39 protein-coding genes and 1 riboswitch (2 of these 40 running past the window's edge) are annotated in these 57,671 nt (G+C 71.6%); of the genes, 10 read left to right on the plus strand and 29 right to left on the minus strand.

Annotation, left to right across the window (positions count from 1 at the left end):
- The 3 genes in view from AC3IX6_RS08670 to AC3IX6_RS08680 are tightly spaced (at most 27 nt apart) and all read left to right on the plus strand, a layout consistent with a single transcriptional unit that may run on beyond the window.
- Positions 1-130 carry the final stretch of a hypothetical protein gene (locus tag AC3IX6_RS08670; protein ID WP_489369650.1) on the plus strand. It extends 509 nt beyond the left edge of the window, so only the last 130 of its 639 coding nucleotides appear in the window; the start codon falls outside the window, past its left edge; its stop codon occupies positions 128-130.
- Positions 130-1,764 carry a putative T7SS-secreted protein gene (locus AC3IX6_RS08675; RefSeq protein WP_489369651.1) on the plus strand — a complete coding sequence of 545 codons (1,635 nt, stop codon included), beginning with the start codon at positions 130-132 and terminating at the stop codon, positions 1,762-1,764. Before AC3IX6_RS08670 ends, AC3IX6_RS08675 begins: the two co-directional genes overlap by 1 nt.
- Before the next feature lie 27 nt (positions 1,765-1,791).
- A complete protein-coding gene (locus AC3IX6_RS08680; protein ID WP_489369652.1) occupies positions 1,792-3,354 on the plus strand; it encodes a YrhB domain-containing protein in 1,563 nt (520 codons plus the stop codon).
- Between the two features lie 57 nt (positions 3,355-3,411).
- On the opposite strand, the gene AC3IX6_RS08685 is transcribed toward AC3IX6_RS08680, so the two are convergent.
- Genes AC3IX6_RS08685 through AC3IX6_RS08700 form a run of 4 tightly spaced genes read right to left on the minus strand, consistent with a single transcriptional unit; the run spans position 3,412 to position 8,911 of the window.
- The gene (locus AC3IX6_RS08685; protein ID WP_489369653.1) at positions 3,412-4,062 is read right to left on the minus strand and encodes a thymidine kinase; all 651 of its coding nucleotides are present in this window, start codon (positions 4,060-4,062) and stop codon (positions 3,412-3,414) included.
- A 47-nt stretch (positions 4,063-4,109) separates the two neighbouring features.
- A complete protein-coding gene (locus tag AC3IX6_RS08690) occupies positions 4,110-5,318 on the minus strand; it encodes an alkaline phosphatase family protein (RefSeq protein ID WP_489369654.1) in 1,209 nt (402 codons plus the stop codon).
- Positions 5,318-5,926 (minus strand): DUF5998 family protein, encoded by a 609-nt coding sequence (locus tag AC3IX6_RS08695; protein ID WP_385369427.1) that lies wholly within the window; start codon positions 5,924-5,926, stop codon positions 5,318-5,320. The genes AC3IX6_RS08690 and AC3IX6_RS08695 overlap by 1 nt, the downstream gene beginning before the upstream one ends.
- Before the next feature lie 48 nt (positions 5,927-5,974).
- Positions 5,975-8,911, minus strand: a complete 2,937-nt coding sequence (locus AC3IX6_RS08700; protein ID WP_489369655.1) for a bifunctional acetate--CoA ligase family protein/GNAT family N-acetyltransferase — start codon at positions 8,909-8,911, stop codon at positions 5,975-5,977.
- A gap of 184 nt (positions 8,912-9,095) precedes the next feature.
- Here AC3IX6_RS08700 and AC3IX6_RS08705 point away from each other — a divergent pair, with 184 nt between their 5' ends.
- Positions 9,096-9,377, plus strand: coding sequence for an HPr family phosphocarrier protein (locus tag AC3IX6_RS08705; protein ID WP_250746483.1), 282 nt, complete (start codon positions 9,096-9,098; stop codon positions 9,375-9,377).
- A 243-nt stretch (positions 9,378-9,620) separates the two neighbouring features.
- Here the strand turns inward: AC3IX6_RS08705 and AC3IX6_RS08710 are convergent, their stop codons facing one another.
- From AC3IX6_RS08710 to AC3IX6_RS08725, 4 genes are all read right to left on the minus strand, one after another.
- A complete protein-coding gene (locus AC3IX6_RS08710) occupies positions 9,621-10,286 on the minus strand; it encodes a GntR family transcriptional regulator (RefSeq protein WP_250746485.1) in 666 nt (221 codons plus the stop codon).
- 185 nt (positions 10,287-10,471) lie between these two features.
- Positions 10,472-11,266: a M23 family metallopeptidase gene (locus tag AC3IX6_RS08715; protein ID WP_489369656.1), complete on the minus strand. Its 795-nt coding sequence runs from the start codon at positions 11,264-11,266 to the stop codon at positions 10,472-10,474.
- Positions 11,267-11,278: 12 nt separating this feature from the next.
- Positions 11,279-11,438: riboswitch (cyclic di-AMP (ydaO/yuaA leader) on the minus strand.
- 250 nt (positions 11,439-11,688) lie between these two features.
- Positions 11,689-13,056, minus strand: a complete 1,368-nt coding sequence (locus tag AC3IX6_RS08720; protein WP_489371376.1) for a M16 family metallopeptidase — start codon at positions 13,054-13,056, stop codon at positions 11,689-11,691.
- Between the two features lie 20 nt (positions 13,057-13,076).
- The gene (locus AC3IX6_RS08725) at positions 13,077-14,438 is read right to left on the minus strand and encodes a M16 family metallopeptidase (RefSeq protein ID WP_489369657.1); all 1,362 of its coding nucleotides are present in this window, start codon (positions 14,436-14,438) and stop codon (positions 13,077-13,079) included.
- Positions 14,439-14,685: 247 nt separating this feature from the next.
- On the opposite strand from AC3IX6_RS08725, the gene AC3IX6_RS08730 reads away from it, so the two are divergent.
- Both AC3IX6_RS08730 and AC3IX6_RS08735 read left to right on the plus strand, forming a co-directional pair.
- A complete protein-coding gene (locus AC3IX6_RS08730) occupies positions 14,686-17,142 on the plus strand; it encodes a DNA gyrase/topoisomerase IV subunit A (protein WP_489369658.1) in 2,457 nt (818 codons plus the stop codon).
- A gap of 107 nt (positions 17,143-17,249) precedes the next feature.
- Positions 17,250-19,343, plus strand: coding sequence for a restriction endonuclease (locus AC3IX6_RS08735; RefSeq protein ID WP_489369659.1), 2,094 nt, complete (start codon positions 17,250-17,252; stop codon positions 19,341-19,343).
- Positions 19,344-19,358: 15 nt separating this feature from the next.
- Here AC3IX6_RS08735 and AC3IX6_RS08740 read toward each other — a convergent pair whose 3' ends face one another.
- On the minus strand, positions 19,359-20,468 hold the full coding sequence (locus tag AC3IX6_RS08740; protein WP_489369660.1) for a CobW family GTP-binding protein: 1,110 nt from the start codon (positions 20,466-20,468) through the stop codon (positions 19,359-19,361).
- A gap of 20 nt (positions 20,469-20,488) precedes the next feature.
- On the minus strand, positions 20,489-21,664 hold the full coding sequence (locus AC3IX6_RS08745) for a citrate synthase (protein ID WP_489369661.1): 1,176 nt from the start codon (positions 21,662-21,664) through the stop codon (positions 20,489-20,491).
- A 64-nt stretch (positions 21,665-21,728) separates the two neighbouring features.
- Between AC3IX6_RS08745 and AC3IX6_RS08750 the strand changes: the two genes are divergently transcribed.
- The gene (locus AC3IX6_RS08750; protein ID WP_489371377.1) at positions 21,729-23,018 is read left to right on the plus strand and encodes a citrate synthase; all 1,290 of its coding nucleotides are present in this window, start codon (positions 21,729-21,731) and stop codon (positions 23,016-23,018) included.
- Positions 23,019-23,082: 64 nt separating this feature from the next.
- Here the strand turns inward: AC3IX6_RS08750 and AC3IX6_RS08755 are convergent, their stop codons facing one another.
- From AC3IX6_RS08755 to AC3IX6_RS08785, 7 genes are all read right to left on the minus strand, one after another.
- A complete protein-coding gene (locus AC3IX6_RS08755; protein ID WP_489369662.1) occupies positions 23,083-25,569 on the minus strand; it encodes a discoidin domain-containing protein in 2,487 nt (828 codons plus the stop codon).
- A gap of 97 nt (positions 25,570-25,666) precedes the next feature.
- Positions 25,667-27,283 carry a glycoside hydrolase family 13 protein gene (locus AC3IX6_RS08760; protein WP_489369663.1) on the minus strand — a complete coding sequence of 539 codons (1,617 nt, stop codon included), beginning with the start codon at positions 27,281-27,283 and terminating at the stop codon, positions 25,667-25,669.
- An 80-nt stretch (positions 27,284-27,363) separates the two neighbouring features.
- Positions 27,364-28,239 carry a carbohydrate ABC transporter permease gene (locus AC3IX6_RS08765; protein ID WP_250746509.1) on the minus strand — a complete coding sequence of 292 codons (876 nt, stop codon included), beginning with the start codon at positions 28,237-28,239 and terminating at the stop codon, positions 27,364-27,366.
- A 13-nt stretch (positions 28,240-28,252) separates the two neighbouring features.
- A complete protein-coding gene (locus AC3IX6_RS08770) occupies positions 28,253-29,161 on the minus strand; it encodes a carbohydrate ABC transporter permease (protein WP_489369664.1) in 909 nt (302 codons plus the stop codon).
- Between the two features lie 107 nt (positions 29,162-29,268).
- Positions 29,269-30,669 (minus strand): ABC transporter substrate-binding protein, encoded by a 1,401-nt coding sequence (locus tag AC3IX6_RS08775; protein WP_489369665.1) that lies wholly within the window; start codon positions 30,667-30,669, stop codon positions 29,269-29,271.
- Between the two features lie 234 nt (positions 30,670-30,903).
- Positions 30,904-31,923, minus strand: coding sequence for a LacI family DNA-binding transcriptional regulator (locus AC3IX6_RS08780; RefSeq protein ID WP_489369666.1), 1,020 nt, complete (start codon positions 31,921-31,923; stop codon positions 30,904-30,906).
- A gap of 182 nt (positions 31,924-32,105) precedes the next feature.
- Complete coding sequence (locus tag AC3IX6_RS08785) at positions 32,106-36,398, minus strand: galactose-binding domain-containing protein (RefSeq protein ID WP_489369667.1); 4,293 nt, start codon at positions 36,396-36,398, stop codon at positions 32,106-32,108.
- Between the two features lie 239 nt (positions 36,399-36,637).
- Between AC3IX6_RS08785 and AC3IX6_RS08790 the strand changes: the two genes are divergently transcribed.
- Together AC3IX6_RS08790 and AC3IX6_RS08795 are read left to right on the plus strand one after the other, a co-directional pair.
- A complete protein-coding gene (locus tag AC3IX6_RS08790; RefSeq protein ID WP_489369668.1) occupies positions 36,638-38,245 on the plus strand; it encodes a sensor histidine kinase in 1,608 nt (535 codons plus the stop codon).
- Entirely contained in the window at positions 38,242-39,048 is an 807-nt protein-coding gene (locus AC3IX6_RS08795) for a response regulator (RefSeq protein WP_489369669.1), read from the plus strand. The genes AC3IX6_RS08790 and AC3IX6_RS08795 overlap by 4 nt, the downstream gene beginning before the upstream one ends.
- Before the next feature lie 44 nt (positions 39,049-39,092).
- On the opposite strand, the gene AC3IX6_RS08800 is transcribed toward AC3IX6_RS08795, so the two are convergent.
- From AC3IX6_RS08800 to AC3IX6_RS08810, 3 genes are all read right to left on the minus strand, one after another.
- The gene (locus AC3IX6_RS08800) at positions 39,093-40,685 is read right to left on the minus strand and encodes a solute symporter family protein (RefSeq protein ID WP_389690755.1); all 1,593 of its coding nucleotides are present in this window, start codon (positions 40,683-40,685) and stop codon (positions 39,093-39,095) included.
- The gene (locus tag AC3IX6_RS08805; protein ID WP_489369670.1) at positions 40,682-41,230 is read right to left on the minus strand and encodes a DUF485 domain-containing protein; all 549 of its coding nucleotides are present in this window, start codon (positions 41,228-41,230) and stop codon (positions 40,682-40,684) included. Before AC3IX6_RS08805 ends, AC3IX6_RS08800 begins: the two co-directional genes overlap by 4 nt.
- A gap of 186 nt (positions 41,231-41,416) precedes the next feature.
- Positions 41,417-43,537, minus strand: a complete 2,121-nt coding sequence (locus AC3IX6_RS08810; RefSeq protein ID WP_250746547.1) for a DNA gyrase/topoisomerase IV subunit B — start codon at positions 43,535-43,537, stop codon at positions 41,417-41,419.
- A 446-nt stretch (positions 43,538-43,983) separates the two neighbouring features.
- Here AC3IX6_RS08810 and AC3IX6_RS08815 point away from each other — a divergent pair, with 446 nt between their 5' ends.
- Complete coding sequence (locus AC3IX6_RS08815) at positions 43,984-44,220, plus strand: DUF7455 domain-containing protein (protein ID WP_112449103.1); 237 nt, start codon at positions 43,984-43,986, stop codon at positions 44,218-44,220.
- A gap of 107 nt (positions 44,221-44,327) precedes the next feature.
- On the opposite strand, the gene AC3IX6_RS08820 is transcribed toward AC3IX6_RS08815, so the two are convergent.
- The 9 genes from AC3IX6_RS08820 to AC3IX6_RS08860 all read right to left on the minus strand — a co-directional run.
- Positions 44,328-45,299, minus strand: a complete 972-nt coding sequence (locus AC3IX6_RS08820) for a serine protease (RefSeq protein ID WP_489369671.1) — start codon at positions 45,297-45,299, stop codon at positions 44,328-44,330.
- A 141-nt stretch (positions 45,300-45,440) separates the two neighbouring features.
- Complete coding sequence (locus AC3IX6_RS08825) at positions 45,441-47,027, minus strand: RNA polymerase sigma factor (protein WP_489369672.1); 1,587 nt, start codon at positions 47,025-47,027, stop codon at positions 45,441-45,443.
- 495 nt (positions 47,028-47,522) lie between these two features.
- Positions 47,523-48,464, minus strand: coding sequence for a FadR/GntR family transcriptional regulator (locus tag AC3IX6_RS08830; RefSeq protein ID WP_489369673.1), 942 nt, complete (start codon positions 48,462-48,464; stop codon positions 47,523-47,525).
- A 150-nt stretch (positions 48,465-48,614) separates the two neighbouring features.
- Positions 48,615-50,456 carry an ATP-binding cassette domain-containing protein gene (locus AC3IX6_RS08835; RefSeq protein WP_489369674.1) on the minus strand — a complete coding sequence of 614 codons (1,842 nt, stop codon included), beginning with the start codon at positions 50,454-50,456 and terminating at the stop codon, positions 48,615-48,617.
- A 206-nt stretch (positions 50,457-50,662) separates the two neighbouring features.
- Positions 50,663-51,409 carry an NUDIX hydrolase gene (locus AC3IX6_RS08840; protein WP_250748883.1) on the minus strand — a complete coding sequence of 249 codons (747 nt, stop codon included), beginning with the start codon at positions 51,407-51,409 and terminating at the stop codon, positions 50,663-50,665.
- A 114-nt stretch (positions 51,410-51,523) separates the two neighbouring features.
- Positions 51,524-53,509, minus strand: coding sequence for a glycogen debranching N-terminal domain-containing protein (locus AC3IX6_RS08845; RefSeq protein WP_489369675.1), 1,986 nt, complete (start codon positions 53,507-53,509; stop codon positions 51,524-51,526).
- Positions 53,510-53,940: 431 nt separating this feature from the next.
- Positions 53,941-55,200 (minus strand): DUF4192 domain-containing protein, encoded by a 1,260-nt coding sequence (locus AC3IX6_RS08850; protein ID WP_489371378.1) that lies wholly within the window; start codon positions 55,198-55,200, stop codon positions 53,941-53,943.
- Positions 55,201-55,439: 239 nt separating this feature from the next.
- Positions 55,440-56,615, minus strand: a complete 1,176-nt coding sequence (locus AC3IX6_RS08855; protein ID WP_489369676.1) for a hydroxymethylglutaryl-CoA synthase — start codon at positions 56,613-56,615, stop codon at positions 55,440-55,442.
- Positions 56,616-56,617: 2 nt separating this feature from the next.
- On the minus strand, positions 56,618-57,671 hold the 3' portion of the coding sequence (locus tag AC3IX6_RS08860; RefSeq protein WP_489369677.1) for a hydroxymethylglutaryl-CoA reductase. The gene runs 8 nt beyond the window's last position; 1,054 of the gene's 1,062 nt are visible here — the last part of the coding sequence; the start codon falls outside the window, past its right edge — the gene reads right to left on this strand; it ends in the stop codon at positions 56,618-56,620.

Raw genomic sequence — 57,671 nt, forward strand, 5'->3', positions numbered from 1 at the left:
CAGCTCCGACATGCTGCTCAGCAACCAGATCATCACCGCGACTGGGCTGCGGGACGAGGTGGACGGGGCGGTCGACGCCTGGGTCGGTCCGGCTCCGCGGGAGCAACCGCAGTCCGGGGGTGAGCGCTGATGCCGGACTGGGGCGGTCTTCTGGACAAGGGTCTGGAGAAGCTGGACGACGGCTGGGAGTCGACGAAGAAGGTCGTCGGCCAAAGTGTCGACAGGGCCACGGACGGGATCGGCGCGAGTCTGGAGTACGTCGGTGCGGACGACTGGGCGGACAAGGTCGAGGACTGGGGCGACGGTTTCGCCTCGGGTCTTGGGGCTTCGGTCAGTGAACAGCAACTGGGTCAGAGCAGGCAGGCCAACGAGCTGGTGCACGGCAAGCCGGCGTCGATTCGGGAGTCGGCCAAGCACCTGAAGGACTTCCAGGGCGCGTTCGACCGGGTCGGCGAAGGCATGCGGGCACTGGACTCGGGCCACTGGAAGGGACAGGCCGCCGAGGCGTTCCGCGCGAAGTTCGCAATGCACCCGACGGACTGGCTGCACGCCGCCGATGCCTGCGAGGCGGCGGCAGGCGCGCTGACCCGGTACGCGGAGACGGTGGAGTGGGCGCAGCAGCAGGCGCAGCAGGCCATCGACCTCTACGAGGTGGCGGTCAAGGCCGCCAGGGACGCCCACGAGGCGTACGCCGCGAAGGTCGACACCTACAGGACAACGGAGAAGGCGGGCAAGGATCCCGGTCCCGTGCCGCAGGAACCGGTCGATGTGGGCAAGGCCGACGGCAAGCGGGCGCACGAGATCCTCAACGAGGCCCGCAGACAGCGCAACGAGGCCGCGCAAACCGCGGCCAAGGTGCTGGCGGTGGCAGTGGCGCACGCCCCGAAGGAGCCGTCGGCGACGGACCGGGCGCTGGCCGGGATCACCGACTCCTACGGCAGCACGGCGGTGGAGCTCAACCACTTCGTCGGCGGCGTGGTCAAGGGGACGGCCGGCCTGCTCGACTTCGCCCGTGGTCTGAACCCGATGGACCCGTACAACCTGACCCACCCTGCCGAGTACCAGCAGAACCTCAACATGACCCTGGCAGGCCTCGTCTCCACCGCAGCGCATCCGGAGCGGATTCCGGGCGCCCTGATCGACAGCTTCAAGGACGACCCGTCCGAGGGCCTGGGCCGCCTCGTGCCCGAACTCGTCGGCACCAAGGGCATCGGCAGCGCCCGGGCAGGGGTGCGACTGGCCGAGGCGGCGGCCGTGAAGCCCTCAGCCTGGTCGCACCTGGCGCAGCCGGCCAAGGGCGTCACGGAGCGCGGTTCGATCCACGCCGACTCGGTCAGCCCGAAGCAGGCTCAGAAGTTCATCGACGATCAGTACCCGTGGCTCAAGGACATGAACAACACCGGCGCACCCGGCTATCAGTACAACTGCACGAACAACGTGCCGACTCTCGACAAAAGGCTGGACGGAGTCGAGGTATCAGCCGCACCAAAGACCGGCCCGGGTGACATCCCGTACAAGGAGCTCGGGGTGACTCCGGATGCGAAGAAGGTCGTACAGAGCTACGACGACATCATCAAGGACCTGGAACAACGCGGGCCGGATTCGCGCAGCGTCGTCGCCATCTCCCGCCATGGCGGGATCGGCCACGTCTTCAACGCTGTGAACACTCCTCACGGAGTGGTCTTCCTGGATGGCCAAACCGGAACGCTGGCCAGGTTGGAGACATTCAACGTCAGCGAAATCGCTCATGTCCCCTATCGCTAGCACTGTCAGGAACCAGAGATGCTCACGTTGAACGAGGCCGTGGAAGCGGCACGCCCCTACCTTGCACAGGCATTCGCCCACGAGCCATGGGCAGTCGTCGTACAGCCGCAAATGAGCGAGGAACACGACCTGGCCTGGATCATCAGGTACGACACGCAGCAAAGCATCGACACCATCGGCGGGGCGGCCGGCCCTCTCACGAGGATGGTCCTGGTCCCCAAGGACGGCTCTCCGGTGCGCTTTCCCCCCTCCCACCTCCCCCTGGACGAGTATTTCGCCTACGTTCGGCACGGCGGCTGGGACACCGCCGGCCTGGCGAGGACCGTGCGTGCCGAGCCGTGGCAGATGGCCCTGCAATGGCTGCTCACCACCTACCGCGGCCTGGTCGAACTGGCGAGCACCGCACCGGTCGCCGAGGATGCCGGCACGTGGCTGTTCGCGTGTCAGGTGATCGAGCAGCCCGGATATCCACGGACCCCGATGCTGGCCGCTTCCGTGGTGGTGCCCAAGGACCTTGGGGTGCCGTTCCATCCGGCGGCCGATGATCCTTGGGGCGATGCTGCGGAATACACGCAGAACCAGGTGGAGCGTGATCCGGAGAGGCAGGCGCTGCGACTGAACTCACGTGGCTGCGTGGTCACGGTGGCCGCTGCGATCGCGGGCCGGCCGTCGTCCCCACTGCCATGGCAGCCGGCTCACGAGGCGCCGGGGTGGTGGCAGCTGCTGCTACGGCGCTACTTTCCAACGGCGGAGCAGCTGCGGTGCGCCGACTGGGACGACGTGATCGCACAGGCCGAGAAGTCCGGGCCCGGCACGCAAGGCGTGGTGTGGGTCCGGCGGGCGATCCGCGGGACCGAGGTCAGCGGCCACCTCGTGTACGCGCACAACAACAACGGAACCGTGGTGTTCCTGGATGGGATGACCGGTGGTCTGGCTCGACTGGACACGGTCGGACTGCGTGAGCTGGTCTTCGCCCGGGTGAAGACCGGAGTTCCCCGGACGGCTGGTGACCTCGCGGCAGCCCGGATCAAGGGCGAGGAGTGGCTCAGGTCCACGTACACCGATCCCGTCGAGCTGGTATTGCCCGACGCCGGAGACGAGACGGCCCGCGGGTGGCTGTTCGCCTGCCAGACCACGGCCGCCCTGCGCAGCGGGGACTGGCGCCACGAGATGCTCGATGCCACCGTGGTAGTGCCCAAGGGGCCCGAAGAGCCGTTCCTGCTGCCCAACTCCGACCCCTGGGGGTTCCTCGACGCCTGGAACCGGGGCGAGGCGATGGGTCCGACACCCGCCTCCGGGGACGCCGACTGGTTCGCCCCGACGATGGCGAAGCTGGGACCGGTCCTGGAGGTCAGTGAATTCTCGACCATCACTGAGTCCGTACGGGCCCTCGCCGCACTGCCGGTCGGTGGACGGGCGCTCGTGTGGGTACGGCGCCAGGACGACCGCGGGCGCGAATCCACCGGTCTGCTCCTCACCGGGCTGCACACTCACGCCGGGCATGTGGGCCTCGTCGACGGATCGGCGGAGGAGCTGCGAAGCCTGGACACGTTCGGAGAGTCCGGAGTGCGTGTGATCCGCTACCGCTGACGGAGGCGAGAACGCTCCGCGCTTACCACGCCGGGACCCGGGGACGAGCCGCGAGGCTCAGCCCTGGTTGACGGGGAGGACGTCCGGGGAGAGGGCGCCGGCGTGGGCCGCGGCCGAGGTCATGCGCTTGCGGTGGTGGCGGCGGCACAGGACCTCGTAGCCGATCTCCTCCGCCGGGCGGTTCACGTCGCCGACCACGACCTGGGCGCCTTCGACGACCATGGCGCCGCCCACCGTGCGGGCGTTGTGCGTGGCGCGGGCGCCGCACCAGCACAGGGCCTCGACCTGGAGCTGCTCGATCCGGTCCGCCAGCTCGATCAGGCGCTGCGAGCCCGGGAACAGCTTCGTACGGAAGTCCGTGGTGATGCCGAAGGCGAAGACGTCCAGGCCCAGGTCGTCCACGATGCGCGCAAGCTGGTCGATCTGCTCCGGGGCCAGGAACTGGGCCTCGTCCACGATCACGTAGTCCGCCTTGCCGCCCTTCGAGAGCTGGGCGACCAGGTACGCGTACAGGTCCATCCCCTCGGTGGCCTCCACCGCCTCCGTCACCAGGCCCAGGCGCGAGGACAGCTTGCCCTCCCCCGCACGGTCGTCGCGCGTGAAGATCACGCCCTGGAGCCCCCGGGCCGACCGGTTGTGACCAATCTGGAGCGCCAGCGTGCTCTTTCCGCAGTCCATCGTTCCGGAGAAGAACACCAGCTCGGGCATCGGGAGTACAGCGCCTTTCGAAGGGAGGGTGAGGGGAGGCGGGAGCGTCAGGAGCGGATTTCGAGCAGCGGGACGAGCTGCTCGGCCGGGGTCATCGAGCCGTGCATGCCCGCGAGGGCCGACTCGTTGGGCTCGGCCCGCGAGGCGGTGATCGCCACGTCGGCCTGGGCGGCCGCGATGACGTCGCCGATGCGGCCGAGGACCCGCTCGTCGCATTCGCCCGGTGCCCCGAACCAGCCCAGTTCCAGGGCTTCGGCGCGGCTGGCGACCCAGAAGCGGTCGCCGAGCACCTCGCGCCAGACGGTCAGGACGTCGGCCTCGGCGCCCGGTACGGCGTACACGTGCCGGGCCCGGCCCTCGCCGCCCAGCAGGGCGACGCCCGCGCCGAGTTCCCAGTCGTCGTCGTAGTCGATGCGGGAGTCCTCGTCGAAGGGGACGTCCACCATGCCGTGGTCGGCGGTCACGTACAGCGCGGTGCGCGGCGGGAGTTGCTCGGCCAGGCGCTGGACGAGGCGGTCCACGTACATGAGCTGGCCGCGCCAGGCGTCGGAGTCGACGCCGTGCCGGTGGCCGGCCCCGTCGAGCTCGCTGTAGTACGTGTACACGAGCGAGCGGTCGCCGGCCGCGAGCCGCTCGGCCGCGAGGTCCATGCGCTCCTCGCCGGTCATCCGGCCGAGGAAGGTGCCGCCGCTCAGCGCGACCTTCGTGAGCGGGGTCGTCTGGAAGGCGGGCGAGGACACCTGCGCCGTGGCCACTCCGGCCGCGTCCGCCTGCTGGAAGACCGTCGGGTACGGCTGCCAGGGCTTGGGCGAGGTCCACGGGTGCCAGCGGAGCTGGTTCATCAGTTCGCCGGTGGCCGGATTGCGCACGGTGTAGCCGGGCAGGCCGTGCCGCGCGGGCGGCAGGCCAGTGCCGACGGAGGCCAGCGAGGTGGCGGTGGTCGCCGGGAAGCCCGCGGTGATCGGGCGGCCGGTGCCGCCGCGCGAGCTGGAGAGGAGGGAGGTGAGGTACGGGGCCTCGTCCGGGTGGGCCTTGATCTGCTCCCAGCCCATGCCGTCGACCAGGAACACGCAGTTGCGGTCGGCCGGGGTCAGCTCGGCGATCGAGGCCTCGAAGCCGGGCACGCCCTGGCCGGCCACGAGGGTGGGCAGCAGGTCGGCGAGCGAGCCGGTGCCGTAGTGCGGCACCGGGGCGCCGGCCAGGTCCAGCAGCTCGGGCTCGTCCTGCCAGCTCTGCGCGGCGGAGTACGACGCCATCAGCGGGCGGGGGTGGAGGAAGTGGCCGCGGTCGCTTCGCTGAGTGCCTGCGCGAACACCAGGGTCTGGCGGACCGCCTCGGGGCCGTCGCCGGCCTCGCTGACGCGCAGGCTGAGGTCGTCGGCGGTGGAGTTGCCGGTGTAGCCGTGGTCGGCGTCGCAGTTGGCGTCGCCGCAGGCGGCGGGCTCCAGGTCGATGCGCGAGACCGCGCCCCAGCCGATGGTCAGGACGACCTCGCGGGGCAGGGTGCCCGGGGTGTAGGACTCCGGGTTGGCGACGACGCGGCTGAGCACCACGGAGGAGATGCTGGCCAGCTTGACCGACTCGGTGGAGGTGGTCGCGTACGGCGACGGGGAACCGGCGTCGGCGGCCTGCTCATCGGTGTGGCTGACGATGAAGCGGTTGCCGGTCAGGACCAGCACGGTGACGTGCCGGCGCACCTCGTTGGAGTCGAAGGTCGTCTCCTGGTGGACCAGGTACGACGAAATCGGCTCGCCGCCCACCGCGGCCTCCACGGCCTCGGCCACGAGGGCCGGGTAGTAGCCGCTGCGCTCGATCGCCGTGCGCAGCCCCTGGGTCGTCGTACCGGATTTCGCCATGAGGTCCATCCTAAGGCCCGTACGGGCCGCCCCGGCCGCCCTGGGGCCCGTCGGACCTCAGTAGCTGGGCAGGGTCCGGGGGCCGAGGTCGCCGCGGGCGGGCGGGTGGGCGACGCGGACCGTCGCGCTGAGCACGGACAGTCCCTCGGTGGCGACGACGACGGGCTCCAGGGCGACCCCGACCACCTCGGGGTGGTCGTCGACGAGGCGGGAGAGGCGCAGGAGCAGTTCCTCCAGGGCGGGGGTGTCCACGGGGTCGCTGCCGCGCCAGCCGAAGAGCAGCGGGGCGGTGCGGATCGAGCGGATCAGGCTCGCCGCGTCCTTGTCCGTGGCGGGAACCAGCCGGTGGGCGGTGTCGCCGAGGAGTTCGGAGGCGACCCCGGAGAGCCCGAAGGACAGCACGGCGCCGGCGGCGGGGTCGATGACGGAGCGGATGACGGTGTCGACGCCCCGCGGGACCATCGACTGGACCACGGGGAGCAGCTCCTGCGGTTTGCCCAGCGCGTGGGTGAGCTCCTCGTACGAGCGGCGCAGCTCGGCCTCGGTGGTGAGGTCGAGGCGGACCCCGCCGAGGTCGGCGCGGTGGCGCAGGTGCGGGGCGGTGGTCTTGAGCGCGACGGGGTAGCCGAGGACCGCGGCGGCGCGGACCGCGGCGTCGGCGCTGGGGGCCGGGAGCGTGGAGAGCACCCGGATCCCGTACCGGGCGAGCAGCTCGCGGGCATCGGGGTCGTCCAGGGTGGCCACCGCCTCCTCCCCTACGCCGGCCAGCAGGCGGGAGAGCTGGCCGGCGGCCCCGCTCTCGTCGATGTCCTCGAACTCGGGCACCTGCCCGACCTCGGCGATGCCCCGGCGCCACTGCCCGTACCGGACGGCTTCGGCGACGGCCTTGACGGCCCGCTCGGCGGCGGGGTAGCTCGGAATCCGGGCGGTTCCGGGAGCGGGCACGGCCGCGCTCCGCGCACCGTCGGATCCCGGCTCCGGCCGGAAGGGCGCCGCCGCGGCGGCGGGCCCGGAGGCGGGCACGGCGCCGGAGGCGGGCACGGCGTCGGGCCCGCCGTCGGGCCCCGCTTCGGCGGCGGGCCCGGAGGCCAGGGCCGCCAGGGCCGTCGCGGGCGTGGGCAGCGTCGCGGGCAGCGCGTCCGCGGGGTCCGTCGGGGCGGTCGGCGCGGTGGCCGCCGAGAGCGCCTCGGCGAGGGCGCCCAGCTCCACGTGGACCACGGCCACCGGCTTGCCGGGGTGCGCGGCGGCCGCCGCCCGCAGGGCATCCGCCAGGTCGTCTGCGAGGGCGTGCTCGCTCACCCAGGGGATGGCGGTGACGACGACGGCGTCGGTGTCCGGCGAGGCCAGCGCGGCGGAGACGGCCGTGCGGAAGTCCTCCGGCGAGGCGGCCGTGGTCAGGTCGAGCGGCGGCAGCGGTCGCAGCCCCTCGGTCAGGCAGGCGTCGTAGGTGAGGACCCCGAGGGATTCGGAGTTGCCGAGGATCGCGACGCGCGGCCCGGCCGGTACGGGCTGCGAGGCCAGCAGCAGGCCGACGTCCACCAGCTCGGTCACCGTGTCGACCCGGATCACGCCGGCCTGCCGCAGCAGCTCCGAGACCGTCGCCTCGGGCAGCCGGGTGCCGGGGACCACGTGTCCGGCGGGGGTGTACCGGCCGCCCCGGGCGACGACCACGGGCTTGACGGCCGCGGTGCGCCGGGCGAGCCGGGTGAACTTCCTCGGGTTGCCCAGGGTCTCCAGGTACATGAGCGCGACGTCGGTGGCCTCGTCGTCGTACCAGTACTGGAGGATGTCGTTGCCGGAGACGTCGGCCCGGTTCCCGGCGGAGACGAAGGAGGACAGCCCCTCCCCGCGCCGCAGCAGCCCGGAGAGCAGCGCGATGCCGATCGCCCCGGACTGGGTGAAGAGGCCGATCCTTCCGCGCGCGGGGGCCGGAGCGGGGGCCAGGGAGGCGTTCAGCTCCACCTCGGGGGCCGTGTTGATCACCCCGAAGGCGTTCGGTCCGATCAGCCTCATCCCGTACGAGCGCACCTGGCGCACCAGTTCGCGCTGGCGGGCCATGCCCTCGGCCCCGCTCTCCCCGTATCCGGCGGACAGGACGACCAGCCCCTGTACTCCGTGTTCACCGCAGGCCGCCACCGCGTCCGGGACCCGGTCCGCCGGGACCGCGATGACGGCGAGGTCGACCGGGGCGCCGACGGCGCCGAGCGTGGGGTAGGCCCGTACGCCGTCGAGCAGATCGCGGGTGACCGCCTCGTTGACGGCGTAGAGGTGGCCGTGGAAGCCGCTGTCGCGCAGGTTGCGCAGGGCCGCCGCGCCCACGCCCGCGAGGGAGCGGCTGACTCCGATCACCGCCACCGAGCCGGGGGACAGCAGCCGCTGGACGGAGCGGGCCTCGGCGCGCTGTTCGCGGGCGCGCTGGACGGCGAGGGATTCGGCGGTCGGTTCGAGGTCGAGGGTCAGGTGGACGGAGCCGTCTTCGAAGCTGCGCTTCTGCTGGTAGCCGGCGTCGGTGAACACCTTGATCATCTTGCTGTTGGCGGGCAGCACCTCGGCGGCGAAGCGGCGGATCCCGCGTTCGCGGGCGACCGCGCCGATGTGTTCGAGCAGGGCGGAGGCGACTCCGCGTCCCTGGTGGGCGTCCTGGACGAGGAAGGCGACCTCGGCCTCGTCGGAGGGTCCGGTGGCCGAGCGGCCGTCGGCGCCGATCCGGTCGTAGCGGACGGTGGCGATGAACTCGCCGCCGATCGTCGCGGCGAGGCCGACCCGGTCCACGTAGTCGTGGTGCGTGAAGCGGTGCACGTCGCGGTCGGAGAGCCGGGGGTAGGGGGCGAAGAACCGGTAGTACTTGGACTCGTCCGAGACCTGCTCGTAGAAGCTGACCAGCCGGCCCGCGTCATCGGTGGTGATGGGCCGGATCCGGGCGGTACCGCCGTCCCGAAGGACGACGTCGGCTTCCCAGTGGTCCGGATACGAGGGGTCGGACTCGGTCGTCATGGGGTCACCTTAAGGCGCGAACGCGCCGAGTGGCCTGGGCGCGGCGCATCGGGCAAGCTGTCTCGAATCAGGGCAAGCTGGGGTAGGTCGAACGGCGGGAAAGTCGGGCCGAAGGTCGGTTCGACCATTCCGGACGTCGTGAGAGACTGGTCTAGACAACCGTAAGAACCTGAAGGGCATCACCATGGCAGAGCGCCGCGTCAACGTCGGCTGGGCCGAGGGCCTGCACGCTCGTCCCGCCTCGATCTTCGTCCGCGCGACGACCGCTTCCGGCGTCCCGGTGACCATCGCGAAGGCCGGCGGCGACCCCGTCAACGCCGCCTCCATGCTGGCGGTCCTGGGCCTGGGCGCCCAGGGCGGCGAGGAGATCGTCCTCTCCTCCGAGGCCGACGGCGCCGAGGCCGCACTGGACCGTCTCGCGAAGCTGGTCGCCGAGGGCCTCGAGGAGCTCCCCGAGACCGTCTGACCCTTCGGGTTCGACCCGCAGGACCTGCTCGACTTGCACGGCGAAGCCGTTGCCCCCGACCACCACGGCCGAGGGCAACGGCTTCGCTGCTTTTCGCGCTTCCGCGCGGGAGACATATGCGCACCGCCATTCCGGCGCGCTCTATTCCGGCGGGCAGAATTCAGGCCGCCAAAAGGCGCACGGGACGCCGGGCAAGGGCCGAATTACCGGGACCGTATACCCCCCCTTTGTATACGGCGTTTGTTAATGCGGAACGCTCGCCGTGTTTACGGCAGGTTGCAAAGTCCTCACGCGCATCCGGTGCGCCCCCGCCGCCCGGTCCACGTGCGCCGCGGTCAGCGCCCGGGCCCGCTCGGCGTCGCCCCGGGCCACCGCGTCCACGATCGCGCCGTGCTCCGCCCAGGACTCCACGGGCCGCACCGGGGCCTCCACCACGTACATCCAGGCCACCTTGTGGCGCATCTGGGTGAGCAGCGCGATGAGCCCGGGGCTGCCCGAGGCCTGGGAGAGCGTCTCGTGGAACCAGCCGCCCAGGGAGCGCAGATCCTCCCCCTGCCCCCTCCTGGCCCGCTCCTGGCCCAGTCTGACCAGGCCGCGCAGCACCTTGAGGTGGGCCTCGCTGCGCCGCCGGGCCGCGCGGGCGGCCGCGAGGGGCTCCAGGAGCATCCGCAGCTCCAGGAGGTCGGCGGCCTCCTGCTCGGTCGGCTCGGCCACGCAGGCGCCCGCGTGCCGGCGGGTGGTCACGAACCCCTCGGACTCCAGCGTGCGCAGCGCCTCGCGCACCGGGACGCGCGAGACCCCGTACCGGCGGGCCAGCACCTCCTCGGTCAGCCGGGCGCCGGGCCCGAACACCCCGGAGACGATGTCGTCGCGGATTGCTGTGCATACCGTGTGCGCGGGAATACGCAAGACCGGACCTCCGCCTTTTTCGTATGACTGTGCGCGTTGCGACTCTATTGCAACACACGATAATTTCCGAGAGCGGCCGGAAATACGAAACATTCACACGACGCGGAGCCCGAAACACGACGAAGGCCCCGGCTCTCAGAGAGCCGGGGCCTTCGCGGAAGACGTGTGGTGCGGAGCGCAGCGGGTCAGACGGTGACGCCGTGCGAGCGCAGGTACGTGACCGGGTTGATGTCCGAGCCGTAGTCGGCGCCGGTGCGGGCCTCGAAGTGCAGGTGCGGGCCGCTGGAGTTGCCGGTGGAGCCCGACAGGCCGATCTTCTGGCCCGGGGTGACCTGCTGGCCGACGGAGACGCTCAGCGAGGACATGTGGCCGTACTGGGTGTACGTGCCGTCGGCGTGCTTGATGACGACGTTGTTGCCGTACGCACCGCCGTAGCCCGCCTCGACCACGGTGCCGAGGCCCACGGCGTGCACCTCGGTGCCGGAGGCGGCGTGGAAGTCGATGCCCGTGTGGCTGCCGGAGGACCACATGCCGCCACCCGCGTGGTACTGGGTGCTGACGTAGGTGTTGTCGAGCGGCGACACGAAGGTGTTGAGGCGCTTGCGCTCCTCTTCGCGGGCGGCGCGCTCGGCGGCCTCGCGCTCGGCCTTCGCCTGGGCTTCGGCCTTCGCCTTGGCCTCGGCGGCCCGCTGCTTGGCGTCGGCCTCGGCCTGCGCCTTGGCGGCGGCGGCCTCTGCGGCCCGCTGCTGGGACTGGGCCTGGGCCTCGACGTCACCGGCGAGCTCGTCGGCCACCACGATGGTGTTGAGGCTGCCGGTGTCCTCGATGGAGGGGGACTGGTCCGCGGCGAACGCGGGGCCGGCCAGGGAGCCGACGACGCCGGTCGCGGCGAGGGCGGCTATGCCGGCATAGCCGGCGGTCCTGCGGCTCATACGGCTCGAACCACGGTGCTTGCCGGCGGCACTACTGCCAAACGCCATGAAGGGGCTGATCCTTTCCTTCCCTCTCGCCTACCGGGTTAGCTGACGGGTTCGGAGCAGGAAGGTCTCCTACGGACCCCCTCTTGCGAGGCGGTCCGATTCACCCCAGGGACACAAGTGGGTCCCCGGCTCCCCAGGCTCGCGCCTGACGGGGACTCGGCGATCGCTGTCCGGTGCCGCGGGGTCGCGGCGGTTACAACTGACGAACAGCACGGCCGACGCTAGGCGGATCATCAGTCAATCGCCAAACAGACACGCCCTTTTGTTGCGTACGCCACACCACATACAAGCAACCACACCACTAAACGGACAATGAACCCAAAAGGGACCCCGACGGACAAGCCGCCGGAGCCCCTTGAGCGGCGGGCCAGTTGACGGCCCGCCAGACACCACCCGGAGATCACCCGGAGATCAACTGACGATCAGTTGGTGACCACGGTCACTTCGCCGATCCCGAGGGCCCGCACGGGCTCCTCGATCTGCGAGGCGTCGCCGACCAGGACCGTGACCAGACGGTCCACCGGGAAGGCACTGACGACCGCCGAAGTGGCCTCCACCGTCCCGGTTTCGGCGAGCCGCGCGTACAACTGCGCCTGATAGTCGTCCGGCAGCTCCTGCTCGACCTGGTCGGCGAGCGTGCCCGCGACGGAGGCGGCCGTCTCGAACTTCAGCGGGGCCACCCCCACCAAGTTCTGCACGGCCACGTCCCGTTCGGCGTCGGTCAGGCCGCCCTCCGCGAGGGTGCGCAGCACCGTCCAGAGGTCGTCCAGGGCCGGGCCGGTGTTCGGGGTGTCCACCGAGCCGCTGATGGCGAGCATCGAGGCGCCCTTGCCGTCGGCGGTGGAGCGCAGCACCTGTCCGAAGGCGCGCACGCCGTACGTGTACCCCTTCTCCTCGCGCAGCACCTTGTCCAGCCGGGAGGTGAGCGTGCCGCCCAGGCAGTACGTACCGAGCACCTGGGGCGCCCAGACCCGGTCGTGCCGGTCCGCCCCGATGCGGCCGATCAGCAGCTGCGTCTGGACCGCGCCGGGCCGGTCCACGATGACCACGCGGCCCGTGTCGTCGGCGGTGATCGGCGGGACCGGGCGCGGGGCGGTGGTGTCACCGGTCCACGCGCCCAGGGTGTCGGCCAGGACGGCGTCCAGGTCGATGCCGGTCAGATCGCCGACGACCACCGCGGTGGCGGTCGCGGGGCGCACGTGGGCCTCGTAGAAGGCGCGTACGGCCGCGGAGTCGATGCGGGCGACCGTCTCCTCGGTCCCCTGGCGCGGGCGCGACATCCGCAGGGTGGCCGGGAAGAGCTCCTTGGAGAGCTGCTTGGCGGCGCGGCGCTGCGGGTTGGCGCTCTCGTGCGGGATCTCGTCGAGCCGGTTGCGCACCAGGCGGTCGACCTCGGCGTCGGCGAAGGCCGGCGAGCGCAGCGCCTCGGCGACCAGCCCCAGCGCCTTGTGCAGGCGGGAGGCCGGGACCTCCAGGGAGACCCGCAGGCCGGGGTGGTCGGCGTGCGCGTCGAGGGTGGCGCCGCAGCGCTCCAGCTCGGCGGCGAAGTCCTCGGCGGAGCGCTTGTCGGTGCCCTCGGACAGGGCGCGCACCATGATCGTGGCCACGCCGTCGAGGCCCTCGGGCTCCGCGTCGAGCGGGGCGGCGAGGTTGATCTCGACCGCGACCACCTGCTGGCCCGGGCGGTGGCAGCGCAGCAGGGTCAGGCCGTTGGCCAGTGCCCCGCGCTCGGGGGCCGGGAAGGCCCACGGCTGCGGGTCGCCGGCCTCGGGGCGCGGGTGGAAGGTCATCGTGACGGCTGCGGTGTCGCTCACTGCTCCGCCCCCTCGTTCTCGTCGCTCGCGTCGGTCTCTTCGGTGTCTTCGGCGTCGTCGGCCGCAATCGGCTCGTAGACGAGCACCGCCCGGTTGTCGGGGCGCAGTCGGGCCGCGGCCACGGCCTGCACTTCCTCGGCGGTGATGTCGAGGACGCGCTGGACGGCGGTCAGGGCGAGCTGCGGATCGCCGAACAGCACCGCGAAGCGGCACAGTTCGTCGGCGCGGCCGGCCACCGTGCTCAGCCGGTCCAGCCATTCGCGCTCCAGCTGGGCCTGCGCGCGCTCCATCTCCTCGGCCGTCGGGCCCTCGGCGGCGAACCGCGCGAGCTCCTCGTCGACGGCCGCCTCGATGGCGGGCACCTCGACGCCGCTGGAGGTCTTGACGTCCAGCCAGCCCAGCGAGGGCGCACCGGCGAGGCGCAGCATGCCGAAGCCCGCGGCGACGGCGCTCTGGTCGCGGCGCACCAGGCGGTTGTGGAGCCGGGAGGACTCGCCGCTGCCCAGGACGGTCAGCGCCACGTCGGCGGCGTCGCACTCGCGGGTGCCGTCGTGCGGGAGCCGGTAGGCCGCCATCAGCGCGCGGGCCGGAACCTCCTCGACGACCTCCTCGCGCAGCTGCCGGCCCATGATCTCGGGCAGCGAGCCGTCGCGCGGCGGCTGCTTGCCGTCGTGGCCGGGGATGGTGCCGAAGTACTTCTCGACCCAGGCGAGCGTCTTCTCGGGGTCGATGTCGCCGACGACCGAGAGCACCGCGTTGTTGGGCGCGTAGTACGTACGGAAGAACGCGCGCGCGTCCTCCAGGGACGCGGCGTCCAGATCGGCCATGGAACCGATCGGGGTGTGGTGGTACGGGTGGCCCTCCGGGTAGGCCAGGGCCGTCAGCTTCTCGAAGGCCGTGCCGTACGGGACGTTGTCGTACCGCTGGCGGCGCTCGTTCTTGACGACGTCGCGCTGGTTCTCCATGGACTCGTCGTCCAGGGCGGCCAGCAGCGAGCCCATCCGGTCCGCTTCCAGCCACAGCGCGAGCTCCAGCTGGTGCGTCGGCATCGTCTCGAAGTAGTTGGTCCGCTCGAAGCTGGTGGTCCCGTTGAGGGAACCGCCGGCTCCCTGGACCAGTTCGAAGTGGCCGTTGCCGGAGACGTTCTTCGAGCCCTGGAACATCAGGTGCTCGAAGAGGTGAGCCAGGCCCGTACGCCCCTTGACTTCGTGGCGCGAGCCGACGTCGTACCAGAGGCAGACCGCGGCGACCGGGGTCAGGTGGTCCTCGGACAGCACCACGCGCAGGCCGTTGGCCAGCCGGTGCTCGGTCGCTGTGAGGCCGCCGGAGCCGGCGTGAGCTGTGGCCGTGTGACCCATGGGCATGTGGTCCCTTCGATCGCGATGCAGAGATTCCTGTCAGACCTGCCACTGTATGCAAGCGTGTCGGGAGACGGAGAAGTTCCCGGCCCAGTCCTGGGTCGGAGTCGGCGTTGTCGGTGCCTCGGGCCACAATGGTCCGCGTCACCCCTGTCCGAAACCGCCCGCCCCCCGTCCCAGCCCCGTCCCACCCGCACCCCGTGAGAGCTCAGCTCATCCCGATTCTTGGTTAAGGAGCCGCGCAGCGATGGCCCGCCGCAGCACGAAGACCCCGCCGCCGGAGGATTTCGAGGAGAAGATCCTCGACATCGACGTCGTCGACGAAATGCAGGGCTCCTTCCTCGAGTACGCGTACTCGGTGATCTACTCCCGCGCCCTGCCCGACGCCCGCGACGGCATGAAGCCGGTGCACCGGCGCATCGTCTACCAGATGAACGAGATGGGCCTGCGCCCCGACCGCGGCTACGTGAAGTGCGCCCGTGTCGTCGGCGAGGTCATGGGCAAGCTGCACCCGCACGGCGACGCGTCGATCTACGACGCCCTCGTGCGCATGGCGCAGCCCTTCTCCATGCGGCTCCCGCTGGTCGACGGCCACGGCAACTTCGGCTCGCTCGGCAACGACGACCCGCCCGCCGCCATGCGGTACACCGAGTCGAAGATGGCCGACGCCGCCTCGCTGATGACGGACGGGATCGACGAGAACACCGTCGACTTCGCGGCGAACTACGACGGCCAGGAGCGGGAACCGGTCGTCCTTCCGGCCGCCTACCCGAACCTGCTCGTCAACGGCGCGTCCGGGATCGCGGTGGGCATGGCCACCAACATGGCCCCGCACAACCTCGGCGAGGTCATCGCGGCCGCCCGCCACCTGATCCGCTACCCCGAGGCGGACCTGGAAGCGCTGATGCGCTTCGTACCGGGTCCCGACCTGCCCACGGGCGGACGGATCGTCGGCCTCGCGGGCATCAAGGACGCCTACGAGAACGGCCGCGGCACCTTCAAGATCCGCGCCACGGTGGCCCTGGAGGACGTGACCCCGCGCCGCAAGGGGCTGGTCGTCACCGAACTGCCCTTCACGGTCGGTCCCGAGAAGGTCATCGCGAAGATCAAGGACCTGGTCGGCTCGAAGAAGCTCCAGGGCATCGCGGACGTCAAGGACCTCACCGACCGCTCGCACGGCCTGCGCCTGGTCATCGAGATCAAGAACGGCTTCCACCCCGAAGCCGTGCTGGAGCAGCTGTACAAGCTGACGCCGATGGAGGAGACCTTCGGCATCAACAACGTCGCGCTGGTCGACGGGCAGCCGCTGACGCTGGGCCTCAAGGAGCTGCTGGAGGTCTACCTCGACCACCGCTTCGAGGTCGTCCGCCGGCGCAGCGAGTTCCGCCGCGGCAAGCGGCGCGACCGGCTGCACCTCGTCGAGGGCCTGCTCGTGGCGCTGCTCGACATCGACGAGGTCATCCGGATCATCCGGGACAGCGACAACTCCGCACAGGCCAAGGAGCGCCTGATGGAGCGCTTCTCGCTGAGCGAGATCCAGACCCAGTACATCCTGGACACCCCGCTGCGCCGGCTCACCCGTTTCGACCGGATCGAGCTGGAGTCCGAGCGCGACCGGCTGGCCGGCGAGATCGACGAGCTGACCGGGATCCTGGACTCCGACAGCGAGCTGCGCAAGCTGGTCTCGGCGGAACTGGCCGCGGTGTCGAAGAAGTTCGGCACGGAGCGCCGTACGGTGCTGCTGGAGTCGGCGGGTACGCCGGTCGCGGCGGTCCCGCTCGAGGTCGAGGACACCCCGTGCCGGGTGCTGCTGTCCTCCACCGGGCTGCTCGCCCGTACGCCGAACGCCGAACCGCTCCCCGAGGAGGAGGGCGGTGCGCGCGCCAAGCACGACCTGATCGTCTCGCAGGTCGCGGCGACCGCGCGGGCGGACATCGGCGTGGTCACCTCGTACGGCCGGCTCCTGCGGCTGTCGGTGATCGACCTGCCGCAACTGCCCGACACCCACGCCGCGCCGAACCTGGCGGGCGGTGCCCCCGTCTCGGAGTTCCTCTCCGGGCTGGAAGCGGACGAGAAGGTCATCTGCCTGACCTCGCTGGACGAATCGGGGCAGGGCCTGGCGCTCGGCACCGAGCAGGGCGTGGTCAAGCGGGTCGTGCCGGACTATCCGGCCAACAAGGACGAGCTGGAGGTCATCACCCTCAAGGACGGTGACCGGATCATCGGGGCGGTCGAGCTGCGCACGGGCGAGGAGGACCTCGTCTTCATCACCGACGACGCCCAGCTGCTGCGCTACCCGGCGGGCCAGGTCCGCCCGCAGGGCCGCCCGGCGGGCGGCATGGCGGGCATCAAGCTCGCGGACGGCGCGAAGGTGATCCACTTCTCGGCGGTGGACCCGGCGCGCGAGGCCGTGGTGTTCACGGTGGCGGGCTCGCACGGGACGCTGGACGACTCGATGCAGTCCGGCAAGCTCACCCCGTTCGACCAGTACCCGCGCAAGGGCCGGGCCACCGGCGGCGTGCGCTGCCAGCGCTTCCTGAAGGGCGAGGACGTCCTGCTGCTGGCCTGGGCGGGCGCGTCCCCGGTCCGCGCGGCGGCGGCGAACGGCACCCCGGCCCTGCTGCCGTCCGTCGACCCGCGCCGGGACGGCTCGGGCACGGCCCTGCCGGCCGTGGTCGCGGCGCTGGCGGGCGCGGCGCTGTAGGAAGTTCAAGGTCATTCGGGTGGTACGTCCGTGGGACGTACCACCCGAATGGCGACTAGTGTTTTCCCTCTTGGCACTGTCGGGTGGGGCGGGGAGACACAGAACTGATGAGTCGTCGGTCGGACGGATCGATCAGGGACTGGGCCGAAGCCCAGCGCCGGACGCAGCAGATACAGCTGGTCCGGCAACGCGAGGCGGAACACCCCCAACGGCCCTACGAAGGCGGTGGGGTCCGGGGGCAACGGCAGCAGGCGGCCGACCGGCAGCACCACGACGCCGAGGCGCGACGGCGATCCGCGCAGCTGGACGCCGAGGTCGAGGCCCTGCGAGTCCTGTTGGTCACGGGGTGCAGGGCTCCGGCCTTCCGCACGGCAGCCATGGTCCGGCCGGAGCAGCTGGACCCGTTCGCCCCGGGAGACCTGGCGCACCCGGTGGCGCTCCCGCGCATCGAGCAGTTCCAGCACCAGAGCAGCGGCTGGACCCTCGGCTCGGGCCAGCGGGCACACGCCGAGCGGGACGCGCACGCGCGGTACACGGCCGCCTGGCAGGCCGCGCAGGCGGCCGAGACGCAGCGGCAGCACCAACTCGCTTCGTACCGACAGCAGTACGACGTCTGGGCCGCGGAGCAGGTCGCCGGGATCCGGGCGCACAACAGCGGGCTCACCGAGCTGGCCGCCGCGCTGCGCGTCGGCGACCCGGAAGCGGTGGTGGAGTACTTCTCGGCCGCCCTGTACGTCTCGACGGCCTGGCCCGAGGCGCTACCGAGGCAGGTGGCGGCCGCCTACGACCCGGGGGCACGACAGCTCGTGCTGGACTGGGAGTTGCCCGGGTACGCGGTTGTACCGGAGGCGAGGTCGGTCCAGTACCTGCCGAGCACGGGCCAGTACAGGGTGAAACCCCGCCCGGTGACGGAGCGGCGGGCGCTGTACCGGGACCTGCTGGCGCAGTGCCTGCTGTTGGTGCTCCGCGAGCTGTATGCGGCCGACGAGTTCGGGGTGCTGGATTCGGTCCTGGTGAACGGCTTCGTGGACCGCCCCGATCCCGTGACGGGACAGGAGGCGCAGTTCGTCCTCGCCACGGTGACCGCGGCGCGCACCACGTTCGAGGGACTGCGCCTGGAACAGGTCAGCGCGGTGGACTGCCTCGTGGAGGGCCTGCGCGGGCAGCTGTCGGCGAAGCCCGACCAACTGACCACCGTGCGCCCGGGGCGTCGCCCCGGTGAGGTCGGCACGGTCATCGGCCACGGTGGGCGCGCGGACTCCGAGGAGGAGCCCGACCTCTTCGCCATGGATCCCATCGCCTTCGAGAACCTGGTGGCCGAACTGTTCCGGGCCATGGGCATGGAGGCGGTGACCACGCAGCGCTCGGGTGACGGCGGCGTGGACGTGGAGGCGCTGGACCCGACCCCGATCCGCGGTGGGCGGATCGTGGTGCAGGTCAAGCGCTACCGGAACACGGTCCCGCCGACGGCAGTACGCGACCTGTACGGGACGGTCCAGGACCGGGGCGCGAACAAGGGGGTTCTGGTCACCACGGCGACCTTCGGGCCCGGGTCGTACACCTTCGCCAACGGCAAGCCCCTGGAGTTGGTGCCCGGGGCGGAACTCGTGGACCTGCTGCACCGGCACGGGCTGCGCGGACGCCTCGGCGGGGGCGCGCCCGACGCGGCCCCGGCCCCGGTGCCGGCTCAGCGGACGGCGGAGGAGCCTCCCCCCGCCGATCACAACGTGCTCGGCATGTCCTGGACCGGCGCGGTCGCGCTCGACGTGTGCGCCCTGGTCTGCCAGGGCAGCCGGGTACTGAGCGAGGAACACTTCGTGTTCTTCAACAACCCCCGCACCCCGGACGGTTCGGTGCGGACCCACGTGCACGCGGCGCCCGACAAGGCCGCGTTGCTCGTCGCCTTCGACTCTCTGCCGCAGGCCGCCGATCGGCTGGTCCTCGTGGCCGCGATCGACCCTGAGGCCGATCCGGACGCCGACCTCGCGGGCTTCACCGACGCCCGGATCCGACTCCTGGACACCGTCGGCGAGGAATTGGGTCAGTTGGAGGTCTCCGACGGCCGAGCCGGTGAAACGGCCCTGGTCCTCGGCTCCTTCCGGCGCCGCCCGAGTGGTGACTGGGACTTCGTCCTCGGCGGCAAGGGCTACCCGGGCGGACTGGAGCCCCTCCTCGGCGACTTCGGCATCGAGGTCGTCTGAGCGGGGCGGCTGCTCTCAGAAGTCCTCGGTGTCGGCGTCCGGCTCGAACTCCGTCTCGGGCGCCGGTTCCGCCGGGCGGTGTACGTAGCGCAGCACGCCCCACATGCTCTCCGGGGTGCCGTGCCACGGCTCCGGTTCGCGGCAGCTCTCCAGCTCGCGGAGCAGGGCGGGGCCGTCGGTGCCCGAGCCGATCATGACGAGCTGCGTCAGGCGCGGCTCGCCCCGGCCCCAGGGGTGCGGGGTGAAGCGGAGGAAGCGGCCGACCGCGTGGACCTCGTAGCGCTCCTCGTGGCCGGGGACGCCGAAGTAGACGGAGCCCTTGATCCGGTAGAGGCCGGCCGGGCGGCGGTCGAGGAACTCGATGAACCGGCGCGGGCCGAGGGCCTGCTCGGACACGAACTCCGTGCTCTCGTAGGTCGCGTGGACGTGGTCCGCGTGCTCATCGCCGTCGTGATCGGCGTCGTGGTCGTGGTCGTGTGCCTGGGCCAGCAGGTCCTCGAAGGACAGCTGGCCGCGCGTCTCGGTCCACGGGCGGCGGTCGAAGAGCAGCTCCGGGTCGATCCGCCCGTGGTCCGCGCCGACGACCGGGATGCCCGGTGCGCAGAGCCCGGCGAGCGCGGCCTCGATCCGGGTGCGTTCGGCGGCGTCGATCCGGTCGGTCTTGTTGAGCACCACCAGGTCGGCGACGGCCAGGTGCCGGTCGGTCTCGGGGTGCCTGGTCCGGGTCGCGTCGAACTCCGCCGCGTCGACGATCTGCACCATGCCGCCGTACCGGACGGCCGGGTTCTCGTTGGCGACGAGCATCCGGACCATCTCCTGCGGCTCCGCCAGCCCGCTCGCCTCGATGACGATCACGTCGATGCGGTGCACGGGGTCGGCGAGCTTCTCCAGGTACGCGTCCAGCTCGCTGCCGTCCACCGCGCAGCACAGGCAGCCGCCGCCGAGGGAGACCATCGAGTCCCCGACCTGGCCGGCCACCGACATCGCGTCGACCTCGATGGAGCCGAAGTCGTTGACGACGACCCCGATCCGGGTGCCGCCCCGGTTGCCGAGGAGGTGGTTGAGGACGGTCGTCTTGCCGGATCCGAGGAATCCGGCGAGGACGATGACGGGGATGCTGTTCACCCGGTCGATCGTAGCCAGCCTCAGCCGAGGGCGGGGACCGGCTGGGGCGGGGTCGGGCCGGTGTAGCGGGCCGACGGCCGGATGATCTTCGAGTCCGCCGCCTGCTCCAGGACGTTCGCGCTCCAGCCGACCACGCGGGCCGCGCAGAAGGTCGGCGTGAACATCTCGCGCGGCAGCCCGCACAGTTCCATGACCACGCCCGCGTAGAACTCCACGTTGGTGTGCAGCTCCCGTCCCGGCTTGAGCTCGGCGAGGATCTCCTCGACGTGCCGCTCGACCTCCACGGCGAAGTCCACGAGCGGGCCGCCGAACCGCAGGGCGATCCCGCGCAGCATCCGCGAGCGCGGGTCCTCGGTGCGGTAGACGGGGTGTCCGAAGCCCATGATCCGGTCGCCCGCGAGGACCCGCTCGCGGATCCACGGATCGATCCGGTCCGCCGTGCCGATGGCGTCGAGGGTGTCCAGGGCCCGGCTGGGGGCGCCGCCGTGCAGCGGGCCGGAGAGCGCGCCGATCGCCCCGGTGAGGCAGGCCGCGACGTCGGCGCCGGTGGAGGCGATCACCCGGGCGGTGAAGGTGGAGGCGTTGAAGCCGTGGTCGATCGTGGAGATCAGGTACCGCTCCACCGCGCGGGCCCTGACCGGCTCGGGTTCCCGTCCGGTCAGCATGTAGAGGTAGTTCGCCGCGTACGGGAGGTCGTCGCGCGGTTCCACCGGCTCCAGCCCCTGGCCGAGCCGGTACAGGGCGGTGAGCAGGGTCGGTACGGCGGCGCAGGCGGCCAGCGCGTCGGCGGCCCGGCGGTCGGGGGTCAGGTCGTAGACCGGGCGGAAGCCGGCAGAGGCGCCGAGCAGGGAGAGCCCCGTGCGCAGCCCGGAGAGCGGGCCGGACAGGGCGGTGGCACGGGCCAGGGCGGGCAGGGCGTCCCGGACCTCGGCGGGGAGCCGGCGCAGCGGGGCGATCTCGGCGGTGAAGGCGGCCCGTTCGGCGGCGTCGGCCGGCAGCACGCCGCGGAACATCAGGTGCCACACGTCCTCGAAGGTGCGGCTCCCGGCGAGCTCGACGGCCGAGTACTGGCGGTAGTGGTAGAAGCCCTCACGGCCTCGGACGTCACCGAGCTCGGTCTCGGTGACCACGACTCCCGCGAGTCCGCGGGGGCTTTCGGCGGGTGCGACGGTGATGTTCATGGATCGACCATCCATGATGGACTCAATCACTGTCAATATTGATTGCATCAATATATGTAGGGTGTGCGTCATGAGCGGCATGAACGACGAGCCCGGTGAGCCCGGTGAGCCCGGTGAGCCCGGTGAGCCCGGTGAGCGAAGGATCGGCACCCAGGAAGCGGCCCGGCTGCTGGGGGTGAAGCCCGCGACCGTATACGCGTACGTCAGCCGCGGCCAGCTCACGAGCCGCCGCGACCCGGTCGGACGCTCCAGCAGTTTCGACGCCCGCGAGGTGGAGGACCTGGCCCGGCGCAGTCGGCGCGAGGCCGCGGGGCCCGCCGGATCCGCCGCCTCCGCCGGGGAGCTCTCCGTACGCACCGCGCTCACCCTCATCGAGTCCGACCGGTACTACTTCCGTGGCGTGGACGCCGTGGAACTGGCCTCCCGGTACCGCTACGAGGAGGTCGCCGAGTGGCTCTGGACGGGGACCCTGGTGCGCGGGGCCCGGTTCACCGCTCCCCCGGAGTCCCTCGCCGCGGCCCGCCGGGCGGTCGCCGCACTGCCCGAGCACAGCGGTCCGATCGACCGGCTGCGGGTGGCCGTCGCCGCCGCGGCGGTCGCCGACCCGCTGCGCTTCGACCTGTCCGCGCCGTCCGTACTGGGCTCCGCGCGCTCCCTGATCCCCACCCTGGTCGGCGCCCTGCCCGAGGTGGGCCCGGCGCAGTGGGGCGGGGACGGCCGCCTCGCCCGGCAGCTGTGGCCCCGGCTCTCCGCCCTGGACCCCGACCCGGACGCGCTGGCCGTCCTGGACCTCGCCCTGGCCCTGCTCACGGACCACGACCTGGCCGCCTCGACCCTGGCCGTACGGGTGGCCGCGTCGGCGCGCGCGCACCCGTACGCGGTGGTCTCGGCCGGGCTCGGCGCGCTCGAAGGCCCCCTGCACGGAGCGGCCGGGCGGCTCGCGCACCGGATGCTGGTGGAGGTGCTGGAGCGGGGCGGCGCGGCTCCGGTGGTGGCGGAGTACCTGCGGGCCGGGCGCAGGGTGCCCGGGCTCGGGCACCGGCTGTACGGGGCCGAGGATCCGCGGGCGACGGCGCTGTTCGCACGGCTGGAGCCGCTGGCGCAGGCCGGCCCGGCGCTGGGCGCGGCGCGCGAGGTGGCCGGGGTGATGGCCCGGCACGGCGGCGGCCTGTACCCCAATGTGGACCTGGCGCTGGCGGTGCTCACCGTCTCCTGCGGGATGGCCCCGGAGGCCGGGGAGACGGTCTTCGCGGTGGCCCGTACGGCCGGATGGATCGCGCACGCGCTGGAGGAGTACGAGGAGCACCCGCTGCGGATGCGACCGAGCGGGCAGTACCACGGGCCCCGCCCGCCACAGCCGTTGCCGTGACGGGCGGGGTGTTGCGGGGCTCGGGGTTCCCTTGGGGGTGGGTGTCCCCTCGGGGTGCCCCGGCTCAGCCGGCGTAGGCCTCGAACTCGCCGAGCTGCCCGGCCGGCCAGCCGGTGTTGCCGGTGAAGGCCAGCCGCAGGTGGCGCAGGTTCGTACCGGCGGGAAGGGCGATGGTCACCTTGTTCCCGCTCGCCGGGTCGAAGACGTAGCCCTGGGCGGCGACGACGGTGGTGAAGCCCGAGCCGTCGGAGCTGCCGAGGACGGACAGGGTCTGGGTCCTGGCCCCCCAGGCGGCCGGCGGCGGAAGCTTCAGGACCACGCGGTGGACCGGTGTGGCGGCCCCGAGGTCGACCGTGAGCGACTGCGGGAAGGCGTTGTTGAGGCTCTCCCAGTAGCTGTTCGGGTCTCCGTCGACGGCCTTGGCCGCGTCATAGCCCTGGGTGTGCGAGGACTCGGCGACCGGCCGGCCCTGGGCCAGGTTGCGGGTGGGGTCCGGGGTCGGGGTCGGGGTGGGCGTAGGAGTCGGGGTCGGCGTGGGCGTCGGCGTCGGCGTCGGCGTCGGCGTCGGCGTGGGCGTGGGCGTGGGAGTAGGGCTCGGCGTAGGCGTGGGCGTGGGAGTAGGGCTCGGCGTCGGTTCCGGTCCCGGCTGGTCGGTCGCCGGGGGGAACGGCCCGCAGTAGGTGTTCGGCAGCTTGGTGTTCCAACCGGAGTTACCGCTGCCCTGCGTCAGCTTCAGCTGCGCGCCCAGGCAGCTGTAGACCGGCTCGGTGAAGCCGATCCGGGTGGCCCTGACGTTGCTCATGGACAGTTCGGCCGGGTCGTTGAACTGGAGCGCGAACGTGCCGGTCTTGTCGATGGTGATGTTGTCGAAGTGCACGCCCTTCGTGCTGCCGGACACGAAGTGGATGGCGGCGTAGGAGCTGTCCAGGATGTCGCTGTCGGTCACGTTGATCGCGGCCTTGTCGATGGAGCTCGCCCGGCTGTCGAACCACACGGCGCCGATCGGGAAGTTCCAGCCGTAGTCGGTGTTCCCGGTCCGGATCAGGGTGTTGCGGGCCAGGGTGAAGGTCCCCGACACGTCCGTCCCCTGGCCGGGGGTGACCCCGGGGTAGCGGTTGCCGACGTGCAGGCCGCCGCCGTTGGACAGGGTCTCGGCGGCCACGTTGTCGGTGACGCTGATGTCCTTGCCGCCGTAGATCGCGATGTTGTTGGCGAGGATCGGCAGGACGACGGTGTTGTGGCTGAAGGAGTTGGCGACGTTGTTCTTGGTGTCCGCCCACATGGCGAGGCCGTCGTCGCCCAGGTTGCGCAGGAAGGTGTTCTCCACGGAGGAGCGGGTGACGCCCCAGTGGAAGTTCACCCCGTCCGCCGTCTGGTCGAGGATCCGGCTGTTCCTGATGTGGAAGTTGTCCATCGGGCCGTCCATCCAGGCCCCGACCTTGGTCCGCTGCATCCACACGTTGTCGACGACGGAGTCGCTCATCGCCCCGCCGATGGCGTTGACCTGGTCGTCGTCGATGCGGTCGGCGATCTCGCCGATGATCGCGAAGTCCTTCAGCGTGACGTTTCTGCTCGGCCCGCCGCTCTCGTGCGGGCGGATCTGTCCGCCGTATCCGCCGCCCTGTACGTACTTCCCGTAGATCCCCGCCGCGCGGCCGCGGTCGGTGGGGTGGCGCCCGGTGAGGACGGAGTGCCAGGGTCCGGCCCCGCGCAGTGTCACCTTGTCCACCACCACGTGATCGGTCAGCTTGAAGGTGCCCTGCGGGATCCACACCTCCTTCGCCTGCGCCGCGCCCGCGTCCACCGCCTGCTGGAAGGCGGTCGTCGAATCGGCGGAACCGTTCGGATCGGCGCCGAAGTCGGTCACCGACAACGAGCCGGCCGGCCTCGTGCCCGGCGCCGCGACCTCCTCGAAGTCGGCGAGGTCCACGACCGCCCACGGGGTGGCGCCGAGGGAGGCCAGGGTGAGGCGGACCTTGGAGCCCGCCGGGAGGGTCTTCCCGAAGAGGGTGCGGGTCTCCTCGTAGAAGTGGTGCGGCTTGTCGCCGTTCGGCTGGTTGGTGAAGGGATAGCTGCCGTAGAACCAGCTGTACTTGGAGGTGAAGTCCAGGTCCTTCAGCTTGGTCCCGTCCAGCTTCAGCTCCACGGGTGCGCTGATCCCCGTGCCGGCCGCGTTGTCCGGCACGGAATAGCGCACGCTCATCGCGTTCGCGGGTTTGGCCAGCGTGAACTCGACGTACTCCCCCGCCGCGTCCAGCCGTACGGCGCTGCGCCCGGACGCCTCGGCGGGCAGGCTCGTGTAGGTCCGGTCGGGCCCGATCACCGATCCGTTGGTGGCCGCCCGCTCCGCCTCCTGTTCGGTGAAGGGCACGGTCGCCCCGCGCCCCTGGACGTCCAGCGGGGACAGGACGGCCGAAGCCGCCGTCGCGGTGGGGGCCGCCACCAGCGGGAGGGCGGCGGCCGCCCCGAGGACGGCGGTGGCGGCCAGCGCGGCGAGCAGCGCGTTGGCCGGCCTTCCGCGTGCTGCGATGCGTGCTGCTGCTGCGCTCATGACGGTGGGACCTCTCCCTGCGGTACGGGGGTGTGCGCGGGCGGCTCTACGGGGTGGGGCGCGCGGAACGGGCGGTCCGGGCGGTCCGGCTGCGGCGTCAGGTCCGCAGCCAGACCGCCGTGTCCTGCCCGAGCAGCCCCTCCGCATCCGGGGCGGAGCTGCTCAGCAGGAGGCTCGTGTGGGCCGGCAGCGGGACCGGCTCCGGGGACAGGTTGACCACGCAGACGAGCCCGTCGGGGCGGCCGAAGGCGAGCACTCCGGGCGGCGCGGGCAGCCACTCCAGCGACCCGCCGCCGAAGCCGGCCGCGGCCCGGCGCAGGCCCAGGGCCGTCCGGTAGAGGGTGAGCATCGAGTCCGGGTCCCCGGCCTGCCGGTCCGCTGCGTACGCCGGCCAGTCCGCGGGCTGGGGCAGCCAGGACTCGTTCCACGGCTCGTCGGTCCACGGCAGCGGGACCCTGCACCCGTCCCGGCCGGGGTCGGTGCCGCCGGAGCGGAAGTGCATGGGGTCCTGGATGCGGTCGAGCGGGATCTCCGCCTCGGGAAGCCCCAGTTCCTCGCCCTGGTAGACGTAGACGGCGCCGGGGAGCGCGAGGGTGAGCAGCGCGGCGGCGCGGGCCCGCCGGGTGCCGAGGGCCAGGTCCGCGGGGGTTCCGAAGGCCTTGGTGGCGAAGTCGAAGCCGGTGTCGGCGCGTCCGTAGCGGGTGACCGTACGGGTCACGTCGTGGTTGCACAGCACCCAGGTGGCGGGGGCTCCGACGGGGGCGTGCTCGGCGAGGGTCTCCTCGATGGAGGTACGCAGCCGGCCGGCGTCCCACGGGCAGCTGAGGAAGGAGAAGTTGAAGGCGGTGTGCAGCTCGTCGGGGCGCAGGTAGCGGGCGAAGCGCTCGGAGTCCGGCAGCCAGACCTCGCCGACGAAGATGGCCCCGTACTCGTCGGCGATGGCGCGCCAGGAGCGGTAGATGGTGTGCAGGTCGTCGCGGTCGATGTACGGGTGGATCTCGCCGGGCCCGGGCGGCCACGGCTCGGCCGAGCGGCCGGCCAGGTCGGGCAGGGCCGGATCCTTGGCGAGCAGGGCCGCGGAGTCGATCCGCACGCCGGACACTCCGCGCTCGAACCAGAACCGCAGGACTTCCTCGTGCTCCCGGCGGACGGCGGGGTGGTCCCAGTTGAGGTCGGGCTGCTCGGGGGTGAAGAGGTGCAGGTACCACTCCCCGTCCGGTACCCGCGTCCAGGTGGCGGCTCCGTTGAACTGCGAGGGCCAGTCCCCCGGCGGCAGTTCGCCGTGGTCCCCGCGACCGGGGCGGAAGTGGAAGAGCTCCCGTTCGGGGCTGCCGGGGCCGGCGGCGAGGGCGGCCTTGAACCAGGCGTGCTGGTCGGACACGTGGTTCGGGACGATGTCGACAATGGTGCGGATGCCCAGTTCACGGGCCTCGGCGATGAGCTTCTCGGCCTCGGCGAGGGTGCCGAAGGCGGGGTCGATGGTGCGGTAGTCGGCGACGTCGTAGCCGCCGTCGGCGAGCGGGGAGAGGTACCAGGGGGTGAACCACAGGGCGTCCACGCCCAGTTCGGCGAGGTAGGGGAGGCGGGCGCGGACGCCCACGAGGTCACCGGTGCCGTCCCCGTCGCCGTCGGCGAAGCTCCGTACGTACACCTGGTAGATGGCGGCCGAGCGCCACCAGTCGACGGCGTTTTCGGGCAGGGGAAAGTCAGCCACGGAGGGGTCCTTTCACGGCGGTCTCTTCACAGCGGTTCTCACGGGGGGCGACCGGGCACGGCGGCGGTGCGGGGTGGTTCTCACCCCTTGAGGGAGCCTGCCGTCAAGCCGCTCATGATGTTGCGCTGGAAGATCAGGAAGATGATGAGCGTGGGCGCCGAGGCCATCGCGAGCGCGGCGACGAGATGGTTCTCGGGCACTCCCCTGGCGAGTGAGTAGATGCCGACGTTGAGCGTCTGCAGGGCCGGGTCGGGGAGGGTGAGCATGGGCCAGAGGAAGTCTTTCCAGACCCCGACGATGGCGAAGATCGACACGACGCCGAGGACGGGCCGGGACATCGGCAGGACCACGGAGCGCAGGGTGCGCAGGGAGGAGGCTCCGTCGATGGCGGCGGCATCGAGGATCTCGCCGGGGATGGAGTCGAAGAATCGTTTCAGAAGGAAGATGTTGAAGGCGTTCGTGACCGAGGGCAGCCAGATCACCCAGGGCGTGTTGAGCAGGTTCCGCTCGATGAGCGGCATGTCCAGGACCGTGAGGTACTGCGGTACGACGAGGACGGTGGCCGGGATCATCAGTGTCGCCAGCATCATGCCGAGGACCGCTTTGCCGAAGACCGGCCGTAGCTTGGAGAGCGAGTAGGCGGCGGCCACGTCGAGGACGAGCTGGAAGGCCAGGGCGCCGAACGCGTAGTAGAGGGTGTTGAACAGCAGCTTGGCGAGGTCCATGACCTTCCAGGCCGCCGAGTAGTTCTCGGCGTGCAGGGAGTCCGGGACCACGGTCGGCGGGACCTGGGTGAACTCCGCGGTGCTCTTGAGGCCGTTGGCGACCATCCAGTAGAGGGGCCCGAGGAAGACGACCGTGAAGCCGATCACGACCACGGCCAGGACGGTCCAGTAGGCGATCTTGCCTCGGGTGCGGCCGAGTTGGGCCGGGGATATCAGCGTGCGCTCTGACATGTGGGTGCTCCCGTCAGTTCTCGTTGTCGCGGCTCAGCCGGACGTACACGGCGGAGAAGCCGGCGAGCAGGACGAGCAGGCACAGGCCCAGGGCCGCGGCGCCGCCGTACTGGTTGAAACTGAAGGCGTACTGGTAGATGAGGACGACGACGGTGGTGGTCGAGCCTTCGGGGCCGGCGCCGCCGGTGAGCATGAACGGTTCGACGAACACCTGCATCGTCGCGATGATCTGCATGAGCAGCATCAGCGAGAGGATGAGCTTGGTCTGCGGGATCGTCACGTGCCAGATCTTGCGCAGCACCCCGGCCCCGTCGAGTTCCGCCGCCTCGTAGAGCTCGCCGGGGATGCCCTGGAGGGCTGCCAGGTAGATCAGGGTCGCGCCGCCCATGTTCATCCACGTGGAAGCGATGACGACGGAGAGCATCGCGGTATCGGTGGATTGCAGCCAGTCTTGCGCCGGCAGGTGCAGGAATTCCAGAATCCTGTTGAAGACCCCGTATCCGGGGTCGTAGAAGTACTTGAAGAGCAGGATCGAGGCGACCGGCGGCATCATCACCGGGAGGTAGACCAGCAGGCGCAAGTAACCCTGTGCGTGCCGGAATTCGTTGAGCACGATCGAGACCACGAACGGGACGGCGAAGCCGAGTACCAGCGCGAGCCCGCTGAAGAGCAGGGTGTTGCGCCAGGCCTGCCAGAACGCCGGATCGTTGAAGACGTAGCGGAAATTGTCCCAGCCGACCCAGTGGACGGCTCCGCCCTCGGTCTTCTGGAAGGCCAGCAGGAACTCCCGGACCATCGGGTACCAGGAGAAGAAGGAGAAGCAGAGGACGGCACCGATCAGAAATCCGTGGGCCGAGAGGTTCCGCTTGAACGCCCGGACGAATTCCTCGCGAGAGGTACCGGGCAGGGTGGGAGCCGACATCGCCGCTCGCTCCTTGGTGGGTCGTCGCCATCGATTGCGCGGGGGTACGGGGCCTGCGGGCGGGTCCGGGCCGGGGAGGCCGCCCGGACCTCCCCCGGCCGGGACCGCTACTGGTTGGCCAGCACCTGGTTGACGGCCTTCTCGGCCTCCGTGAGGAGCTGCGTCGAGTCGGCGTCCTTGTTGGTCAGGACCGCCGACATCACCTTGTCGAGGACCTTGTAGACCTCCTGGGCCTTCGCCGGCTCGGCCTTGCCGGCCACCGGGTTGTCCAGGAAGGGCTTGAAGTTGACGACCGGCATGGTGGCGTTGGCGGCCTTCAGCTCGTCGTCCTTTGCCTTGCTGGCACCGGTGAAGAAGGCGGGCTGCGGAAGCCCGACCGGCAGGCCGTCGGCCTTGGAACGGTCGTACTGGAACTGCCCCTTGCCGACCGCGAGCGTCTTGAAGTTCAGCCAGGCGATGGCGGCCTTGACCTTGTCCGGCGAGCTGCCCTTCTTGATCATGTAGCCGTTGCCGCCGGCCAGCGTCGCGGCGCCGCCGGGGATGGGGCCCATGCCGAAGTTCTCGTACTTGCCGGAGAGCTGCTGGACCATGTAGGTGATGTCGTCGGGCGCGGCGAGGAACATGCCGAGCTTGTCCGAGGCCATCTGCTTCTGCAGGTCACCCCACTTGAGCAGCTGGGTCTTGCCCATGCTGTCGTCCTCCCAGCGCATGGCGTGGAGGTTGTCCACGAGCTGCTTGCCGGTCGGGTTGTTGAAGGCCGCCTTGCCGTCGGCTCCGACGACGTCGCCGCCCATGCCGTACATGGCTGCGGTGAAGTGCCAGCCGCCGGTGTTCTCGACGCTGTACTCGCCGTAGCCGGCGGTGCCGTTGCCGAGCGCCGCGATCTTCTTGGCGGCCGCGCGGACCTCGTCCCAGGTGCGCGGGGGCTGGTCGGGGTTGAGGCCCGCCTGCTGGAAGAGCTTGCGGTTGATCAGCAGGCCCATCGTGTAGTTGCTGGTGGGCAGCCCGTAGAGCTTGCCGTCCTGCTTGAGGGTGTTGACGACGTTCTTGTCGATGTCGTCGATGCCCGGAACCGTCTTGGCCGTGACGTACGCCGAGATGTCCTCGGCTCCGTCGTTGTCCAGGACCTGCTTGAGGTCGGTGAAGTACGCGTAGAAGACGTCCGGCTGCGACTTGGCCTTGAGCATCGCCGTGAACCGCGGGGGCTCCAGGCACTGGCCGGGGGTGGAGCGGCCGTCGATCGTGACGTTCGGGTAGGTCTTGTTGAACTCCGCCACGTCCTCCTTCCACTGCTTGAGCTCGGCGGCCTTCGCCGCCGGCGGCATGCAGTCGATGGAGATGGTGACCTTGGTCTTCGGGTCGAGCGGTGCGGAGGCGTCCGTGGAACCGCCGGACGGCTGGTTCTTGGTGTCGTCCCCGCTGCTGCTCGTGCCGCAGGCCGCGAGGGCGGTGACGGCGAGCGCCGAGACGAGGGCGGTCGCGGTGGTGCGACGGATGTTGGTTCTCATCGGTGGTCCCCTTCGAGCATCGAGCAGGAGGCGTGGGGCGTGTAAGGAGGCGAGCGCGGCACACTCAATCACCACCGACAGATGAACGCAATATCTCGCGCAGATTTCGCAAGAGATTGGCAGCGGAGCGCCGGGTGGCGCGGGCGGTGAACGCAAAACAGGGCCCCACAACGTCAGCGGGACGTTGCGGGGCCCTGTGGCCGGGGGTCGAACTCGGTGCAGCCCGGCGGGGCGCTACTCCGGACGGGGGCGCGGGGCCTGCGCGGTGGAGCCCCGCACGACGAGCTCGGGCTCGAAGAGCAGCTCCCCGGGCTGCACGGCGGCCCCCTGGATCTGCGCGGTGAGCAGCTCCACGGCCGCCCTGCCCATGGCCTCGATGGGCTGGCGGACGGTGGTCAGCGGGGGTTCCGTGCAGTTCATGAAGGCCGAGTCGTCGTACCCGACGACGGAGACCTGGCCGGGTACGTCCAGGCCGCGCCGGCGGGCGGCCCTGATGGCCCCCAGGGCCAGCGGGTCGCTCGCGCAGATGATGCCGGTCACCCCGCGGTCCAGCAGTCTCGACGTGGCCGCGTGGCCGCCCTCCAGGGAGAACAGCGCCCGCTCCACGTGTGCGGCGGGCAGCTCGGTGCCGGCCGCCGCGGCGACCGCCTGGGCGGCCACCAGCTTGCGCAGGGAGGGGATGTGGTCGGGCGGGCCCAGCACCAGCCCGATGCGCTCGTGACCGAGGGAGGCCAAGTGGCGCCAGGCCTGTTCGACCGCGACGGCGTCGTCGCAGGAGACGCACGGGAAGCCGAGGTCCTCTATCGAGGCGTTGATGAGCACCACCGGGACCTTGCGGTCGTGGAGCAGCCGGTAGTGCTCGTGCGGGGCGTCGGCCTGCGCGAAGAGCCCGCCGGCGAAGACGACGCCGGAGACCTGCTGCTGGAGCAGGAGCTCGACGTAGTCGGCCTCGGAGACCCCGCCGGTGGTCTGCGTGCAGAGCACCGGGGTCAGCCCCTGCTGGGCCAGCGCTCCGCCGATCACCTCGGCGAAGGCCGGGAAGATCGGGTTCTGGAGTTCGGGCAGGACCAGGCCGACCAGCCGGGCACGTTCGCCGCGCAGCTGGGTGGGGCGTTCGTAGCCGAGGACGTCCAGTGCGGTGAGCACGGACTGGCGGGTTGCGTCCGAGACGCCCGGCTTGCCGTTGAGCACCCGGCTGACCGTTGCCTCGCTGACCCCCACCTTCTTCGCCACTTGAGCAAGTCGTCGCGTCATGAGCGCAAGAGTAGCGCAAACAATGCAAGTTCCTTGCAGTTCGATTACGGCCAGTTTGGCCCATCGGAAACCGGCGCGGAACCCCCCGCGTCCCGCCGGCCCCGGCGGGCCTCCGGGCCGCGAGCGGCGGGGCACCCCGAAGGGATGCCCCGCCGCCCTCGTTTCCCGGTGCGCGCCGCCCGCTACGGCAGCTGGTTGATCTTGAACGTCGAGGTCGTGTTCCGCACGTCCACGGCGTTGTCGCTCATCCTCAGGTTCTGGATGGTGACCTCACCCACCGCCGGCCCTTGTCCCGCCTCGGGCATCTCGTTCGCCCAGAGACCGAAGCCGGACTTGGCGTCGAAGGCGTCACCGCTCTTCTTCGCCCCCGTGATGGTGATGTCCTTCAGAACGGTGTCCTTGATGGGATTGACCGGCTGACCTCCGACGTACTGCGTCTGGAACATGATTCCGCTGTAGGTCGGATCGACGATGTCCACGTTGTTGATGCGGATTCCCTGGAACACCTTGGAAGCCGAGAAGATCCAGATTCCGGGGAAGGTCTGCGCCCCCCAGAAATGGCCTCCGGCCCGGACAATCGAGATGTTCTCGAAGAGCGTCGGGTCGGTCCCGAATCCGTTCATCGGATACCCGAAGTCCAGCGAGCTGATGGTGATGCCCGAGTAGACGAGGATGTCGGCGATGTAGATGTTGCGGAAGGTGTTGTCGAAGCCGCCGTAGACGGCGACACCGGCCGCGCGCCAGGTCAGGATGGCGCTCAGGTTCTCGTAGACGTTGTTCTTCATGTCCGCGCCGCCCGCGTCGATGGCGGAGAACAGCGCGAAGCTGTCGTCACCCGTGGAACGCGCCTCGATGTTGGTCACGAGGTTGTCCGTGCTGCCGTTGGTCATGTTGATGCCGTCGGCGAAGGTGTCCCGGATCCGCGAGTTCTTGATCGTGATCCGGTCGGTGTTGGCGCCCCAGTACAGGCACACCTGGTGTTCGTTCCAGATGTTGTCGATGGTCATGTCGGTCACGTTGGAGAAGTCGAAGACCTTGCCGGGACCGTCGATGCGCGAGGTGTAGTTGCCGAAGTAGGCGAACCCCGTGAAGGACGAGCCCTTGGCGGTGCCCTCCGCGCGCCATCCGTTGTCGGTGTTGTCCTGCGAGGACGGGGCGTGGAAGCGGGTGAACCACGGCCCGGCGCCGACGACCTGCACGGCCTTTCCGTACACCTGGAACTTGCTCGCCGTGGCGTAGTCGCCCGGCGGCAGGTAGACGCCCACGAGCTTGCCCGTGGTGTCCATGCGGACCTTGTCCAGGGCGTTCTGCACGTCCTGGTGGGTGAAGCCGGCGGGCACCGTGTAGGTGGCCGGGTCGGGGTTGGGGATCACCGTGGCCTGTTCCAGGCTCACGAAGTCGATCGCGTAGGTGGTGGTGTTCGCCGCGTCCTTCTGGAGGCGGATCTTGCTGCCCGCCGGGACGGTCTCGCCGAGGAGGATGTTCGCCTCGTCGTAGATGTGCCGCGGGGCTCCGGCGCTCGGCGCGTTGCCCGGGCCGGCCTCGGCCCCGTAGAGCCAGGCGTACTTCGAGGTCAGCGGCAGGGCCTTCTTGAGGACGCCGTTGACGTAGACGTTGATGGTGGAGTCGATGCCGCCGCCGCCCGGGGCGTCCGGGATGGAGAAGCGGGTGACCAGGGTGTTCGTCGCGGCCCGGGTGGTGAACTCGACGTACTCGCCCGTCGCGTCCAGGTTCACGGCCTTGCGGCCCGAGGCCTCGCCGGCGATGTCGCCGACGGTCCGGTTGGGACCGACGACGTTGGCTCCGCCGCCGACCGCGCCGTCCTCCGCCTCGTAGGTGTCGTAGGGCATGTTCGCCCCGCGGCCGACGAAGAAGGGCTTGGTGGAGGTGTTGTTGCCGCGCTTGACCGGCAGTTCGTTGGCATCGTCGGCGAGGACCACCTTGACGGTGTACTTGCCGTTGGCCGCCGTCCAGTTGCCGAGTGCGATCGGCGCCGAGGAGGCACCGGCCGCGAGCGCGCCGCCGAAGGATCCGGTCAGCGTACGGATGGTGGCGCCGCCCGCGTCCTGGAGGGTGAGGGTGACGTTGTGGGTGCCCGCGGCGGCGGCCACGGTGCCCTGGTTCCTGACCGTGACGGAGAACTCCACGGACTGGCCGGCGGACGGGGCGCTCGGCGACCACCCGACGGACGAGGCCACCAGGTCAGAGCTGTCGACCGGGCGGACCACCAGCGGGGAGCCGGTGAGGCTGTTGTTGGTGTCGTTCTGTTCGACGACCGTGTTCGCCTCGTCGACGATCGCGCTCAGCGCGTAGCTGCCCGCGTCGCGCGGGCCGATGCCGGCCGTGACGGTGGCCGAGGCGCCGGCGGCCAGCGCGGGCACGTTGGCGGAGGCGATCTTCGAGCCGCCCAGCTGGAAGGAGACGGTGGTCGCCGGCGCCGGGGCCGGGCCGCTGTTCTTGACGGTGGCGGACAGCGTGACGGAGTCCGACTCCACGGGGGCGGCCGGGCTCGCGCTCACCGCGGTGACCTGGAGGTCCGGGTTGGGCGCCGCGACGCCCATGACCTGGAACTCGGCGATCTGGCCGTTGGAGGACCCGGTGTTGGAGGTGAAGCGCAGCTGTACGTCCGCGACCCGGGCGTTCAGCGGGATGGTGACGGTGTTGGAGCCGGAGGACGGGTTGAAGACGTAGTCCTTGGCGGCCACCAGGCCCGTGACGCCCGAGGCGCTCTGCTCGCGGCCGAGCACCTGGATGTTCTGGGTGCGGGTGCCCCAGCTGCTGTCCGGGTTGAGCTTGAGGACCAGGCGGTCGACATCGGCGTTGGCGCCGAGCTTGACGGTCAGGGTGCTCGGGTAGGCGCCGCCGGCTCCCTCCCAGTAGGTGGAGGTGCTGTTGTCGTTGGCGTTCTCCGCGACGAAGGTGTGGATCACGGAAGAGCCCTCGATGGGCTTGCCGACGGCCAGGTTGGAGCCGCCCGTGCCTCCGCTGCCATTGCGCGTCACGGAGTTGCTGTCGCCGGAGCGGTTGCCCGCCGCGTCCTTGGCCCGGACGAAGTAGCTCACGGTGGCGGTGGCCGGCTGGCTGTCGATGTGGCTGGTCGCGCTGCCCGCGACCGTGGTGAGCAGCACGTTGTTGGCGAACACCTCGTAGCCGGTGACGCCGACGTTGTCGGTGGAGGCCTGCCAGTTCAGCTTGATCTGGCCGGCGGCCGGCTCGGTGAAGGTCAGGGCCCCCGGGGCGGTCGGGGCCTGGGTGTCACCGGTGTCGCCGGCGCGGGTGACGCTGTTGCTGTTCGCCGACTGGTTGCCGGCCGCGTCCTTGGCCCGGACGTAGTAGGTCACGCTCGCGGAGGCGGGCTGGGTGTCGGTGTAGGTGGTGACGTTGCCCGCGACGCTGGTGCGCAGCTGGTTGTTGGCGTAGACCTCGTACCCGGTCACCCCGGTGTTGTCGGTGGCGGCGTTCCAGGTGAGCTTGATCTGGCCGGTCGCGGGCTCGCTGTAGGCGAGGGCGGTCGGGGCGGTCGGGGCCTGGGTGTCACCGGTGGTCGGGCCGTAGATCTCCAGCTCGGAGAGCTGCCCGCCGGGCTGTACGGAGTTGGCCGCTATCCACACCCGTACGTAGCGGGTGGTGGTGGCGTCGAAGGAGATGCTCACCGTGTTGGCGCCGGCGGCGTTGAACTCGTACCCCTTGGACGCCGTCAGGTCGAGGTGGTCCGTTCCGTTGGCGCTGCCCTGGATCTTGAGGGTCTGGGTGCGGGCGCCCCAGTTCTCGGGGAGCTTGAGGACCACGCGGTCCACGCGGACGGAGGAGCCCAGGTCGGCCTGGAGCCACTGGGGCATGGCGTTGTTGACGCTCTCCCAGTAGCTGGCAGTGTTGCCGTCGTTGGCGTTGCCCGGCACGTAGACCTGGGTGTTGCTGCTCGCGGTGAGCGTCTTGCCGAGGGCCAGGTTGGTACCGGACTCGCCGGGGGCGCGGACCTCCAGCTCGGAGAGCTGGGCGGCCTGCCAGCCGGTGTTGGCGGTGATGTCGATCCGCACGTACCGGGCCTGGGTGGCCGGGAAGGCGATGGTGACCATGTTTCCGGCGCCCTGGCCGAAGGTGTAGGTCGCCGAGCTCACCAGGGTGCTGAAGCTGGTGCCGTCCGCACTGCCCTGGACGGACAGGGTCTGGTTGCGGCTCTCCCATGAGGCGGGGAGCTTGAGCACCACCTGGTCGACGCGGGTGGTGGCTCCGAGGTCGGTCTGCACCCATTGCGGGAAGGTGCTGCCGGCGCTCTCCCAGTACGAGGACTGGTTGCCGTCGGTGACGTTGCCGGCCGCGTAGGCGCCGTTGGTACTGCTCGCCGTGGCGGGCCTGCCCGCCGAGACGCTCGGTCCGCCGGCGGCCACGGCGCTCAGAGCGGGCCAGCCCAGCATCAGCAGGGCCGTGCTGATCAAGGCGGCCAGGGTCCGCCATCTCCAGTTGTGCCTTCTCATATGTCCTCGTCCCTCGACATGAACTTTCTGAACCATGGGAGATAGGAATTTGCAGCGTGCGGTGCGAGAGTTGCAGAGCTTTGGCGAGTCGTCTACATCCCTGACCGCACTTTTATGCCGTCATCGCTTGCGCAAGCTGGGCGCAAATAACGCAAGCCATTTGCGTGATAGGGCCACATTCCACTTAGGCCCGAACCGGCCTACCGTTCGTACTCATGCGGTCCCTGCGGTTCCTCCCCATGAGCACTCGGCGCCTCGGGCTGCCCCGGCGGGCCGCCTCCCAGATCCTGTTGACCCAGCTGGCCATCGCCGCCGGGGTCCTCGCCCTGGCCACCGGCCTCTTCCTGGCCCCGCTGAGCGCGCAGCTCGACGACCAGGCCATGCGGCGCGCCCTGGCCATCGCCCAGAGCGCCGCCGCCGACCCCTCCCTGGCCGCCGGCCTCCTCGGCTCGGCTCCCTCGCCGGACAGCCCGGTACAGACCTCCGCCGAGCGGATCCGCTCGGCCACGGGCGCCGAGTACGTGGTCGTCCTGGACCTGGACGGCATCCGCCGCTCGCACCCGAGCCCCGACCGCATCGGGCGGCCCGTCTCCACCGACCCCGGCGAGGTCCTGGCCGGCCGCGAGGTCATGGAGATCGACGAGGGCACCCTGGGGCGCTCGGCGCGCGGCAAGGTCCCCCTGCTCGCCGCCGACGGGGAGATCGTCGGCGCCGTATCGGTCGGCATCGCCTACGACAGCGTCCAGGGCCGCCTGCTCGGCGCCATCCCGGGCCTGCTCGCGTACGCCAGCGGCGCCCTCGCGGCGGGCGCCCTCGCCGCCTACCTGCTCTCGCGCAGGATCCACCGGCAGACCCGCGACCTGGCCTTCTCCGATATCGCGGGCCTGCTCGCCGAACGCGAGGCGATGCTGCACTCCATCCGGGAAGGCGTGATCGCCCTCGACCGGGCCGGCCGGATCCGGCTGGTCAACGACGAGGCGGCCCGGCTCCTGGGCCTCGCCCCCGAGGCCGCCGGCGCCGCCACCGGCCGCGCCCTGGACGAGGTGCTCGGCGCGGGCCGCACCACCGACGTCCTCACCGGCCGGGTCACCGGCCGCGACCTGCTCACCGTCCAGGGCGCCCGGGTCCTGGTCGCCAACCGGATGCCCACCGAGGACGGCGGAGCCGTGGCCACCCTGCGCGACCGCACCGAGCTGGAACACCTGGGCCGCGAGCTCGACTCCACCAAGGGCCTGATCGACGCCCTGCGCGCCCAGGACCACGAGCACGCCAACCGGCTCCACACCCTCCTCGGCCTGCTGGAACTGGGCCTGTACGAGGAAGCCGTCGACTTCGTCACGGAGGTGGTCGGGGTGCACCGCAGCACCGCCGAGCAGGTCACCGAGAAGGTGCACGACCCCCTGCTCGCCGCCCTGCTGATGGGCAAGGCCACGGTCGCGGCGGAGCGCGGGGTCCCCCTGCGGCTGGCCGGATCCGCGCTGCTGCCCGACCGCCTGGTCGACCCCGGAGGCCTGGTCACCATCCTCGGCAACCTGGTCGACAACGCGCTGGACGCCGCGGTCGGCTCGTCCGCGCCGCTCGTCGAGGTCGACATCCGGGCCGACGGCCGCACGGCGGTCCTGCTCGTCCGCGACAGCGGCCCCGGCATCCCGGTGGCGTGCCGCGAGGAGATCTTCACCGAGGGCTGGTCGACCAAGCAGCCCCAGGCCGGCGCCCACCGCGGACGCGGGCTCGGCCTCGCCCTGGTGCGGCGCCTGGCCGAACGGCAGGGCGGCACGGTCCGGGCCGGCGAGGCGGCGGACGGCGGGACGGAATTCTCCGTCGTCCTCCCGGAGGCCCTGCGATGAGCACCTTCGACGCCTCCGGCGGCTTCGGTGCCTCCAGCCCGTCCAGCCCGTCCAGCCCGTCCAGCGCTTCCCCCGCTTCCACCGCTTCCACCGCTTCCACCGCTTCCACCGCTTTTGACGTACTGGTCGTCGACGACGACCTGCGGGTCGCCCGGATCAACGCGGCCTACGTGGCCAAGGTGCCCGGCTTCCGCGTGGCGGCCCAGGCCCATTCGGCGGCGGAGGCTCTGGCGCTCCTCGACTCACGCCCGGTGGACCTGATCCTCCTCGACCACTACCTCCCCGACGAGAACGGCCTCGACCTGGTCCGGCGCCTGCGCGAGCGCGGCCACCACACCGACGTGATCATGGTGACGGCCGCCCGCGACCTCGCCACGGTCCAGGCCGCGATGCGCCTCGGCGCCCTCCAGTACCTGGTCAAGCCCTTCACCTTCGCGGGCCTGCGCACCCGGCTGGAGGCTTACGGGGCCCTGCGCCGCACCCTGGACACGGGCGGCGAGGCCGAACAGGCCGAGGTGGACCGGATCTTCGGCGCCCTCGCCGCGGCCGGCGCCGACGCCCCGAGCGACCTCCCCAAGGGCCACTCCCCCACCACCGCCGACCTGGTCCGCGGGATCCTGCGCGCGGCCGAGGGCCCGCTCTCCACCCAGCAGATCGCCGACCGCGCGGGCATCAGCCGCCAGACCGCCCAGCGCTACCTCAAGCTCCTCGACCGCGCCGGCCGCGTCGTCCTCGCCCTCCGGTACGGCGAAACGGGCCGCCCCGAACACCGCTACGCCTGGCGTCCGCCCACGACCGGCTGACACCGACCGGCGGCGGCCGGTCGTGGGCGGACGCCCGGCCGGCCCTACACCGCCCCGGCGCCCGTCAGCGCGCGGACCTCGGTCTCCGCGTGCCGCCGCTCGTCCGGCTCCTCCGCCGAAGTCACGGTGCCCAGCCAGCCCGCCAGGAAGCCCAGCGGGATGGACACGATGCCCGGGTTCTGGAGCGGGAAGAGCTGGAAGTCCACGCCGGGGAAAAGCGATTCGGGGCTGCCGGAGACCACCGGGGACAGAGCCACCAGCAGCACGGCCGGAAGCAGCCCCCCGTACACCGACCAGACGGCGCCCCGCGTGGTGAACCCGCGCCAGAACAGCGAGTACAGGAGCACCGGCAGGTTCGCCGAGGCCGCCACCGCGAAGGCCAGACCCACCAGGAAGGCCACGTTCAGGTCCTGCGCGAGCAGACCCAGCGCGATCGCCACCGCCCCGATCCCGACCGCCGCCACCCTGGCCACCGCCACCTCGCTGCGCTGCCGGGCGTGGCGGCGCTTGAGCGAGGCGTACAGGTCGTGCGCGACGGAGGCCGACGAGGCGAGGGTGATTCCCGCGACCACCGCGAGGATGGTCGCGAAGGCGATGGCCGCCACGAAGGCGAACAGCACCGCGCCGCCGGTCGAGTCGGCCCCGCCGCCCAGGAAGGCCGCGAGCAGCGGAACCGCGGTGTTCCCCGAGGCGTTGGAGGCCCGGACCTCCTCCGGCCCGAGCAGCGCCGCCGCACCGAAGCCGAGCACGATGGTCATCAGGTAGAAGCCGCCGATCAGCCCGATCGCCCACACCACCGACCGGCGGGCCGCCCGCGCCGTGGGCACGGTGTAGAACCGGGACAGGATGTGCGGCAGCCCGGCCGTCCCCAGGACCAGCGCGAGCCCGAGGCTCATGAAGTCGAAGCGGGCCGTCCAGTCGCCTCCGTACTTGAGCCCGGGGCCCAGGAACCGGTCGCCGTGCCCGCTGCGCTCGGCGGCGCTGCTGAGCAGCTGGTCGAAGTTCCCGTGGAAGCGCAGCAGCACGAGCACCGTCAGGGTGATCGCCCCGCCCATCAGCAGCACGGCCTTGACGATCTGGATCCAGGTGGTGGCCCGCATGCCGCCGAAGGACACGTAGATCACCATGAGCGCCCCGACCCCGATGACGGTCAGCGTCCGTGCGGCCCGGCCCGAATCGGCGAGCAGCAGGCCCACGAGGCTGCCCGCACCGACCATCTGCGCGACGAGGTACAGCACGGAGACGACCACCGACGAGGTCCCGGCGGCGATCCGCACCGGCCGCTCGCTCATCCGCGCGGCGACCACGTCGGCGAGGGTGAACCGGCCGCAGTTGCGGACGAGTTCGGCGACGAGGAACAGGACGACCAGCCAGGCGACGAGGAAGCCCACCGAGTACAGCAGGCCGTCGTAGCCGAAGAGGGCGATGAGGCCGGAGATGCCGAGGAAGGAGGCGGCGGACATGTAGTCGCCGGCGATGGCGAAACCGTTCTCCATCGGGGAGAACAGCCGCCCGCCCGCGTAGAACTCCTCTGCCGAACCGTGCCGGTTGCGGCTCACCCAGGTGGTGATGCCCAGGGTGACGGCGATGAAGACGCTGAACAGGAGCAGCGCCAGGGTCTGGTGCTCCGTGGTCACCGGCCCGCCCCCCGTGCGCGGGTCCGCTCCCCGGCGTCCGCCCGGCGGACCTGCTCCTGCTCGAAGACCGTCCAGCGCAGGTCCAACGCCGCGCGGTCGCGCCGCAGCCGGGCGTGGCGGGCGTAGGCCCAGGTCAGCAGGAAGGTGCTGAGGAACTGGCCGAAGCCCGCGAGCAGGGCCACGTTGACGGATCCGAACACCGGCCGGGCCATCATGCCGGGCGCCGTCGTGGCGGCGATCACGTAGGCGACGTACCAGAGGAAGAAGCCGGCGGTGGCGGGGACGACGAACCTCCGGTAGCGGCCGCGCACCTCCTGGAAGGCGGCGCTGCGCTGCACTTCGAGGTAGATGTCCGACGCCGCGCGTGCGGGTGCGCCACCTGGGGAGGAGCTCGGCGGTGACGTTTCCGCTCCACCGCCCGCGGCTCCACCGGGCCCCTCGCCTACGCCGGCACCCTCGCCCTCGCCCCAACCGACGGCCAGCGCGTCGTACCAGGGGTCGTCCAGCCGGATCGTTCCGGCATCACGACCTTCGTGCTTGTCCACCGAACTCTCCTTGTCCGCCGCCGCAGTGGCCGCGTGCCCACAAGGATGTGCGGGAGGGACGGTTTCCGGACTGGTGTCCCGGTGCTCTTCACTCCATCAGGTGATGGAGCGAAGAGCACCGGTGTGCCAGTGCCAGGGAAGTGCCACCGGAGCTCAGCCGGTGGCCCCGGGTGGCCCCGGGTCCGGTCAGGCGTCGATCCGCGACCGGTCCAGGGTGGCGGCGGAGCTGGTGATGAACTCCTTGCGCGGAGCCACCTCGTTGCCCATGAGCAGGTCGAACACCGACTCGGCCGAGTCCAGGTCGCCGATGTTGATCCGGCGCAGGGTGCGGAAACGGGGATCCATGGTGGTCTCCGCCAGCTGGTCGGCGTCCATCTCGCCGAGGCCCTTGTAGCGCTGGATCGAGTCCTTGTAGCGGATGTTCTTGCGCTGGTACTCCAGCAGGGTCTGGCGCAGCTCGTTGTCCGAGTACGTGTAGACGTACTTGTCCTGGCCCTTCTTCGGCTGGACGAGCTCGATCCGGTGCAGCGGCGGCACCGCGGCGAAGACCCGGCCCGCCTCGACCATCGGGCGCATGTAGCGCTGGAAGAGCGTGAGCAGCAGGCAGCGGATGTGCGCGCCGTCCACATCGGCGTCCACGAGCAGGACGATCTTCCCGTACCGGGCGGCGTCGATGTCGAAGGTCCGGCCCGAGCCGGCTCCTATGACCTGGATGATCGCCCCGCACTCGGCGTTCTTGAGCATGTCCGAGACCGAGGACTTCTGGACGTTGAGGATCTTGCCCCGGATGGGCAGCAGCGCCTGGAATTCGGAGTTCCGGGCGAGCTTGGCCGTACCGAGCGCCGAGTCCCCCTCGACGATGAAGAGCTCGCTGCGCTCCACGTCGTCGCTGCGGCAGTCGGCCAGCTTGGCGGGCAGCGAGGAGGACTCCAGCGCGGTCTTGCGGCGCTGCGCCTCCTTGTGCTGGCGGGCCGCGATCCGGGTCCGGGCGGCCGCGACGATCTTCTCCATCACGGAGCGGGCCTGCTGCTTGTCGTCCCGCTTGGTGGAGGTCAGGAACGCCTTGAGCTCCTTGGCGACGACGGCCGCGACGATCCGGGTGGCCGCCGAGGTGCCGAGCACCTCCTTGGTCTGCCCCTCGAACTGCGGCTCGGCGAGGCGGACGGTGACGACCGCCGTCATGCCCTCCATCGCGTCGTCCTTGACCACGTCGTCCTCGGCGACGCGCAGCAGCTTCGCGGAGCGCAGCACCTCGTTCACGGTCTTGGTGACCGAGCGCTCGAAGCCGGAGATGTGGGTACCGCCCTTGGGGGTGGCGATGATGTTCACGAACGACTTCACGTTCGTCTCGTACCCCGTGCCCCAGCGCAGGGCGATGTCCACGCCGAGCTCACGGGTGACCTCGGTGGGGGTCATGTGGCCGCGGTCGTCGAGGACCGGGACGGTCTCCTTGAAGATGCCGGTGCCGGTCAGGCGCAGGACGTCGCAGGCCGCCTTGTCCTGGGCGAGGTACTCGCAGAACTCGCTGATGCCCCCGTCGAAGCGGAAGGTCTCCTCGGTCTTGCCGGCCCCTTCCAGGGCCCGCTCGTCGCGGACCACGATGGTCAGGCCGGGCACGAGGAAGGCCGTCTGGCGGGCGCGCTGGTAGAGCGTGTCCAGCGTGAGCTTGGCGTCCTTGAGGAAGATCTGCCGGTCGGCCCAGTAGCGGATCCGGGTGCCCGTCTTGCCCTTGGCGATCCGCTTGCCCTTGCGCAGACCGTTGGCGGGGTCGAAGGGGCTGTCGGGGCCCTGCTCGGTGAACATGCCGGGGACGCCGCGGCGGAAGCTGATCGCCTGCGTCGCGCTGCCCCGGTCGACCTCCACGTCCAGACGCGCCGAGAGGGCGTTGACGACGGAGGCACCGACACCGTGCAGGCCGCCGGAGGCCGCGTACGACCCGCCGCCGAACTTGCCGCCGGCGTGCAGCTTGGTCATGACGACCTCGACGCCGGAGAGACCGGTCTTGGGCTCGATGTCCACGGGGATGCCGCGACCGTTGTCGCGGACCTCCACGGAGGAGTCCTCGTGGAGGATCACCTCGATGTGGTCGCAGTAGCCGCCCAGGGCCTCATCGACGGAATTGTCGATGATCTCCCAGAGGCAGTGCATGAGGCCCCGGCTGTCGGTGGAGCCGATATACATGCCGGGGCGCTTGCGGACGGCCTCGAGGCCCTCGAGGACGAGCAGGTGCCGCGCGGTGTAGTTGGAGCCGTCCCGGTCTGCTCCGGTCAGCAGTGCGCTGGAAGGCACGGACGTGTCGGCGGTCACGCAGTTCGCTCCTCGCTGAATTCTTTTTCTGGCCCGGTCGGGCGCAGTGGTGGCTCGGTTGCCGTTGGAAGGGTACCGAGGCCTGGTAGAGCCGATGCAACGCCATCCCAGCCCCTTCACCAGCCTAGTGCAGGTCCGTACGCATGTTCGATCCCCCGTGAGGGTGAAGCAAACATCACGTTCCCTTCCGCGCATGAACCATTTAGTGTTCGGGCACGTCCTCATGAACAACCGGCACTCAGCCGGAGAGGGCAGAACTGCGACAAGCGAACGACCTGACAACGCGAAACCGTAAAGCAACGCAATACGGCTCCTTCGCCGCCAACCGGCAACGGCCGGCCAGCTTCGGAAGGAAGTTTCGAGGAAAAGCCGCGAGCGGGAACGTTTTCGGCCTGGTTGGATGTTGACCCTGGTACGACAGCTCGTCGAGCTAGAGAAGAGGCGACGTGACTACTGTTCTGACACCCGCGACCCCGCTGACGGCCGCTGACCGATGCGACCGTTGCGGCGCCCAGGCATATCTGCGCGTCGTCCTGCTGAGCGGCGGTGAACTGCTCTTCTGCGCCCACCACGGACGCAAGTTCGAGCCGGAACTCAAGAAGATCGCCGCGGAAATACAGGATGAGACCGAGCGGCTTACGTCCGCTCCGGCGGCCAGTGCCGCCGAACCCGAGGACCGCTGACACAAGGCCTACACCTCGCATCCGACGAGCCAGGACCGGCGATGCCGGTCGACGGGCGGTACCTCTGCGACCCAGAGGGACCGCCCGTCCTCATGTCCGGACGGGGTTCAGCGCCCCGCCGGGGCCCGGTCCCCCGCCACGAGGGCCCTCCCGGGCCCCTGAGCGGGGCGTACGTCCATCCCCAGCACTCCGCGGGCACCAGGACGGCCCGGTTCCCCCCGGGCCGCCTCCGGGCCGCTGACGGAGTCGCTGACGGAGTCGGCGACGAAGCCGATCAGCGGTGCGATCCGCGTGTACACCCCCGGGCTGTCCGCCCGCCCGCAGCCGCGCCCCCAGGACACCAGCCCGATCAGCCGGCCCTGGGCCACCAGGGGACCGCCGCTGTCCCCCTGGCAGGCGTCCTTGCCGCCCTCGCGGTCCCCCGCGCACACCATGGAGTCGGACCGGTACTGACCGTCGGCGTCTCCGGGGTAGGCCCGCCCGCACACCTCGTCCGCCAGCACCGTCACCCTGGCGGCCCGCAGCGCGTAGGCGTAGTCGCCGAAGCCGCTGGTGTCGCCCCAGCCGTATACGGCCGCCTCGGTGCCGGCCCCGTACGCCGGATGCCCGGGGCCGGCCATCGGCAGCACGTTCTGGGCGGCCACGGCTTCGACCAGCTCCAGGACCGCCAGGTCTCCGGCATTGCTGCCCGGGTCGTAGGCCGGGTTCACCCGGGCGGAACGCACCGCGATCTCCCTGCCCTCGCCCGCGCGCAGCTCCGTACGCCCGGTGATCACCCGGAAATCGCGGACGGAGTCGACCGGGCCGCCCAGCACCTGGCGCCCCAGGCAGTGGGCCGCGGTCACCACCTTGGTCGGGGCGACGAGGACGCCCCCGCAGAACTGCCCGCCGCGCGTACCCCCGAACCGGTCACGGCTCGCGAGGGCCACGACCCAGGGGGCATCGGCCACCTTCACCGGCGTTCCGCCGATCACCACGCTGTCCGCGGCGGCTCGCGGCGCCTGGAAGAGCGGCGCCGCCGCCGCTCCCGCCGCCAGGGTCAGCGCTCCCGCCAGGACACGGGCAAAGGGACGACGCATGAGGCCTCCTGACTCCGAGTGTGCATGACTCCACTCAGAGTGGGACGCCCGGTGGCCGTGCGCACCCGCGCGGCCACCGGCGACGACCTGCGGCGAACCCCTCGCCGCGCCCTGCTCCGTCTCCGGCCGGATCAGTCCGGATCAGTCGAGGTAGTCGCGCAGCACCTGGGACCGGGACGGGTGGCGGAGCTTCGACATGGTCTTCGACTCGATCTGGCGGATGCGCTCACGGGTGACCCCGTAGACCTTGCCGATCTCGTCGAGCGTCTTGGGCTGACCGTCCGTGAGGCCGAAGCGCATCGAGACCACGCCGGCCTCGCGCTCGCTCAGCGTGTCGAGAACCGAGTGCAGCTGCTCCTGCAGGAGCGTGAAGCTCACGGCATCGGCCGGCACGACCGCTTCGGAGTCCTCGATGAGGTCGCCGAACTCGCTGTCGCCGTCCTCGCCGAGCGGGGTGTGCAGGGAGATCGGCTCGCGGCCGTACTTCTGGACCTCGATGACCTTCTCGGGGGTCATGTCGAGTTCCTTGGCCAGCTCCTCCGGGGTGGGCTCGCGGCCCAGGTCCTGGAGCATCTGGCGCTGGACCCGGGCCAGCTTGTTGATGACCTCGACCATGTGCACCGGGATGCGGATGGTGCGGGCCTGGTCGGCCATGGCGCGGGTGATCGCCTGCCGGATCCACCAGGTGGCGTACGTGGAGAACTTGTAGCCCTTGGTGTAGTCGAACTTCTCCACGGCGCGGATCAGACCCAGGTTGCCCTCCTGGATCAGGTCCAGGAAGAGCATGCCGCGGCCGGTGTAGCGCTTGGCGAGGGAGACCACGAGGCGGAGGTTGGCCTCCAGCAGGTGGTTCTTGGCCCGACGGCCGTCCTCGGCGATGATCTCCAGCTCGCGCTTGAGCTTGGGCGCCAGCTTGTCGGAGTTGGCGAGCTTGTCCTCGCCGAAGAGTCCGGCCTCGATGCGCTTGGCGAGCTCGACCTCCTGCTCGGCGTTGAGGAGGGGGACCTTGCCGATCTGCTTGAGGTAGTCCTTGACGGGGTCGGCGGTGGCGCCGGCCACGGCGACCTGCTGGGCCGGGGCGTCGTCCTCGTCGTCCGAGATGACGAAGCCCTTGCTCTCGGCGCCTTCCTCCTCGTCCTCGGACTCGGCCTTGGCGGCCCCGGGACCGTCTTCCGTGGACTCCTCGTCGCCCGCTTCGTCGGAGTCCTTCTTGGCGGCGGTCTTCTTCGCCGCGGTCTTCTTCGCCGCGGTCTTCTTGGCGGGCGCGGCCTTCTTCGCCGCCGTCTTCTTCGCCGCCGTCTTCTTGGCGGCGGGCTCGGTCGCGGTCCCCTCCGCGAGGGCTTCGGCGTCGATGCCCCCCGGTTCCGCCGCCTCGGCCACCGCGTCCGGTTCGGCCGCGGCGGGCGCGGCCGCCGCCTTCTTGGCGACGGGCTCGGTCGCCGTCCGCTTGACGGGGCTCTTCGCTGCGACGCTCTTGCGGGTGGTGCGCTTGGGCGACTCCGCGGCACTGACCATCAGCGTCACACCCTCTTCCTCGAGGATCTGGTTGAGGCTGCGCAGAACATTCTTCCACTGGGTCGCAGGAATCTGGTCAGCCTCGAAGGCCCGACGCACGTCATCGCCGGCGATCTGCCCCTCGGCCTTGCCTCGCTCGATGAGCGCCATCACAGACTCGGAATCGGCGATCTCCGGCGGGAGCGTACGGGATGTGCTGGCCGACACGAACAACCTCTCGGAACGATGGAAACGGCTTCCGACCCCGGCCTGGTGGTGCTGGACCGGAGCCGACGACCACCGACTGGGGATGGGCCGGGGGCGCGGGCAGGGGCCGGGGAGCTGCACAGCACCCCCAAGGGCTGCTGTCTTCCCTCCGTCGGCCATCACCTCTTAGGTCATCGCGTGACCTCGCGGAGCGTTACGCCCAATCTTCGTGGCCCGAGTCACACCCCGTTTGATGCCATGCCGGTCATACCGTTATTTCTGCACGTCCGGTGTGCCCGAACACGCCCCGTTTCGCGGGCCGGACGACTCCCCGGAATCGGTGTCCCGGCGGCCGTGGGCCGGAGCCGGGAACCGGCCGGGGCGCTCAGCACCCCGGCGGGGAGCCAGACTCCGCTGCCGCCGGACCCTCCCCGGACTCCGTCCGGGGGTTCCGCCCGGGACCGGCGGCCCATTCGGCACTCCCACGCCACGCCCGTGCCCGCACCCGCGCGCTGCGGTCCGTCAGTGCTCGCGCGGGGCGGGGACCACGCGCTCGACCTCCGGATGCACCGTCAGAAGCTGGCGCATGGCGTTCTCCGCGCCCACCGCGTCGCCGGCGGCGAGGCACTCGACCATGCGCGCGTGGTGCGCGACGCAGGTCTCGCTGGGGCGGTCGCAGGAGGTGATGGGGCTGCCGGACACCTGGAGGGCGGCGGAGACGATGCCGGAGAGGTGCTCCAGCATGCGGTTGGCCGCGACCTGGATGAGCAGGGCGTGGAACTCGTTGTCCGCACGCGCGAAGGTGATCGAATCGCCCTGCCCGAGGGCGTGTCCCATGATCTCGACCATGTCGGCGAGGCGTTGCTGGATCTCCGGTCGGCCGTGGCCGGCGGCGAGGCGGGCGGCGAGCGGTTCGATGGTCCAGCGGAGCTCGCCCAGCTCACGGCGCTGGTCGTCGCGCTGCGGGCCGAAGGCGCGCCACTCGATGATGTCGGGGTCGAGCAGGTTCCAGTCGGCGACCGGGCGGACCCGGGTGCCGACGTTGGGGCGGGCGCTGACGAGGCCCTTGGCCTCGAGGACGCGCAGGGATTCGCGAACGACGGTGCGGGAGACCTCGAAACGCTGCCCGATCTCCTCGGGGACCAGCGGGCGGTCCGCGCCGAGGTCGCCCGAGACGATCATCTGGCCGAGCTGCTGGACGAGTTGGCCGTGCAGTCCGCGGCCGCGGCTGCCTGCGGCGCGGCGGCCGACCCGGCTCAACTCGACGTCGGATCCGTCCCAGTGGGGCACTCCCACCCGGTCGGCCCCCGAGGCCTCCGGGTAGGGGTAGCGGTCGAGTTCGCCCGCGCCGGCGAGGCCGGAATCGGCATGGCGGGCGGCGGTCATCATGGTGTGCGCAAGGGTACTCACGAATCCTTTGTCGGCCGTGTCTCCGCGACCCTTGAGGTCTTTGGTGAAAAGCACACGAAAGGGTGATCGGTGCCACCTACGCAATTGACGACTTATCGTAAAGAACCGGGCCTTTTGCGGGGAGTTGCGGTCCGCCCGGCTTGATGTGAACCACAACGGTCCCGTTGGGTCCGGACCGGCACCGGAACGATCACCAACGATCCCTCACAAACGGACGCGGCCGCGCAGTCCTGTGAACCCATAGGCGCACAACAGGACCATCAGCGACAACACCAGGGCCGTGCCGACCGGTTGGGCCATCACCCGGATCGCCCCGAGGACCACCCGGTCCGCCTCCGGCGGCCACTGCGCCCAGGCAAGACCGCGCAGCCGCTCCGCGAGACCGGTGACCGGGTACGCGGACGGGCCGTCCAGGGCCTTGCGCACCAGCGGTACGACCATGACCGGTACGGCGAGCACCGCGGCCAGACCGGCGGAGGCGGACCGGAAGACGCCGGAGGCCAGGACGCCGGACCAGGCGCAGCCGATGAGCAGCCCCGCCCAACTCGCCGCCGGGGAGACCCACTCCGCGGGCGTACGGAGCGGCGCGCTGCCGAACACCAGTGTCAGGGCGGCGGTGTCGGCGGTCACGGCGAGGGCGCCGAGCAGCAGCGCCAGGGCGGCGCTGACGCCGAGCTTCGCCGTGAGCAGCCCGAGCCGGCGCGGGACGGTGCCGCGATCGGCGGCGAGCGCGGGGTAGCGATACTCCTCGCCGAAGGCCAGAGCCCCGAGCAGTCCGGCCCCGAGCGCCGCGGGCGGCAGCGGGAGCAGCTCCGGCCAGGCGGCGAGCAACCGGTTCTGCGAGGTGTGGCCGGCCCGCGCCAGCACCAGCGTGGTGACGACGGAGACGGCGACGACGAAGGCGGCGGTGAGCACGGGGGTGGCCGTGCCGAAGGTCCGGTGCAGCTCGTAGCGCAGGGGCCGCAGCGGGCCGCCGAGCCGGCGCACCGTCGAGACGGGCCCGCTCGACCGGGCGGGCCGGGCGGAGCGTGCGGGCCGCGCGAAGCGGGGCCGGTCGCCGCCGCCCGCTCCGGTCGCGGCCGGCGTTCCGGTCGCGGCCTGGGCCTGGTCCTGGGCCTGGTTCTGGGACCCGGATCCGGCGCGGTCCCGGGCGCGCGGCAGCGACGGCTGCGCTCCCGCATCGCCGGTCTCGTCGGCGAGTTGGTGGACGAGCACGCCGTGCCGGAAGGCCGCCTCGCCGACCTCGGCGCAGTTGCTGCCGTAGACGGACAGCCGGCTGCCGCTCTCCTCCACGATCTCCACCGTGCGCTGGGCGGCCCGCGCCTCCCGGCCCAGTACGTCGGCCAGCCGGGCGGCGTGCGGGGTGCGTACGGCGACCCGCGGCCTGAGCCTGGTCCGGGCGAACTCGGCGGCGTCCTGGTCGGCGACGAGCCGGCCCGCCTCGATGCTCACGACCCGGTCCGCGCTGCGGGCGGCCTCCTTCGCGTCGTCGGTGGTGAACAGCACCGCACCGCCGAGGGAGGCGTGGCCGCGCAGCAGCCCGTGCAGCCAGCTCCGTTCACGGGGCGAGAGCCCGGCGGCGGGCTCGTCGAGGAGGAGCGTGCAGGGGTCGGCGAGCAGGGCGGCGGCCAACGCGACCCTGCGCTCCATGCCGAGCGAGAGCGAGCCGAGCCGCTGGTCGCGCAGTCCCGCGACGCCGACGACCTCCAGCATGGCGTCGGCCCGCGCGGCCGGTACGCCGGCGGCGGCGCAGAGCATCCGCAGCTGGCCGCGCACGGTGCGCGAGGGGTTGCCGGGGAGGTCGCCGAGGAGCACGCCGACCTCGCGGCCCGGATGCGGGATCCGGTGCAGGGGGCGCCCGCGGAAGTAGGTGACTCCGCGGCCCGGTTCGAGTTCGAGCATGAGCCGCAGCGCGGTGGTCTTGCCCGAGCCGGGCTCGCCGAGCAGCGCGGTCACGCTCCCGGGGCGGGCCTCGAAGGTGAGGTCGTCCACCAGGGGCGGGTGGTTTCGACGGGGGGTGCTGGTGAGTCCGATGGCCTGGAGCATCGCTTCTCTCGCGGGGGGTGAGACCGCTCTGCGGCAGGGTGAATACCGCTAACAAGATAACGCGATATGTCCGATTTAAGGCGCAGGCCGTCGCGCATCGCGCCCGTGTCGGCGCCGGATCCGCCGGCCACGGCCGCGGGAGCCCGGGCACCGGCCGGGCCATCGGCGCGGGTGGCGCCCCGGGGATGGTGCGGGGCGCCCTGGCGTCAGACTTCCGGGCGCAGCATCGGCGGGTTGAGCAGGGTGGCCCCGCCGGCCCGGAACAGCTGGGCGGGACGGCCGCCCTGACGCGTCGTCGTGCCCCCGGCCGGGACCAGGAACCCGGGGGTGCCGGTGACCTTGCGGTGGAAGTTGCGGGGGTCGAGGGCGACCCCCCAGACCGCTTCGTAGACCCGGCGCAGCTCGCCGACGGTGAACTCGGGCGGGCAGAAGGCGGTGGCCAGCGAGGAGTACTCGATCTTCGAGCGGGCCCGCTCGACCCCGTCGGCGAGGATCTGCTCGTGGTCGAAGGCGAGTCCGGCGCCGGTCTGGCCGTCCGTGGACAGGAGTTCGTCGACGGGGGCCCAGCGCGCGCTGTTGGCATCGCCGCCGGCCCGGGGCGCGGGCAGATCCGGAGCGAGCACCAGATGCGCGACGCTGACCACGCGCATGCGCGGATCCCGCTTCGGATCACCGTAGGTCGCCAGCTGTTCCAGGTGCGCCCCGTTGCCCACGTCCGGGGCGGCCGGGTCATGGGCGCAGAGGCCGGTCTCCTCGGACAGTTCGCGGGCCGCGGCCGCCGACAGGTCCTCGTCCCCGCGGACGAAGCCGCCGGGCAGCGCCCAGCGTCCCTGGAACGGCTGCTCACCCCGTCGGATGACCAGCGCGCAGAGCGCATGGCGCCGCACGGTGAGCACGACCAGGTCGACGGTGACGGCGAAGGGCGGAAAGGCCGACGGGTCGTAGGGCGACATGACGCGATCATAGTCGTCTGCCTGACGATAAACAGAGCTTTCGGGATCTTCGGACCCGGGAACCGGAAGCCCCGGCCCGCTGCGGCCCGATCGGCAGGGCGCCTCCTACCCGCCCTACCCGCCCAGTTGGAGTGCATCGGCGGCCTCCTCCACCATGCCCAGGCCCAGGCGGCTGATCCGGACGGCGAAGGGTTCCCCCGAAACCTGCAGCCCGGAGAGGCGGAGCCCGCCGAGCGGAGCACCGGGGAGCGGTACGAGGGCGACCGTGCCGGCGGGGGCGTCCGGTCGGATACCGGCCAGCGCGGTCAGTACGTGGACCCCCGCGGCCGCCGCGACCGCCGCCGGCCGGCAGGCCGCCGGATGCGGAAGCGGAGCGCTGCCCTCGGTGCGCTGCTCGGCCGCGTACATCTCCGGGAGGCGGTAGCCGAAGCCCTCTGCCGCGTCCAGCATGCCCCGGAGCAGCCCCGTGGCCTCCTTCTCGCAGCCCGCCTGGGCCAGGCCGGCCACGGCGACCGCGCTCTCGTACGGCCGCACCGCGCCCGAGCGGTACCCGAACGGGTTGTGCCCCGGCTCGCGCACCGCCATGCTGCGCAGCCCCCAACCGGAATCCATGGCCGGGGCTCCCAGCAGCCGGGCCAGCTGCTCCGTGCGGACCCGGTCGAGCAGGCCGCGCGCGAGCCGGCCGCCACCGAGCAGCCCGGTGTCCAGCAGGTGGGCGGCGGCCCCCGTCAGCCGGGGCAGGGGCCGCCCGTCGGGATGGAGGGCCGCCGCGGGCCGGCCGCCGTCCGGGCCGTCGACCCAGAAGCGGGCTGCGAACCGCTCCCGCAGCGCGGCCGCCCGGTCCCGCCACTCCTCGGCTCCGGGCCGCCCGCACCCGGCGAGCAGGTCGGCCCCGAGGAGCAGGGCGCGATGCGCGTGGGCCTGGGTTTCACAGCGCCGTGGTCCCGGATCGGGATCGGCCAGGAAGCCGTCCTCCCCGAAGGCGCCCCGGATCCACTCCAGGCACCGCTCGGCGGCGGGGAGCAGCTGGGCCACCTCCGCCTCGGGCATCCCCCAGAGCCGGGCTTCGGCGAGCACCGCGGGGAAGGCGAGCGTCGCCTCGGTCCCGGTGCATCCCGGGGGCAGCTGCGGTCCGGCTCCCCGGAGCGGCCCCGGGATCTTCCCCGCGTCGGCGCCCCGCCCTCCGGTCTGGGTCCGGGCCAGGATCCGCAGGGTGGCGGCGGCCAGTCCGGTGCCGAGCGGGAGCGCCATGCGGGCGGCCCACAGGGACTCCGCCGGGGCCAGCCCGAGCCGCCACGGCACTCCGGCCGCCGCGTAGCTGTCGGCCGGCTGCTTCGGATCCCTGAGCAGCAGGGCGCCCAGGTCCTGCACGCTCGTGCGCAGCCATGCCTCGGCCCGCGGGTCGTCGCCCTCCGCGCGAGCGTCGTCGGACAGCGGATTGGCCACCTGTCCGGCGGGGGCCCGGGCCCCTCGGTCCCGGGTGGTCCGCAGCTCGATGGTGCGGGACTCGCCGGGGCGCAGTTCGAGCTGCCAGCGCAGCAGCCCGGCCGAGGCCAGCGCGTCGTCCGGAGGCGGCTCGGCCGCGGTGACGGCCTGGGCCTCGCCGTTGGTCCAGCGCAGCCCGGCGGCGTGCACCGCCGCGGGCAGCTCGGGCCCGGCCCGGCCGGCGGCCACGTCGGCCAGCTCCGCCAGGTCGGTGCCGAGCGAGACCTCCACCGGGATCCGCAGCGGCCGACCGGTGAAGCTGCGCAGGGTGATCCGCTCGGTGCCGTCTGCGTGCCGGATCCGCTCGACTCCGACGTCGGGATCGGGCCCGGGCTCCGCCCCGGTCCGGACGGTCGCGGTGAAGGAGGCCCGGTCGGCGCCGAGGCTGCGGCCCTGGACGGCGACCGGATCCCGGCCGGCGACGCGCAGCACGCAGCGGGACAGCAGCCGGAGCCCGGCGCGGTAGATCCCGTCGGCGCCCCGCCCGGTGAGCTGGCCGTGCTCGGGCGAGATGACCAGGCAGGGCGCGGAGACGCAGATGACGGCACCGTGCACGGGTGGCAGGTCGGCCCTGCGGGAGGGGGCTACGCGGGCGGGGGGTACGGGGTGAGACATGGGTCGCCTTGTCTGCGCTCCGGGTGGATCGGCTGGGCGGCGGCGCGGCCGGATCCCCACCACCCCCCAGCGCAACGCCCCCGCCCCCGCCCGGGTCACGGGCCCCGGAGGGGGCTGCGCCCGGCGGAGCACCGGCCTTCGCGGGGCCGGCCGCCGCAGGACCGCTCGCACCCTTTCCCGCAGCCACCCCCGGATCACGGACCCGCACCCCTCGCCCCAGCCGCCCACCCGCACCGCACAGCCATCTCCGCCCCGGCCGCTGGCCCGCTCCCGAACCCGCCTGCGGTCCGCAACCCGGCCCGCATCACAGCCCGCAACCCGGCCCGCGGCCCCGCCCGCAGCCCCGCCCGTAGCCCGGCCGGCAGCCCCGCCCACATCCTGGCCTGCGACCCGGCCCCGGCCCCGGGCCGTGTCCCGGCCCCACCCGCGCTTCACTGCTCGCTCCCCGCGGTGCTCCCGGACTCGCGGCGGCCGCTCGCCCTGCCCGAACCACCCGCACTGCCCGCACTGCCCGCACTGCCCGAACTGCCCGCCCTGCCCGGGCGGCCCGGCGGCCTGGTGGCGGAGCCCGCCCGCCGGGATCCTGCGGGCAGCCTCCCGCGGCGCGGCTCCCGGCGCCGCCGCTCCTCCCGCAGGCACTGCCGCAGCCCCTCCGGGTCGATCCCCTCGTTGCACGCGTGGTGGAGCAGCTGCGCGAAGCGGTACCCGTCGTCCGCCCGCAGGGCCAGCCCCAGGGCGATCCTGGCCGTCGGCTCGTCCCCGGTGGACCAGGAGACCCAGCCCGCCAGGGTGAGGGGAGCCGCCGCGTGCTCCCCGTAGGCCCCGACGCAGCGCCGGGCCAGGGCGCGCCAGAGCCGCAGGGCGGGGGCCGCCTCCTCGCCCTCCATCCACTCGGCGGCGATGTCGCGGACCTCGCGGTCCTGGAGCCCGAGGATCAGCGAGGCGGCCTCGTCGTGGCCCAGTAGCCCGTCGTCCCAGGCATCGGCTCCGGAGCCGCCTTCGGACGGCGGTGCCAGGGTCATGCGCTGGATCAGCGCGCGGGCGAGCAGGACGGTCTCGGCCCCCACCTCCTCCCGGGTGGCCCCGTCGAGGATCTTCGGCACCAGCGCGACGGCCGCCCGGTCCAGGGCCCCTTCCATCTCGCCGGCCACCGTCCCGCGCAGCGGTGTCAGCCTGCGCTCGATCTCCCGGAGGGAGCCGCGCACCTGGAGTCCCGCGAACGTGGCCGCTGCCGCCATCACCGAGGTGCCCGGCGCGGCCAGCGCGGTGCCCTCGGCGGGACAGCACCGCCCGTCGGGGCAGCAGTAGGACCAGTACCGCCCGGCGGAGAGGCACAGGGCCTCCAGTACGGGCACGTCCAGGGCCCCGCAGGCCCGCCGGATCCGCTGGGCGAGCGGGCGCAGCCTGGTCATCACCCGCTGCGCGCTGTCGCCGCGGTGCGGGTCCTGGCAGAGGAAGACGATGATGCCGTCGGGCCTGGATCCGCGCCGCACGCTGCCGCGGATCAGACAGTCGGCGACCTGCCGGGCGGTGTCCTCCCATTCCTCGGGGGCTGCCGGGATGCCCACCCGGAGCCGGCCGCCGAAGCGCCCGGCCTCCCCGTGGACGGCGACCATGACGAGGGAGTCGCTCGGATGGAAGCCGAGCATGTAGGGCAGCGCGTCGGCCAGTTCGGCCGGACTGCGCAGCATGATCCGGGATGCGTCGACGCCTCCGGACGAACCGGTGGACGATTCGGATGAGGAGGCCGAGGACGAGGAGGACGAGGAGTCGGACGGGATGTGTGCTGCTTCGTGGTTGTTGTTCGTCATGTCCCGAAGGTCCCGTGTCCGACAGGATCCGGAAACCCCTGTGGATAACCCACGGCAGCGTGCCGGCGGCGCCGTGGGGCGCCGCCGGCACAGGAACACGATCAGGAACACGATGCGTTTTAGCGCGGCTCGTAGACCCGCTTGTGCCCGAACAGCCCGGCCAGCCGGTACGGCCCGGTGGTTTCCCTCGGCGCCGGGTAGTCGCCGCCGTCGACGGGAAAGGCCTGCTCGTGGCGTTCCCGGTAGTCGGCGTAGCCGATGTCAAGGCGCCGGGCGATCGCCTCGCGGTGCTGCTCGGACCGCAGGTGCGCGCGGTAGCCCGGGACGGGGATGCCGGCGAAGAACTCGGCGACGCTGCCCGACCCGTAGCTGAGCAGGCCGATGGCCTTGCCGGTCAGATCGTCGGCGTTGTCGAGCAGCGCGGCCAGCCCGAGGTACACGGACGCGGTGTAGCTGTTGCCGATGTCCTCGTTGTACGCCGTCGTCTGCCCGATGGCGCGGATGACCTCGGCCTCGTCGACTTCCCGCCCGCAGCTCTCGAGCAGGGCCCGGTGCGCCTTGTAGGCCATCTTCGTGAACGGCTGGTGGTAGCAGAACGCCGCGAACTCCTCGAACGCGCGGCCGCCTTGCTCGGTGTAGTCCTTCCACGCACCGTCCATGGCCTGCAAGTACGCGGAGACGGACTCCTTCCCGTCGACCAGGGCGGTGGTGAGATAGTTCGGCCGCCAGAAGTCCATGATGTCGGCGGTGAACACCCCGGACGGTTCCTCGATGCGCACCAGATCGGGGTCCGCGCTGATCAGCATGGCCACCGCCGCGGCCCCCTGGGTGGCCTCGCCCGGCTTGTCCAGCTCGTACTTCGAGACGTCACCGGCGATCACGAGGACCTGCTGCGAGGGATCCCGGTGGACGAGCCCGATGGCGAACTGCAGGGCCGCGGTGCCGCCGTAGCAGGCCTGCTTCAGCTCGACGACGCGGGTGGCGGAGGGCATCGACAGCAGCGAGTGCACGTGGATGCCGGCTGCCTTCGCCTGGTCGACGGAGGACTCCGTGGCGAAGATGACCGTACGGATCCGGTCGGCGCCGTGCCGGGCGAGGATGGGGGCGGCAGCGGCGGCCCCCATCGTCACGATGTCCTCGTCGGCGGCGGGCACGCTCATCGACCGCTGGCCGATGCCCACGTGGTACTTGCCCAGTTCGGTGCCGTTGTGGGCGGCCAGTGTCTCGTGGGTCAGGACGAGCTGGCCGGTGGCGAAGGAGAGGTCGTGGATTCCGACCGCGAGATCCCTGGGCATCTCTACCGTCCGATCTTCGCGGTCGAGTTCTTGCGCTCCAGTGCGACGTGCGCCCGCATGAGTTCGCCCGGATTGGTCTGCGCCGCCATGAGGGAGAGCTCACCGCACAACACCGTCGCGGCGATCATGACCGCGAGCCGCCGTGCGTTCTCGCCGGGCTCGCGCTCCTCGCGGCAGCCCAGGCGCACCAGGTTCTCCTCGACGAAGTCGAGTCCCTTTCCGTTGCCGACCGTTCCGACGATCAGGTTCGGCAGGGTGCAGGAGAAGTACAGGTCGCCGTCCCGGTCCTCGGCGACGGTCACGCCCTGGGAGCCTTCGACGATGTTGGCCGCGTCCTGGCCGGTCGCCAGGTAGAACCCGAGCAGCATGTTCGCGTAATGGGCGTTGGCGGATCGGATCCCGCCGGCGAGCAGGGTGCCGATCAGGTTCTTGCGCACGTTCAGCTCGGCTATCGCGGCGGCCGAGGTGTGCAGCACGTCGCGGACGATCTCGCGCGGTACGAGCAGCTCGGTGACCACGTTCTTGCCACGGCCGAGGATGCCGTTGATCGCGGTCGCCTTCTTGTCGGTGCAGTAGTTCGCGGAGATCGAGCCGTACGAGATCCCCGGAATGGCACCGAGGATGTGCTTCAGGAGCGCATCCGCGGCCAGGGTCGCCATGTTGTGCCCGGAGGCGTCGCCGGTGCTGAACTCGAACCGCAGGAAGAGCAGGTTGGCCACGATCTCGTGGCGGAACCCGATCAGTTCGACGAAGCGGCCGCAGGTGCGGACGACGGCGCGCAGCTCGTCGAACCGGGCGTCGACCTCGAGCGCCGCCAGGTACGCGGTCTGCGCGTCCTTGGCCGTGACGAGCACCGAGCGCGTCATCCGCTCGTCGATGAGGGTGGCGACGATGCCCTGCTCGACCAGCCTGGAGATCTTCGCCCCGCGGTTGACGGAGGGCCACAGGGGCGACTCGTACGTGGCGAGCGGGACCTCTGTCTCGACGTTCGCCACGTTCCCCGAAATCCTCAGGGGGCCTACCCATTTCATGGGAACGCCGGCGACCGCGTGCGTG

The organism is Streptomyces sp. GL_141 (assembly GCF_057834385.1).

Coding starts and splice junctions, on each gene's coding strand:
- AC3IX6_RS08675 (WP_489369651.1), top strand. CDS start 130: ATGCCGGACTGGGGCGGTCTTCTGGACAAGGGTCTGGAGAAGCTGGAC.
- AC3IX6_RS08685 (WP_489369653.1), bottom strand. CDS start 4,062: ATGCCCGAGCTGGTGTTCTTCTCCGGAACGATGGACTGCGGAAAGAGC.
- AC3IX6_RS08690 (WP_489369654.1), bottom strand. CDS start 5,318: ATGGCGTCGTACTCCGCCGCGCAGAGCTGGCAGGACGAGCCCGAGCTG.
- AC3IX6_RS08695 (WP_385369427.1), bottom strand. CDS start 5,926: ATGGACCTCATGGCGAAATCCGGTACGACGACCCAGGGGCTGCGCACG.
- AC3IX6_RS08700 (WP_489369655.1), bottom strand. CDS start 8,911: ATGACGACCGAGTCCGACCCCTCGTATCCGGACCACTGGGAAGCCGAC.
- AC3IX6_RS08705 (WP_250746483.1), top strand. CDS start 9,096: ATGGCAGAGCGCCGCGTCAACGTCGGCTGGGCCGAGGGCCTGCACGCT.
- AC3IX6_RS08715 (WP_489369656.1), bottom strand. CDS start 11,266: ATGGCGTTTGGCAGTAGTGCCGCCGGCAAGCACCGTGGTTCGAGCCGT.
- AC3IX6_RS08720 (WP_489371376.1), bottom strand. CDS start 13,056: ATGACCTTCCACCCGCGCCCCGAGGCCGGCGACCCGCAGCCGTGGGCC.
- AC3IX6_RS08725 (WP_489369657.1), bottom strand. CDS start 14,438: ATGGGTCACACGGCCACAGCTCACGCCGGCTCCGGCGGCCTCACAGCG.
- AC3IX6_RS08730 (WP_489369658.1), top strand. CDS start 14,686: ATGGCCCGCCGCAGCACGAAGACCCCGCCGCCGGAGGATTTCGAGGAG.
- AC3IX6_RS08735 (WP_489369659.1), top strand. CDS start 17,250: ATGAGTCGTCGGTCGGACGGATCGATCAGGGACTGGGCCGAAGCCCAG.
- AC3IX6_RS08745 (WP_489369661.1), bottom strand. CDS start 21,664: ATGGATGGTCGATCCATGAACATCACCGTCGCACCCGCCGAAAGCCCC.
- AC3IX6_RS08750 (WP_489371377.1), top strand. CDS start 21,729: ATGAACGACGAGCCCGGTGAGCCCGGTGAGCCCGGTGAGCCCGGTGAG.
- AC3IX6_RS08755 (WP_489369662.1), bottom strand. CDS start 25,569: ATGAGCGCAGCAGCAGCACGCATCGCAGCACGCGGAAGGCCGGCCAAC.
- AC3IX6_RS08765 (WP_250746509.1), bottom strand. CDS start 28,239: ATGTCAGAGCGCACGCTGATATCCCCGGCCCAACTCGGCCGCACCCGA.
- AC3IX6_RS08770 (WP_489369664.1), bottom strand. CDS start 29,161: ATGTCGGCTCCCACCCTGCCCGGTACCTCTCGCGAGGAATTCGTCCGG.
- AC3IX6_RS08775 (WP_489369665.1), bottom strand. CDS start 30,669: ATGAGAACCAACATCCGTCGCACCACCGCGACCGCCCTCGTCTCGGCG.
- AC3IX6_RS08780 (WP_489369666.1), bottom strand. CDS start 31,923: ATGACGCGACGACTTGCTCAAGTGGCGAAGAAGGTGGGGGTCAGCGAG.
- AC3IX6_RS08785 (WP_489369667.1), bottom strand. CDS start 36,398: ATGAGAAGGCACAACTGGAGATGGCGGACCCTGGCCGCCTTGATCAGC.
- AC3IX6_RS08790 (WP_489369668.1), top strand. CDS start 36,638: ATGAGCACTCGGCGCCTCGGGCTGCCCCGGCGGGCCGCCTCCCAGATC.
- AC3IX6_RS08795 (WP_489369669.1), top strand. CDS start 38,242: ATGAGCACCTTCGACGCCTCCGGCGGCTTCGGTGCCTCCAGCCCGTCC.
- AC3IX6_RS08820 (WP_489369671.1), bottom strand. CDS start 45,299: ATGCGTCGTCCCTTTGCCCGTGTCCTGGCGGGAGCGCTGACCCTGGCG.
- AC3IX6_RS08835 (WP_489369674.1), bottom strand. CDS start 50,456: ATGCTCCAGGCCATCGGACTCACCAGCACCCCCCGTCGAAACCACCCG.
- AC3IX6_RS08840 (WP_250748883.1), bottom strand. CDS start 51,409: ATGTCGCCCTACGACCCGTCGGCCTTTCCGCCCTTCGCCGTCACCGTC.
- AC3IX6_RS08845 (WP_489369675.1), bottom strand. CDS start 53,509: ATGTCTCACCCCGTACCCCCCGCCCGCGTAGCCCCCTCCCGCAGGGCC.
- AC3IX6_RS08850 (WP_489371378.1), bottom strand. CDS start 55,200: ATGCTGCGCAGTCCGGCCGAACTGGCCGACGCGCTGCCCTACATGCTC.
- AC3IX6_RS08855 (WP_489369676.1), bottom strand. CDS start 56,615: ATGCCCAGGGATCTCGCGGTCGGAATCCACGACCTCTCCTTCGCCACC.